A 57,671-nucleotide genomic window follows, 5' to 3' on the forward strand; every position below is an offset into this window, starting at 1 on the left:
CTAAATTATTTACAGTTTTATTAAGTGTTCTGTTTCACTTTGTTTAGAATTTACGGGTTGTAAATTCATGACTTCTTTTCACTTATATTCCTTTGTTTAGGTTCTTGTCGGTGCTCTCTTGAGCTGACTTGTATAGTATACCATCGTTTTTTGTCTTTGTCAAGGGTTTTTTACAATTTATTTTATTTTATTTTTATTCCCTGCATCTCCCTTGCTTCCTTGCATCTAGCGTTTTTCTATCCGTCTTTTGATAAATTATTTTAAAAAATGTTTTAAAAAGCTTTTGTTGGGTAAGGAAAACATAAATTTTATATTTGCGATTTTTTTGCCAACGAGAGTTGGGTGTGTCGCCTCCATACCGGTTGGTCAATTTCTTGGCGACCATTACCCTTGAGATTGTTGCATCCAATCAAACAAAATTTTTTGTCCGAAATAAATCGGACACTACAGAAATTTTGTTTTCTTATCGCATTAATATTCTTCCTATTATATTATATAAGACACAATTGTAATTTTATTTTATTTTAAGTCTTTTAATTTTCGTCTATATGGTGTATAATAGAACTTAATAGGAGGGCTTATGGATATAAGACAATTGGAGACTTTTATTTATCTTTGCGATTATAAGTCTTTTTCAAAGGCTGGCGAAAAGCTTTTTATAACTCAGCCAACCGTTACCAACCACATTAAAAATTTAGAAAATGAACTCGGGGTTAACTTGGTCAATCGTCTGGGTAATTCGATTTCAATTACAGATGCGGGTTCTATTTTATATAAGTACGCCAAGGATGTTATCGATTCAATCAACATTGCCAAGCACAGCATTGTCATGTACGAGGGAACTATCGAGGGCAATTTAAATATTGAGACCTCTTCTATTCCCCTGCGTTTTTATTTGCCGGAGAAAATTTCTGGCTTTATGAAGCTCCACGACAATGTGACTTTTAATATTTCCTCATCGGACTCTTTGAGCGTTATATCCCACGTTAAAAACGGCCGGTCGGACTTTGGTATCGTCGGTTTTAAATCAGACGATACTTCAGTGGAATTTACCAAGATTTTTTCCGACGAAATATTCTTTGTAGTTTCCAAGGATAAGCTACCCGATTACAGGTCTTTTGATTATATTAGCACAGATGATATCAAGCACATCCCGCTTATCCTTCGCGACTCTAGGTCGGGGACCTTAAGGACTGTTGTTAATTCAATTACCAAGGTTGATCAAAACTTCTTTAAGCGTGAGACTTCCATTTGCGATGACAATGATTCAATCCTTAGAATTGTTAGGTCAGGCTATGGCGGCTCTTTCGTTTCTGGACTACTTATAAATGATGCCAGCGACCTGCTCCTCCTTCGCATCAAGGATGTGGATTTGACCAGAGATTTCTATTTGATCTACAACAAGTTAAAAAATCTATCGCCTCTGGCCTCGGCCTTTGAAGCGTATTTATTAGAAAAAAAGAACTGATATGAGAAAAACTCATATCAGTTTTTTATATGCTTTGATTTAAATATTCTATAACGGCCTGATAAAATGTCTTGGGCGCTATGGATTTGTTGATTAGACTTATTTGATTTCTGATTGTTTTTTCGGATATGTCCAGGGCCTCCGCTATTTCTTTAGTGGTCTTACCCTGGGCTGTCAGTGCACATATCTCGTATTGGCGCCGTGTCAGCTTATCTAAAAAGTCGTCCCTCTTGTAATTTTCTAGGCTCTTCGAAATGTATTTCTGCCCTTGGTTGAGCTTGTAGATGGCTTCGTGGAGCTCACTGATGTCGTCATCATAAGCTATGCAAGCATCTATACTTAGTTTCTTTAAGTCCAACCTTCTGAAATCTTTTTTGTTTTTTAAAATGACTATCATAGGTGCAGGTATTATTTCCGAATGGTTTTGCCTGCATACATAGAGGAAAAATCCATCCATCTTGTCCAAGACGTAGACGATAAGCCTGGCCCGTAGGTCAATGTCCCCGTCTTTTTTCAGGTTCTCGGCCCTGTAATTGTTCATCTCCAGGGCTTTTTCTATGCCAAAAAATTCTATATAAGAATCCGTTACAACTACTGCCCTGCGCTTTTTTTGCTTTAGCACTTATAGACTACTTTACCTTTCTTAATAACTTGGTCTGTGTGGTTGATGCCAAAGTGGTAAACCAAGTAATCTAGGTTTGGTGCATCGAAGATTGCGATATCTGCTAGCTTGCCTTCTTCTAAGCTGCCAATTGTGTCTTGGCGGTTGATGGCGCAAGCTGCATTCATGGTAACACCGACCAAAACTTCTTCTGGTGTCATCTTCATATTTAAGCAGGCCAGGTACATGCAAAGTTGGATATTTTCAGTTGGGCATGAGCCTGGATTGTAGTCTGTGGATATTGCAACAGCAACTTCGTTTTCTATCATTTCTCTGGCAGGGGCAAAGATGCCGTCACCCATATTAAAGGATGTACCTGGCAGTAGGTTTGCAATAACGTCTCCGCGTTTGAGTTCGCTGACCCCGTGTGATGAGCACTTGATCAAGTGTTCAGCGGAGATCGCTCCCACGTCAGCAGCTACGGTTGTGCCGCCCAGTTCCACGATTTCATCAGCGTGAATCTTTGGAATGAGCCCGTATTCTTTGGCTGCCATGAGAAGTCTTCTGGATTGGTCTGCGTTAAAGACCCCTTCTTCACAGAAGACATCGCAAAATTCTGCTCTGCCATCTTCTTTAATCTTTGGTAGATAATCATTGATGACTATATCTATAAATTCATCAGGATTATCCTTGTATTGTTTGGGAACTGCGTGAGCTGCCATAAAGGTGTGGACAAGGTCAACCGGATGATTTTTGTCGATCCTATCTGCAACATTTAACTGTTTCATTTCCGTTGCAAAATCGTCAATGCCATAACCTGTCTTGGCTTCAACAGTTGTAACCCCGTATGATAATAGCTGATCTACAGATTTAACAGCTTGGTCGTAAAGTTCGTCTTCGGTCCGGTTTTTGGTTTGAGTCAGAGTGTACATAATGCCGCCGCCTTGGGCTAGGATGTCAAGGTAAGGAACACCGTGGAGCTTTTTATTTAGTTCATTTTCGCGGCTACCGCCATGAACCAAATGTGTGTGCGAATCAATAAGCCCGGGTGTAACTGTCTTGCCTGTGGCATCGATAACTACTGCGTCAGCTGCCAGCTTGTAGGCCGGAGCCTTGTCTGCTGGACCGGCGTAGGCGATTTTGTCGCCTACTACCAAGACCAAACCGTTTTTAATTCTGTCAATTTCTCCCTGAGCCTTGCCGCGTCTCTTGCCATTTTCACCAGAGACCGTAATTAGCTCCGAGATATTTTCAATCTTTAGACTTGGATTAATCATGAAGTTGTGTTTCCAAAACTTGGTTTGTTTCAAAATCATCTACTTGCAAGTACCAAGTAGCAACGTCAACCATGCATTGTAGTGGAACTAGGCCGATAACTTCTGAGTTAACAATTGTTACGCCGTATCTCATAGCTTCGCGTTTGATAGTTTCAAATACACGGAAAACTGGAGTTTTGGTGTAGTCAACAAGGTTCATGGAAACTTGAGCTAGGTTTTTGTCTTCTAATAGAAGTCCGATAGCTTTGCAGTATGTGAATCCGCCGCCTTTTGCTCTCATGCTCTTGGCAATTTTCTTTGCGATTTCAACATCTGATGTGTTTAGGTTTACGTTAAATGCAACTAATGCTGGTCTAGCACCGATAGCAGATACGCCTGATTTTTTGTTGAGTTCGCTTGGTCCAAAGTCTGGTGCCCAACCTTCTTGTTTTAGCTTTTCTTCCATAGCTTCGTATTGGCCACGTCTAACATCTGCTAGGTTTTCTCTAGTAGGTGCACTTGCGGATCTTTCGTATAGATATACTGAGATTCCAAGTTCTTTGCCAACTCTTTCAGCTAATTTCTTTGAAAGTTCAACAGCTTCATCCATTGTGATTTCGCTGATTGGAATTAGAGGACAAACGTCCATAGCGCCCATTCTTGGGTGTTCGCCTTGGTGGGTTGTCATGTCGATAACTTCTGATGCAACCTTGCAAGCGTTGAAGGCTGCGTCAATAACAGCTTCTGGTTCACCAACAAAGGTAACAACACTTCTGTTGTGGGTTGGATCGCTTGAGTAGTCTAGAAGTTTAACGCCTTCTACTTTTCTGATTTCTTCAACGATTTTTTCTACCTTTTCCTTGTCGCGTCCTTCACTAAAGTTTGGTACGCATTGTAAAATTCTTGCCATAATTTCCTCCTTTTGATTTCCTGCCCCAAAGGGCATTTAATTTCTTACTTATTATACGTATACCCTATACGAGTGTTCGTTAATAATTATTTTTAACTTTTTAATTAAATTTTAAAGAGTTTTTAGCAGCCGCAGTTTTCATCCTTGTCGACAATTTTGTCGATCAAATCATCGCTTGCGATGTAAGGAATTGTGATGTGGTTGGTATCTGCAAATTGCTTGTTGTATTCAATAGTGGTTTCGATTGAGTGTTCGTTTCTTGCCCAGTTTCTTCTGGAAACGCCGACCATTGTATCCCATGGCATAGCTGATTTTAGAATTTCATCAACCCTATCGCTGCCATCCAGAACCATGCCAAATCCACCGTTGATTGACTTACCAATACCTACGCCGCCGCCGTTGTGGAGAGCGATAAGGCTCATGCCCCTTGCAGCATTACCTGCGAAGCAGTGGGTAGCCATGTCTGCCATGATGTTGGATCCGTCTTTGATGTTGGATGTTTCTCTAAATGGTGAGTCTGTGCCGCCTGTGTCGTGGTGGTCACGGCCGAGCATAACTGGTCCGATTTCTCCATTTCTAACCATGTCATTAAATTTAAGAGCAATCTTTAATCTGCCAAGGGCATCTTGGTAAAGAATTCTGGCTTGTGAACCAACAACCAATTGGTTTTCTTCAGCGTCTCTAATCCAAATGTAGTTGTCACGGTCTTGACCGCGTCTGTTTGGATCGATGCATTCCATGGCTGCGTGGTCGGTCTTGATCAGGTCTTCGTGCTTGCCTGATAGGCAGACCCATCTGAATGGTCCGTAGCCGTAGTCAAAGAGCATTGGTCCCATGATGTCTTCTACATATGATGGGAAGATAAATCCTTCGCTTTCGTCTACGCCGTTTTTGGCAATGTCTTTTGCGCCTGCGTCGTAAACGGCCTTCATAAAGGAGTTACCGTAGTCGAAGAAGTAGGTTCCCTTGTCTACCAAAGCTTTGATTAATTCATAGTGGTGGCGGAGGGACTTGTCAACTTCTCTCTTGAAGCCTTCATGGTCTGTTGCAAGCATCTTCGTTCTTTCTTCAAAGGTCATGCCTTGTGGGCAGTAGCCTCCGTCATATGGAACATGGCAGGATGTTTGGTCTGAAAGAAGTTCGATGTGAATGTCATTATCTACAGCGTATTCAAGTAGGTCTACAACGTTTCCATAGTAGGCGATTGAACGAGGCTCTTTAGCATCCACTGCCTTCTTTGCCATTTCAAAAACGGTTTTTGCATCGTCTGAATATTCGTCGATCCATCCTTGTTCAAGTCTGGTTTCGATTCTTGAAAGGTCAACTTCTGCAATAAGTCCAACTGCCTTTGCAATCTTTGCAGCCTTACCTTGAGCACCACTCATTCCGCCGAGTCCTGATGATACAAACATGTGACCAGCCAAATCTCCGTCAGCAGGAACGCCAAGTTTCAAACGACCAGCGTTTAAAATTGTGTTAAAAGTTCCGTGAACGATCCCTTGAGGTCCAATGTACATCCAGCCGCCAGCTGTCATTTGTCCGTAGTTGGCAACGCCCATTGCAATAGCCTTGGCCCAGTGTTCTTGGTCGTCAAACATACCTACCATAAGAGCATTTGTAATGATAACTCTTGGAGCACGCTTGTTGGATTTGAAAAGTCCAACTGGGTGACCTGAAGCCATAACAAGTGTTTGTTCATCTGTCATAACTTGCAAATATTTTTTGGTTAATTGATATTGCATCCAGTTTTGTACAACTTGGCCAGTTTCACCGTAGGTTACAAGTTCGTATGGATAAAGGGCAACATCAAAGTCCAAGTTGTTGTCGATCATTAATTGGAAGGCTCTTCCTTCGATGGTCTTGCCTTCGTATTCATCGATTGGCTTAGCCTTGATGTTTCCGTGTGGGCGATATCTGTAGCCGTAAATTCTGCCGTAGGTCATTAGTTCATTGTAAAATTCTGGAGCCAATGTTTCGTGCAAGGATTCAGGGATATATCTTAAAGCGTTTTTAAGTGCCAGCTTAATTTCGTGCTTGGATAATTTGAGTTCCCTAACTGGTGCCCTTCTGATGCCTTGTTGAAATTCTGGTTCTGGTGGCAATACATCGCTTAACTTAATGGTCATAGCGTCGCCGATTTGTGTGTTTGTAATCATAAAACCCTCCTATACTCTTAAATTTCCTATTGTTTCTTCAACTGCCTTGACGATTGAACCGTCTTCAAGCAGGTCGTCTACTTTTTCTATTTCTAAATTCATAACCCTGTCTAAGTCAATGTAGTCAGAGTGTTTTCTAATGATGTCATAGCAAGCTCTGGTGCCTTCGGATAATTTATCTTTTGATTCATTAATGTCAATTGCTTGAGCTGCTGCCAGAAGTTCCATAGCCAAAACTTTTCTAGCGTTTTCATAAATTTCTCTAGCTTGTCTAGCTGCGATTGTTCCCATGGAAACGTGATCTTCTTGGTTGGCTGATGATGGAATTGAGTCAACGCTTGCTGGGTGAGCCAAAACCTTGTTTTCACTTACCAAGGCTGCTGCTGCGTATTGAACGATCATAAAGCCGCTGTTTACGCCGCCGTGTGTGGTCAAGAATGCTGGTAGACCGTGGTTTAGAGCAGGGTTTACCATCTTTTCTAGCCTGCGTTCTGAAATATTTGCAAGCTCTGCCAAACCAATCTTCATAAAGTCAAATGGTAGAGCCATTGGTTGACCGTGGAAGTTACCAGCACTGATTGAAGCTTCGTCATCAGGGAAGATAATTGGGTTGTCTGTAACAGCGTTCATTTCGATGTCAACCTTTGTCTTAACATAGTTGAAGCAGTCCTTTGAAGCTGAGTGAACTTGTGGAACGCATCTTAGGGTGTAAGCGTCTTGAACACGAACATCCCCTTGACGGGTAACATTCTTTGAATTTTCAAGGAGCTTGCCTACGTTTTCGCTAGTTCTAAACATGCCTTCGTGTGGTCTAACCTTGGCAACTCTAACGTCATAAGCGTCGATAATACCGCCAAGAGCTTCCATAGTCATAGCATCTGCAATGTCTGCAATCTTTGCAAGCTGAATTGCATCGTAAAGGGTAAGAGCGCCAACAGCTGTCATAATTTGTGTGCCGTTGATTAGAGCCAAACCTTCCTTACTTGTAAGTTCTATTGTAGGAATGCCTGCGTCCTTCATAGCCTTTGCACTTTCAACAACTTCGCCCTTGTAATAGCAATCGCCAATACCTAGCATAGGTTGAACCATGTGTGCAAGTGGAGCCAAGTCGCCGCTTGCACCAAGGGAACCCTTTTCAGGAATAATTGGAGTAACTTCAGCGTTTAGCATCTTGATAAGTGTTTCAACTGTTTCTAATTTTGCTCCAGAAAAACCCTTGGCCAAAGCGTTTGCCCTTAGCACTTGGGCTGCCCTTGCAGTTTCGATAGGAAGTGGATTGCCAACTCCGCATGAGTGAGAAATAATTAAATTTCTTTGTAGGGTCTTGGTTTCCTCTTCCTTGATGTGAACTTCTGAGAACTTACCAAAACCTGTTGTAATACCGTAAACAACTCTTTCTTCTTCTACAAACTTGTCAACCAATTTGCGTGAAGCGATGATTTGTGCCTTAGCATCTTCTGATAATGCTACCTCTGCCTTGTCCCTAGCGACAGCTACTAGGTCTTCTAATGTAAGATCGCTGCCATTTAAAATAACTTTTGCCATACTATCCTCCTAATCTTCTTTTAAAAACCTCTCCGATCACTCAACCGTGATAAAGCGAACAAAAAACCGCAACTTAGATGTTGCGGTTCAAAATCTTTAATTGAATTGTGAAATTTCTTCTCATAGGAAATCCCCCTTCAATAAATAAATTATAACACTTAAAAAAAATTAATGCAAGTAAATCGTGATTATGAATTATTTCTATGATTTATTCATCGACCTCACAAACAGGGTTTCCTTTTGAAAGCCACTTTTTATATACGGTTCCACTATAGGATAAAAGCCAGTATTTTTCATCTAATTCATTCACTTCTGATTTGTAGGTAAGAGGAATCCAACCTGCATAAAATTCATCTGAATAATAATAATTTTCTTTGATGTTATTATAATAAGGAACAGCAATATAAACTTTAACAAACTTAGAATCTCCAACAGGTTCTGCATCCGTAGGATCATAATGATTCGTCACATAAGTTGTGTTGCAATCACTTGCGTAAATCCCAAAATTTGCAATAGTAAATAAAACTAAAATTATTAGCAATGAAGTTCTTAGTTTTTGTTTCATATCTATTTATCTCCTTTGTAATATACAGTGCCCGAATAAAATACTGTCCAATACTTCTCTCCATTTAATTCTGTATCTTTTAAATCAAAGAAAGGAATCCATCCACTATAATAAGGATCTTCATAATAAAATTCTGGCTCAATATCTGCTTCATATGGGACATACAAAAATATCCTAACTTTTTTCGACTTTCCTACGGGTTCAGCACCATTTACTTCATTGTCATCTTTATTTAAATCCCTATTTATTATTTCTTCAAATTTTTTTGAAATCCTTAGCATGGTTTTATTTTCATCTTCTTGATGACATTGGTCAAGAATCTTCTTCTTTAAAACATCTGAGTCTCTTATAAAACCCTCAAGCTCACCTTGATTCAAAGCCTTGTTAAGTCCATTTTCTTTCATTTTAGTATCTTTTATTTTTTCATATTCCTTATAATTCTCATTGCTCCCAGAAAAAGCATAAGTAAACGGAATTAAAAACAAGGTAATAAAGATACATACTCCAAATAAAATTTTCTTTCTCATCATTCTCCTCCTATTCTAATTAAATTTATTTTACCTAATTACCAACTACCATCGTCATTACCATGCTAAGATTTATTATTTAGAATTCTTAGATAATCAATCAAACATTTCTTCTTTGCTTTATTATAACATATTTATATAGTTATTGCAAGTAAATCGTGATTAAAATCACTAAATATTTGTAAATATTTTGTAAAAATCTTTTTGAAAAGATTTTTTGCAAAAATTTAAAAGCTTCCTATAGGAAATACTCAAAAATAATATAATTATCCTCAGCCGGATTATAAAAAATAATCATCAAATCGTAGCCGTCGTCCTTGGAAAGAGTACCCACATAGACCATGTCATCAAAGGGAAAATTTTTCTTAAAAAATCTTTTATAAATATCATTGGCCATGATTTTATCCTCAGATGGAATGGGATTTCTAGACCGCCTGCCAAAGATCGAGACCTCCGCCTCTTCCCTTTTGAATTTTAAAACCGTATACTTGACCCCGTCGCCCGTAAAGCCCGTGTCTGATTCATGGTCCACAACCTTGGCGCTTTTTGGCAAAGGCAGACTCCAGTTGAGACTGATGGCAGATAAAGTCATCTCATCATGGTCTATTCGAAAAAACCTATAAAGACCAAAGGCGAATAAAAATATTATAAGTGTAATAATCAAAAACTTTCTTAATTTCATAAATCCTCCAACTAAATTATAACAAATATACCAAATCATTTCCATCTTGACAGATTCCCAAATCCCTGCTATACTTAGGTCAGTCATAGATACGGATGACTTTTTTCCAGCGAGAAAGACGCTGGCGGCTTATCCCCGTTAAGAGATTTGATAGAGATGGATTCCCATGAAGATTGGTGGTACCGTGTTTGACGACGCCCAATTGTTCATTGGGTTTTTTATTTTAGGAGGGAAATATGAAATTAGTTGAAGAATTAAGAGCCAGGGGACTAATTGATCAGATGACTTACCCCGAAGAACTCGAAGAAAAATTGAACAATGACAAAGTCACTTTTTATGTAGGTTTTGACTGCACAGCGGACTCACTCACAGCCGGCCACTATCTGGTAATCACATTGATGAAGCGGATGCAAATGGCAGGTCACAGACCCATTGCCCTAATCGGTGGAGGCACAACTTTAATCGGCGACCCATCAGGCAGAAACGATATGAGATCCCTTATGAGCCTGGACTTTATCAACCACAACGCCGAATGCTTCAAAAAGCAACTGTCCAAATTTTTAAATATGGACGGAGACCATGGCCTCTTTATGAACAACGGCGACTGGCTAAGAGATTTAAACTTCTTGGAATTTGTTCGCGAAATTGGTACAGAATTTACAGTTAATAGAATGCTTACATTCGACTGCTACAAAAATCGTCTCCAAGACGGGCTGACATTTTTTGAATTCTCCTACATGCTCATGCAGTCCTACGACTTCTTGAAGCTCTACAGAGACCACGACTGCATCTTGCAAGTTGGCGGATCCGATCAATGGTCCAACATGCTGGGCGGCTACGAACTCGTTCGCAGGAAGGAAGACGCCAAGGTCTACTCCATGACCATTCCACTACTGGTAAATGCTGATGGAGTCAAGATGGGCAAGTCCATGGGTAATGCTGTTTGGCTGGACGAAAACAAGACATCACCATTCGATCTCTACCAATACTTTAGAAATGTCGACGACAGGGACGTAAAGAAATTTATGTTACAGTTGACATTTTTGTCACTTGATGAAATCGACAAAATTACTTCCGAAGAGGACATCAACAGGCAAAAGGAAATCCTGGCCTACGAAATCACTAAGGACGTCCACGGCAAGGAAGCGGCTGACCAAGCAATCGAAACTGCTCGCAAGCTCTTCTCAGGCAAGATGGATTTGGAAAATATGCCAGCCTTTGAAATTGAAAGAGAAAAAATCGCAGACGGCATTGGCATTTTATCCCTAATGGTTGAAGCAGGACTCGCCAAATCAAATGGCGAAGCCAGAAAACTTATCCAAGGTGGCGGCGTTTCAATCGATGATGAAAAAATCACCGACCCCCAATTAAATCTTCCAGCCGATAAGTTTGACCAAGAATTTGTGATCAAAAAAGGCAAAAAAACCTTCCTCAAGATCACAGCAAAATAAATATGTAAAGCAAAGAGCACATCTCCTAAGTGAAGATGTGCTCTTTTTGTGTATAAGTATAAAGTTTTTAAATTAACAAGCTTTTTCAGCTAGTATATTTCAATTTCACCAATTATTTAAGGCCATATTCTTCTTTCAGTTTTGCAAATGCTTCTCTTGCATCTACCACTTCACCATTTAAGGCTTGTTGGTAGGCAATTTCCAATTCCCTATCCAAGTCTTCCTTGGTCATTTCATCCAAAAATAGGGGTCTGGGCTCTTCCAATTTCAAGTCAAAGGGTATGCCGCGTTTTAAAACGATTTGCCTGTAAAACATATTTATCGCCGTTGAGGCAGAAATGCCCAGACTAGATAAAATTTCCTCGGCTTGGTTTTTCAGTTCAGGTTCCATTCTTACATACAAACTTTCGGTCTTGGCCATAAGATCTCCTCCTTTTACAATAATTATAGCACTTTGTATGGACATACGCAATACAAAACGTCTTTTATTCTCAAGAAAAAACTGCCCTCATCGGGCAGTTTTAATTTTTATTTTATTTCAATTGTGTCTTCGAATTTAATTTTCGTCTCTTCCATGCCCTTGTCGTTGGTTAAAACTGCCCGGCCTTTATTCTTCATGGCAGCTTCCAATTTATCTGCGAAGGCCTTGAAGGATTCGTTGTCAGTCTTTAAGGCTTGGCCCAGTTCACGGTTGGTATCGTCCACTGTCTTGTGGCTTAAAAGCATGCCAAAGGCTGTCAGTGATTTTTGCCTTGCCGTTAGTAGCGGGTCAAACATATTGTAGGCACCGATGATTAGGGAATTTAAATCTTCTTCTTTAAAGTCCCTAGTCCTTAGCCAATCGTAAGCGTTTTCGTAAACTTCAAAGGTCTTGTCCAGATTTGGATCGCGGTAGGAGAACATGTAGACCATGTTTGCCGAAACATTGATTCCGTCTCCGTAAGCTCCGCCCTTAGCCCTGATGTTGTCATGCAAGTATGAATTTGAAAGGGCGCGTGAAACCACATAGTCAGCCCCGTTTTCTAGCTCGTATGGGCAAGCGTCCACGCAGTAATTTACATCTGTCATGGCGACAATGGCAGTTGATTTAGCTTGACCAGATCCGACCGAAATTTCTTTGCGGTCACGACTGTCAGTATAAAGGCCCTCAGCTGTCAAAACTTTTTTAATCTCTTCAAAGTCTTCCTCTTCGCCAGTTATATGGAAAAGGCCATTTGAATTGAAGATGTCCTGATATTCTTTATAACCCTCATTTAAAATGCTTTCGATCTCTGCATCTGATTTTGCCAAAAGCTCTTCGATGGCCTTGATTTCTCTAGTTCCACTCAAGAGGGCCCTGATTTCTGCTGCCCTGCCAAAGCCCTTTAAGGCTTCTACAAGGGTTATGCCCACTCCGCCCATAACTGCTACCATCTTTTTCTTAGTGATTTCAGCTGTCAAGAGCTCGCGGACCCTGGAAATTTTTGAGAAATCTGTATTAAAGGTGATTTCCTTTAACAATTCAAAGGCGTCTGCAAAATCTCCGCGGTTGGCGGAAATTCTTTGGACCAAAGTAAATTCACCACTTTCCTTGTCGTAGTACTTGCTTGCTGCAAAGCTTTGGTCGAAGTCGTAGGCCTTGAGGTTGATTGCTGTATTCAAATCCTTATAGGAATAATTTTTAGTGTCAACCTTGCCAATGAGCTTGGAAATTATATTTAAAATTTCTATGTCCCCGTCTGCCATATCATCGATTGATGTGCTGGCGTCCATATATAAAACTCCGTTTGTAAAGGTGTCCACAAAGGACAAGTTGCCGTCGATTTTAACAGGCACTTCATCAACCTTGGCCTTTAAGTCTTTGACATCCAGGGCAGGAATTGTAGCCTTGGCTTCTGCGCTATCCTCGGATAATTGGAAGGCGAAGAGGTCCTTGGTGTCTGCAATTAATTTTTCAATTTCCTCATTCGATAGAGATTTTTTGTAAGCTGCCATCTTTTCTTTGAGGGCGGCCTCTCTCTTGTTATTTAATTCTGCGTCTGGTTTTATAACCAGGACCATCTTGTCGCCATTTAAATATTTTTTGGCGTAGTCCTTGACCAGGCCAGGATTTTTTTCAATTGTTTCTATGGCTTCTTTAAATTTGAGGCCTTCGATTGGGTCATTGCCGTAAAGCCAAGAATCAGTTGCCCTGATGTAGACCATGATTCCCTTGTGGGGGCTGTCGCCAAAGTTTAGTGTGTCGTATTTTTGTTGGTGGATCAGGGCCTTTAAAACATTTTCTTCGATGCCGTCTTCGGCGAGTTTCTTGAGCTCTTCTTCCACAATTTTTACGATTTTATCCTTGTTGGCGGCTTCAGTTTTCTTGGCGATTACAGAGAAATTTAATTTGTCTCCAATAGAATAAATACCAGTAACGTCTTCGGCCAGGCCTTCTTGGATCAGGCGGTCCTTGATATTGGCCCCGTCTTCGCTGATCATAGCTGACTCAATCAAATCGTGGACCAACTTGTCCACAGGATTTTTTCCGTCCCCGCAAACAAAAGACACAGTTACAAAATCGTTCTTGGCCTTTTCTTCCCCGTAATAATATAAAACTTTTTCAAAAGATTTTTCCAAAGGCTGGATGTCCTTCATATCGTCGACCAATTCAACCCGGTCGAATTGAGATAAATATTCGTCCAGATGAGCCAATTCCTTTTCTGTGTCCCCGTTGCCCCAGTAAAAAACATAGGAGTTAGATGGATTGTAGTGGCTCTTGTGGTAGGCGCGAAGTTCGTCCAAGGTCAAATCTGGAATATCCGCAGGGTCCCCACCTGAGTTGTAGCAATAAGAAGAATTTGGATAGAGATACTTGCCGATCAGCTCATAAACCTGAGAAATATCTGAGGACATAGCCCCCTTCATTTCATTGTAGACAACGCCGTTTATCTTTATGTCGTCGTCTGCGTTTTCAATTTCATAGTGCCAGCCTTCTTGCTTGAAAATCTTGTCGTTTTCATGGAGGGCTGAGAAAAATACTGCGTCCAAATAAACATCGCAAAGGTTAAAAAAGTCCCTTTCGTTCCTGGATGAAATCGGATAAATGGTCTTGTCATTAAAAGTCATTGCATTCAAAAAAGTTTGCAAGGAATTTTTTATCAGGTCCATAAAAGGCTCCTTGGTCTTGTACTTGCGGCTGCCGCTTAGAACCGAGTGTTCCAGTATGTGGCAAATGCCTGTACTGTCCTCGCGAACAGTCTTGAAACCAATTGAAAAAGCCTTGTTGTCGTCATCGTTTTCCATCTTTAAAACGCGGGCCCCTGTCTTTTCGTGTTCAAATAATCTGGCCTTGGACTTGTACTCGTCCAGCCATTCTTCCTTAATTAATTTATATCCCTTGTACATATACACCTCTAAATTTCAATCCTGCCCTCGTAACTCCGCCTCAGAGTCAGAGGATCAAAGTATTCTAAGACCCCGCCTACTGGCAAACCAGTTGAAAGCGTGGAAACTTTTTTGCCAGCTTCCTTGGCCAGCATGGATAAAAATTTCGCCGTGTGTTCGCTCTCAATATTTGTGGCCAGGGCCAAAATAATTTCCTTAACTTCTTCTGATTTTAATCTTTCAACAAATTCGTCGGCGCCAATTTCCTTTGGACCAATCCCCTTAACGGGACTTAGCTCGTCATTTTTCAAAACAAAATAGAGGCCATCATAGCCAAGCGATTCTTCAAAGGCGTCAATATCCTTGACAGATGCAACCACCATGAGCTTTGAGTGGTCGCGGTTGGGCGAGCTGCAAATGGGACAGATTTCCTCTTGGGAAAAGTTTCCGCACATCTTACACCGCTGAATCTTATCCTTGGCCAGGACAATTGCATCCACCAATGCGTCCACATCAGCCTCTGGCATATTTAAAATGTGAAAGGCCAAACGCTTGGCTGACTTTCTCCCAATGCCCGGCAGCTTGGACAGCCTGTCCGACAAATTGTCAACGTAATTATCTGCCATTAAAACATTCCTGGCAGGTTGAGTCCTTGGGTGTACTTGCCCATGGATTCATTCATTTTTTCTTCAGCAGTGGTGATGCCTTGGTTAACAGCTGCAATAATTAAATCAGTCAGAGTTTCAATATCATCTGGATCAACTACATCTGGGTCGATGTCCATGGATAGGACTTCCTTTTTGCCGTTGATTGTGAGCTTTACAACTCCGCCCCCAACTGAAACTTCAAATTCTTCGTTTTCAATAGCCTCTTGGCTTTCTTGCATGTCCTTTTGTAGCTTTTGCATTTCCTTCATCATTTTTTTCATATTGCCGCCACCTGGAAAATTTCTCATAATAACCTCCTAAAATTTATTTTAACTAATAATATTTAATTTATCTCCAAACAAGGCCTTGGCCCTTTCGATGGCCGGATCCTCGTTCTCCTTTAAAATACTTACCCTTCTGCCGTAGGAATCAAAAATCACTTCCTCGATTTCCGCCTTAAACATATCCAGGCGGTCGTCATTTACAGCTGGGTTTTTGAGCCTAAAGATCAAGTGGTCGCCCTCCATCCTGATAAAAAATACCTCGTTGATATCTACCAAGAGTGGGAGCTTGTCAACCAGCAGTTCGTAAATTTCATTGCCCGATGGATTGTCCTCGTCAATATTTTCTGGGCTGACCTCTTCCGATTCGTTTGTAGCTGTCGCTTCATTTGTATCAGCAACTTCACTTTTCTCTATAGCTTCATTTGTCTCTACAGGTTCATTTGCTTGTGCGTGTTCACTAGTAACCGCCTGTTCGCTAACCTGTGCAGGTTCATTAGTGACTGCCTGATCACTAGCTTGTGCAGGTTCACTAGTAACCGCACCTTCACTAGTCACTGATCGGTCGCTTTTACTTGCCTGATCGCTAGCTCTAGGCTTTGTACTTTTAGCCTCTGGCTCAAAGTCATAGGCCTCTTCCATATCCACGCCCTCTATAAAATCAAGGTTGGCGTAGGGGTCGTCACCTCCAAAATCTTGGGCCTGGCTTTGAGCCGGCTCTTGCTTTGCTAACGACTTTGAATCTGCATTTGAAATCGCATTTTTATTTTCATTATCGCTGGCCTTTGAACTTGAATTTGAAATTACGTTTTTATTTTCACTTTCCCTTGAGCCTGAACTTGCATTTGAAATCGCATTTTGTTTTTCACTTTCTCTTGAGCCTACACTTGGCATAGGCCTCTCAACTGGCCCAGTCGGATAGGACTGACTCTTTATATAATCGTCCTTAACAATGCCCAAGAGGCCAATTTGAAAGACCATAAAGCGGTCGTAGGCATTGGTAATATCATTTAAAATCAGTCTAAGCCTTTCCAAGATATTAATTATAGCTGGAACTTCGATTTGATTTATGATTTTAAAATACTCTTCCTTATTTAATACATCAGCCTCTTGGTCGATCTTTAAAACATACAAGTCTCTAAAAATTTGCATGAGCGAATAAATTAATTTCTCCGGACTCCTGCCCAAGTCTTCCAGCTGGTCAGTTTCATTTAAGACTCCCATGTAATCAAAATTTATCATGGCCCTAACCAGGGGCATAAGCTCGTAAATTCCCGTGAGTCCCAAGAGTTCCACGGCTTCCTTCTCGCCAATTGGCCTTTGGGGAAGTCCCAAGACTTGGTCAAGGGCTGAGAGCGCATCCCTCATAGACCCCCGCGATTCGTTGGCGATTAATTTAAAAACAGAATCATCTATGTCTTCATTTAATTTTACCGCCGCATTTTTTAAGGCTTTTTCAATTGCCCGCTTGGAAATCGTGTGGAAGTCAAATCTTTGAACACGGGACTTTACCGTATCGGGTAATTTATCTGGGTCCGTGGTCGCCAGTATAAATATCAGATGAGCTGGCGGCTCTTCCAAGATTTTTAAAAGCGCATTGAAGGCCGAATTTGAAAGCATGTGGGCCTCGTCAATGATATAGACTTTCTTTTTTAGATTGGTCGGCGGATAAACGCCCATGCTCTTGAGCTCGCGAATATTGTCGACCCCGTTATTGGAAGCCGCGTCCAGCTCAAGGACGTCAACCGACCTGTCTTCCAAAATCTCCAGGCAGTTTTTGCATTTGTTGCAAGGCTCACCATCAATCGGATTTAAACAGTTGACCGCCCGGGAAAAAATTTTGGCCACAGAGGTCTTGCCAGTTCCATGAGTTCCGCAAAAGAGATAGCCGTGGCTGGTCGCCTGGTTTTTTATTTGGTTTTTAAGGACAGATGTGATAATGTCCTTGTCTATAACTTCTGCAAAGGTCATGGGCCTTAGCACTCTGTAAAGGGCCTTCTTCATTTGGCCCTCTTGATCAGGTCGTTTCTGAGATCAAAGAGTCCTTGGCTGAGGTCCACATAATATGAATGTGGTTCGTCAAGGCGTTTGACTTCTTCCCACAAGCGGTCTTGGTTTTCGGCCGCAAAGGCTTTTATCTCGTCAATGTCTGGGCTCTTGTAAACCAGCTTGCCCTTTTCAAAAATCGATTTTAAAAGTGGCTTGGCCACATAGTTTTTAATAGTCGTCCGCTTCCAAGTGTAAAGTGGATGGAAGATTTCAAATTCTTCACCGCTTGGAGCTTCTTCGTCTCTGAGTGCAACCAAATCAGCTTGCATTATGCCGGTGTCCTTATCGTAGAACCTGTAAACTTGTTTGAAGCCAGGATTTGTAATCTTGATAACGTCTTCTGAAACTTTGATCTTTGGAACCATTTGCCCGTCTTTTTCCACAGCAACCAATTTGTAAACGCCGCCAAAGACTGGGTCGGACTTGGCTGTAATCAACCTTTCGCCAACACCAAAGGAATCGATTTGGGCCCCTTGGTTTAAGAGATCACGGATTTTAAATTCGTCCATGGAATTGGACACGACGATTTTCGCATCAGGAAAACCTGCCTCGTCAAGCATCTTTCGAGTTTCCTTGGTCAGGTAGGCGATGTCGCCCGAATCTATACGAATGCCAAGTGGCTCATGGCCCTTAGCTCTCAATTCTTTAAAAACAGTAATGGCATTTGGAATTCCCTGACGCAAGACATCATAGGTATCCACCAAAAGTAAAGTGTGGTCAGGGTAAACGTCAGCGTAAGCCCTGAAACTTTCCAACTCTGAATCAAAACTTTGCACCCATGAGTGGGCCATTGTTCCAGTTGAAGGAATGCCAGCCTGCCTGTCCATGTAAGTGTTGGCAGATGATGCGGCCCCACCAATGTAAGCGGCCCTTGCCCCGTAGTTGGCAGCGTCAGCCCCGTGGGCACGACGAGAACCGAATTCAGAAATCGCCCGGCCCTTTGCCACGCGAACCATGCGCGAAGCCTTGGTTGCGATTAGAGATTGGTGGTTTAAAATTAAGAGAAGCATGGTCTCGATGATTTGCGCCTGGTAAATTGGGCCGCGGACCGTCAAAATCGGCTCGCCAGGGTAAATAATTTGCCCCTCTTCCATGGCCCAAATGTCGCATTTAAATTCAAAGCTTTTAAGCATTTGCAAAAACTTCTCACCAAAAATCCCCTTGGACTTAAAAAATTCTATATCTTCATCGTCAAATTTGAGGTCCTCAATGTATTCGATGAGGGTGCTCAAACCTGCAAAAATTCCATAGCCCCCGTCGTCGGGAATGGACCTAAAAAAATAATCGTAGTAGGCAATCCGATCGCCCACCCCTGATTCTAAATAACCGTTTGACATTGTAAACTCGTACAAGTCAGCAAGCATTGATAAATTTCTACTCATTGTGCCCTCCTTGACATAATTATAACACAAAATATAGGCGATATCTAGTTTAGAAATCAGTCGCCTTTTATGTTTTTTAATAAATTGTCAGATCATTTTTATATGTAAAACACTTATTTAATTTTTAAACCTGTAGCCTCTTACTTTGTTAATATAAATGATAATTTTTTCTCCAAACTTGCCGCCTCTTACTTATAAAATGCAAACGATAAAATATTTTTAAAACCCGCTAGTTTTCACTTGCAAAATGAAATCATAAAAATATTTTCAAAACTCACAGCCTCTTATTTTCTAAAAACAAACGTTAAATTAATTTCAAAACTCGTGACCTCTTCCTTTGTTAATGTCAATTCTAAAATTTCTTCAAAAATACAGTCGAGCAATTTATAAAAGACAATTGATATTTTTTTCAATGATTCTTGGCCTTTACTTATACAATGTAGGGGCTAAATTTATTTCAAAACCAGTTCTCTTTCACTTGCAAAATGAAAACGTAAAAATATTCTCAAAACTCGCAGCCTTTTACTTTGTTAATGTCATTCTAAAATTTCTTCAAAAATACAGTCGAGCAATTTGTAGATGCAATTGATAAAATCTTTTAATGACTGTTGATCTTTACTTATAAAACACAAACGCTAAATTATTTTAAAACTTCAGACCTACATTATCTTGCAAAAATTACTTGTGTTGAAAAATCACTGATATTTATGAATCCACCCTAATCTATGTTGTTAAAACAACATAGATGTTTGTTGTAAAGAAGACATAATTAATATACTGTAATTTGTAGAGGCAAGTGCCAAAGTTTTTTAAAACTCATAGTTGTGCAATTTATAAAAGCAATTGATATTTTTTTCAATATTTGTTGGTCTTTAATTACAAAAAGTAAATGTAAAAAACTTTCAAAACTTGTGCCCTTTCACTTGCAAAATAAAAACGAAAAAATATTTTCAAAACTCGTGACCTCTTCCTTCGTTAATGTCATTCTAAAATTTCTTCAAAAATACAGTCGAGCAATTTGTAGATGCAATTGATAATTTTTTTAATGACTGTTGATCTTTACTTATAAAACACAAACGCTAAATTATTTTGAAACTTCAGACCTATATTTATCTTGCAAAAAATACTTGTTTGGAAAAATCACTGATATTTATGAATCCACCCTAATCTATGTTGTTAAAACAACATAGATGTTTGTTGTAAAGAAGACATAATTAATATACTGTAATTTGTAGAGGCAAGTGCCAAAGTTTTTTAAAACTCATAGTTGTGCAATTTATAAAAGCAATTGATATTTTTTTCAATGATTCTTGGCCTTTACTTATAAAATGTAGGGGCTAAATTTGTTTCAAAACTAGTTCTCTTTCACTTGCAAAATTAAAACGTAAAACTATTCTCAAAACTCGTGACCTCTTCCTTTGTTAATGTCAATTCTAAAATTTCTTCAAAAATACAGGCGGGCAATTTGTAAAGGCAATTGATAAATTTTTTCAATGATCATTGGTCTTTACTTATACAATTAAAATGTTGAAATAATTTCGAAACTTTCAGGCCTTTATCAATCTTACAATAATATTTGTATGGAAAAACAATAGATATTTATGAATTAAGACTAATCCATGTTGTTTAAACAACATGGATATCATCCTACAAAATGTAAATGCTAAAGGAAAAGTTTCTTAAAGCTTATTTGTCTTTAATTAAAAAAAGCAAATGTAAAAAACTTTCAAAACTTGTGCCCTTTCACTTGCAAAATAAAAACTAAAAATATTTTCAAATCTCTTTCCTAATAAAAAAAGCCAATCCCCACGGATTGGCTAGGTTATTAATTTAAATAGACTTTAAAGCCGCGCCTCAGGCCACTTTCGACATAGTCGATTGTGATGTCCTTTGGAATGCTGGCGTAAAGTCCTTCTTCTATAACGAACATGTGGCCTTCAACGAAGACATACTCGTCGTTATCCCTCTTCTCATCCGGGGCCACGCCCAGGACAACTCCGCTTCAGCAAGCGGACTTAATATATAAACGCACAGCCTTGTGATTAAGCTGGTTGAATTTTTCCCTTGACCCTTGAGTTAATTTTATTTCCATAGAATTAACCTCCTCTCTATTTCTTCTTCACTAATATTTTACCCACTCAGGCAAATAATTAACCACGGCTAACTTATTTTTATTTAAGAAAAAATCCCGCCTGTCTTTACCAGAGAGATTCATTTTAATTTATTCTTTACTTTAATAAAATTATCTATTAATTAATATCCCATGCTCTCTTAACAACTAATATCCATGTTGTTTTAACAACGTAGTTATTGATTTTAATTCATAGTAATCTGCGATTTTTTTAGATATTTATTTTGCAAGATAAATAAGTATGATAGACTGTCTTGACAACTATTATCCATGTTGTTTTAACAACATAGTTATTGGTATATAGTCGCACTAAACTGTGATTTTATCTAAACAAGTTTTTTACAAGATTAATAAATGTCTACGGTATTTTTCCGACAAGTGTTTTTGCAATTTTAATAAATATTTAAAGTCCTTTGCCAAGAAGTATTTTTTTTAAAATCAATAAATGTCTGCAATCCTTTCAAATAATTTTTTTGCAAGTTAAATAAATATGGTGTGCTGTTTTAACAGCTAATATCCATTTTATTTTAACAACATAGTTATTGGTATAAACCCATACTAATCTATGTTTCTTCTCAACAAGTGTTTTTTACAAATCAAAAAATTTCTGCTTGCTTTTTTCAACAATTATKTTTGCWASATAAATAAATATCTGCGGTGTTTTTTACAAATGTTTGCAACATAAATAAATACCTGAAGTATTTTTCCGACAAGTATTTTTACAAGATAAACAAATGTCCGCGGTATTTTTCGGGCAAGTGTTAGTCAAGCAACTATTGCTTTGAGGCTATACAAAATTTTTGAGTCTTTTCCAATAAAAAATTTTGCAAGATAAATAAATACGCTCTACTGCCTCAACAGATTAGTCAAGCAACTATTGCTTTGAGGCTATACAAAATTTTTGAGTCTTTTCCAATAAAAAATTTTGCAAGATAAATAAATACGCTCTACTGCCTCAACAGATACTATCCATGTTGTTTTAACAACATGGATATTGGTATGAATTCATATTAGTCCGTGGTCTTTTTTCAACAAATGTTTGCAACATAAATAAATATCTGCGGTGTTTTTTACAAWTGTTTATACATTCAATAAAAAGAGGCTGTATAATTTTTGCTGGTGTTACTCCCCAACAAATATTATACAGCCAATAAAAAAGTTGTGGTCTCCCATAACTTGAACTTTAAATTAATATCCGTATTTGTCGAAACATTTTTTTAATAGGGCGCACATTTCCTCCCGACTAATTGGGTCCAGGGGTTTTAAATTATTTTCTGCATCCCCGGTGATAACACGATCGTGGATAAGGGCGGCTATACCCGCTTGGTTGTTTACGACAACAGCGTCCTTGAAATGGTATTCGGTTTTTTCATTTGAAGTACGCTTGTAAATGCCGGCCAAAATCCTAAAGGCCTCTGCTCTGATAATTTTTTCGTTAGGAGCAAATTCACCAGAGTTTTCAATGAGTCCCGCACCCACAAGTTTTTTCAAGGCCGATCCGTACCAGGCATCGACTGGCACGTCTGTAAATTTTAATTGAACTTCCACTTCTTCTGCCATGAGCCTGCCCATAACCGCCACAAATTCTGCATTTGTAATATGGCCCTCAGGTCTAAATGTCCCGTCCTTGTAGCCAGTAAAGAGTCCGCGGTCGCTGGCCCAGTCTATATAAGGCTTTGCCCAATTGTCCTTGACATCCGAATAAGCCAAGATGCTTGCGCTAAGCATGCTAATAATTAATAATGTAATCAATATTTTTCTTTTCAAATTTCTTTCTCCTTATCTACTAAATATATAATTAAAAATTCTTTTGGATTGTAAAATCTGGGCACAAGGCCGTAAATTTTATCAGTACAGCCCACGTTTACATAGATTTTTTGTTTTTCATTTAATTCATAAAGTCCCTTTTGATAAACTCTTTTGCCCAGCCAGATCTCTCCGCCCGGTCCAACAAGGCCGCCGATAAAGGGCAGGCGAAAATGACCTCCGTGGTTGTGCCCAGACAAAATCAAGTCAAAGCCCTGGTAATAGTCGGCGTACTCAGGCCGGTGGGCCAGGAGAATATTGTATGAATTCTCGTCCAGATTTTCTCTGTAGGCCTCCAGCTTTTCAAAAAAATTGTCTTTGTCCTTGTCTATATCGTCGACCCCATATATTGCAATTGAATCGATCATTTGCGGCGAATTGTCGTCCAAGAGGACCACATTGTAAGAGGCCAAGGCCTCCAAGATTTGTCTGCAATCGGCCCGCCTGTGCTCGTGGTTACCCGTCACATAATATTTTTTAATGGACCTTGTCCGGTCTAAAAATTCCCAGGCAATTTTATTGTCGCCCTTGTCATCAAAGATGTCGCCCGTTAAAAATATGGCATCCACGTCTGCGACTTTTTCTATGAGTTTGTCCAAATTTTTCCGACCTAGTTTTCCGTGCAAGTCAGAGACCTGGGCAAATTTGTAAGGCCTATTATTTTTGCCAGTGTTGATTTTTAATCTGTTCTCTTTAAGTCCAAGGGAATAAATTATCCCCCCGATTACAAAAGCCGCCAGCAAGTAAAGATAAATCATCTATTAAAGTTAAAGCCAACCGCATCGGTTACCGGCATGGTAAAGATTACGCCCTTGGAAGTTTTTTCCAAATCAAAGGCAGTGTTTATGGCGTCAACTATGCCGTCTTTTTTCTCTGGTCTGGTTACCAAAACTATAATATCTTTTTCAGGTTCAATAACCATATCAAATATAGCCACTCTTTTTTCTATACCGCTACCCCTGCCGTGGAGGACTGTAGCTCCACTGCCTCCTGCCTTTGCAGCTACTTCTATAACATCATCTGCAAGTCCCCTGTCGACTATTACATAAATTGCTGTTGCTTCCATCTTGTCCCCCCTTTGAAATTTACTATCGGTTGCAAAACAAACTCCCAGGCCGCCGTTTTCGAAATGAAATTTTTCTCTGGCCAGGTTTTTTATTGTTTCCGTCTCTTCGCGGTTGCCAAAAACCCATATCATCTCCATGGTTTTTTCTTCCAGGCCCAAGCTCTTTAAAATCTCGCTGTTGGCCGTTCCGCTTGCCCGTACAACTGAATAATGTTTTATGCCAGCCAATCTCATCTTCCTAACAAATTTTCTTGACTGATCTTCTCTAATTATAATTTGATTTAAAAACATACTTACCTCTTTTTAGCATATATTAATCCAAGTAGCATCAAGCTTACCACAGGTGCCATCGCAACAGATGCAATTACACCAAAACCATCTACCAGCGGATCTGCATTGGGTGCAACTGTTGCTGCTCCCTGCATCATTGATAGGGCAAAGGCCGTTGTCATTGGCCCTGACGCAACCCCTCCCGCATCAAAACTTATACCTACAAAAAGGTCGTCAACCTTTCTAAAGAGCATTATGGCGATTAAAAATCCCGGAGCCAAATACATCCACAATTGGAAGCCTCCAAAGTGGATCCGCATGGCAGAGAGCATAACGGCTGAGCCAACGCCCATTGACAGAGCTGTTAGGACGTAAGACCCGTTTACAGAACCACCAGTTACATCTATGATTTGCCCAACCAAGGATTGAACTGCAGGTTCTGCCAGCACAATCATAAGTCCTGTCAAAAGTGAGAAGACAATAAAAAGTGCCGGGCTCTTTACATATAATGCTGTTCCGAGGAAGAAGGCCATGTCTGAAAAGCCCATGTTGACACCTGTTAAAAATAAGATCAGGCCAATGTAAGCATATAGAAGACCCTTCATAATCCTGGAGAATTCGTTTTTGTTTACCTTCATCTTCCAAGCGTTAAAAATTAAAAATATTATTGTAATCGGCAGGGTCGCCAGAGTCGCCTCCTTTAAAGCGGCCATAAAAACTCCGCCGCCAGTAAGGGCCTCCGTAACGGCCTCTGTCCCTTGGCCAACTGGCAAGATCAAACCCAAGAGCAAAACCGCTGCGATGGGTCCGGTCGAGGCCATGCCTACTAGGCCGAAGCTGTATTTTTCTCCCTTGTCTGTACCCTTTAATCTGGAAAGCCCGTAGGCAAGCGAGAGGAAAAATGGAGTTGTAAGGGCACCAGTGCTGGCCCCGCTTGAGTCGAAGGACAGGTTTCTCATGGTTTCATTTTGCGTAAAGAAAAATATAAACATGACCAGGTAAACGCAGGCCAAGATTTTTTTGATAGACAGGCCCTTCAAAATTCTGATAAAGCCAAAACCAATCATAAGACCAACGCCAACGGAAATTAAAATCAAAAGTAAATAGGCGTTAAAGCCTACAATAGATTCGACGTTTTGCGAAAAGACCATGAGATTTGGCTCTGCAATTGTAACTACAAAGCCCAGCAAAAATCCAAACAAAAATGTTAAAGTTGCTTTTGTTATATACTCGGCCATGCTTCCAAGGTGAACGGCAATCCTCTCTACGCCCAGGCTAACGCCCGTCAAAAATAAAGTAAGTCCCCCTATCAAAACCAGGGAGGCCAAGACAAAGCTCCTGATCATTTGAGCCTGGGTGTCCACTATAAAAAGTGCAGCAATAAGTACCATTATCACAATTGGAAGCACGGCCCTTATTACTTCTTTGAAATTTTTTCTAAATATATTCATATTTCACCCCTTTGTTTACAATATATCCATCAAAATTCCAGCCACAAAGCCTGTTAAAATAATAAAGGCCGGATGGATTTTGGGCAATTTTTCTCTGATAAAAAAAACTAAAATAAAAATCCCCACAAGTAAGTAATTACTAATAGCCTGGTTTTTGAAAAGTCCGATTAAAATCGGAGCCACAGCCGCCAGTATAAAGCCCAAACTCATGGGCTTTAGATAAGTCATAATGGATTCTACATAAATCGAATCACGATATTTATTTATAACCCTTGCTATTAAAATAATAATTATAAGCGATGGAGCAACCAAGGATAAAGTCGCGACCACTCCTCCCCAAAAGCCCTCGACTTTGATGCCCACATAGGTGGCCATGTTAATGCCAATAGCTCCTGGCGTCGATTCGCTCACGCCTATCATGGTTAAAAGTTCTTGGTAGGTAAAAAATCCGTATTTGTTTCCAATTTCCACCAAAAATGGAATGGTGGCCAGGCCTCCGCCAACCGCAAAGAGCCCCGCCTTAAAAAATTCTATTATTAAAATTAAAAAATTATCCAAAGAACTTCACCTCCATGGCAGCGATAAGTGCCGCCCCAATTACAATTAGGGGGAGGCTAACACCCGCCAGGGCTAGGCCCATTGAAATTGCCATCAAAATCACGGCCTTGATAGATCTTAACTGCTTCTTGGCCATGCCGTAAATGGTCTGCAAAATTAAACCAACGGCAACCGTCTGTACCATAAGGCCGGCATAATGAAATTTCTCTCCTATTAGTTCTATAAAATTAAAAATACAAAAAATTATAATAAGGCTTGGGGCGACAAAACCCAAAGTGGCGATGATGGCCCCCAAGACTCCGCCCACCTTGTAGCCCACAAAGGTCGTGGTGTTGATGGCGATAATGCCAGGAGTTGCCTGGCCAATAGCATAGTATTCCAAGAGTTCGTCTTCGCTTGCCCATTTTTTATTTTCGGCAACCTCTCGGGTAAGGACGGGAATCATGGCGTAGCCGCCGCCAAAGGTCGTGATTCCAATTTTAAAAAAACTTACAAATAATTCAATAAACTTCATCAATAACCGCCCTTACCAGGGAATCCATGGCGTCAATTATCCGTGGGTCGTCAAATTTGATCAGGCTAAGCTCAGTGCAGGCCAGCAAAATCTTGGCCCCAGACTTTAATTTTTCTTGGATCATAGCCTCAAAGTCAGGAAAGTTTTCTATTTTCGCTTGATCTCCAGCCTTTATCCTGTAAATTGTCTGCATGGACAAGTCTTTTTCCGCTTCTGTGAGCTCGATTAAATTTTTTCCTGCTCCTTCAATAGCCTTCCTATAAATTCCAGTCTTGTAGGTCCCCCGTGTTGCCAAGACGCAAATATCATCGCCTGCATCATGCACTGCCAGGTCGACCATATTTAATATTTTTTTATCGGTCATCTTTTTAAAGTCATCCATAAAATAATGGCTGGTGTTGCAGGGAATTGCAAAAAAATCCGCCCCCCAAGACTCGCCCAATTCAAAGTGACTTTTAAATCTGGCCAAGAGGTCCTTAGAATCACCAGTTAAAATTGCCTGTGTCCTATCCGGCATGAGATTGTCGGAAATCAAAAGCGTTTCAATATGGTCCTGGTCAGTCTTAGCTGGCGAGGATAAAATTATCCGCCTGTTGAATTCGCACGATGCCAGTGGACCCATGCCGCCGATTATGCAAAGCTTTTTCATCTTTCAATCTCCTTTGATGTGCGAAGTGACACCCACTTACCCTCGTGCAAAACCTTTCTCACAGAGCCCACAAAGTCAAAGCGGGTCATAAAGAGTTCCCGCTGACAGTTGGTACACCTGAGCTTTATATCCACGCCCGTTTTCAGAATTTCCCATTCATTTTTCCCGCAGGCGTGGGGTTTTTTCATGGTAACTAAATCGCCCACATAATATTTTAACATTACTTATCAATCCTTATATCTAAATTATTATGAACAACGCCAATTCCCGCCTTGATCAGTGCATCGTAACCAGTCAGACGCATAAGGCGTTCAATCCTCCACTGTTCGCCGGGTATTGTCTTGCAAAGAGCCGTTATAATAACGCCCTCAGGCAAAATATCCGTCGCTTCTAAAATAGCCACAGGTTCTATAACCGCGTGGTCAGAGTCAACAGCCTTTGGTAGGACATCTTTTAAAATTTCTATGGCCTGGTCCACACTTGAATCATAGGCGATTGGAAATTTTACCAAGGCCCTTTGAATATTGCGATTGCGGTTGGTAACCACGCGGATTTCTCCGTTTGGAATTACGTGGAGCTCGCCATTAAAATCGCGAATAGTCGTCGTCCTTAAAGCAATATCAGTAACTTCCCCGTCCTTGCCGGCCACGGTAACATAGTCGCCTATGGCTAAAGAGTCTTCAAAAATCAAAAATATACCACTAATAACATCTTCAACCAGGCTTCTGGCACCAAAGCTGATTGCAAGTCCACCGATACCGGCGGTAGTAATAATGGCAGATGTGTTAATACCGAACATCTTCAAAGTCGATAGGAGCCAGGTCAAGAGGATAACAATTTTAAAAACGCTCCTGATCAAAGAGGCCAAAGACTTGACCCTCTTGGCGTCTTTACCGTGAAGTTTGTCCGTAGACTTTGTTCCTATCTTATTTGCAAGAAAGCCGGCAAGCTTTACAAGTATCTCGGCTAAGATAAAGGTTACAATCGCAACCACAATCTTGCCCCAGACATTCAAGCCGCCAGCTTCATGCATAAAAATAGATTTTATATTCTCTATCATATTCTAATTAGGTGTCCTGCCTGTGCCATTTTTTCGTATATGTCATACATATTTGTAATGCCGCCAACTTGAACATCTTCTTTTAGGTGGAAGAAGTCAAGGCATAGGCCGCAAGCGTTAATATTTACGCCTTCTTCAGCTAATTTCTTGAGGTCGCCCAAAACTTCTGAATCTGAAGTTACAAGCTTAACTGCTGAGTTAAAGAGCAAGATTTCCTTTGGCTTGTGGACAGCTTCAGTCAGTGTGTAGATGAAGGACTTAATTAAAATGTGGCCTAGCTCTTCATTATCGCCCATGTGGTCTTGGGAAAAAGCAATTACCAAGTCTTCGTTCTTGGCTGCCACAAAGCCGGCTCCTTTTTTAATCTTTACTGAAAAATAGTCTTCTATAGTTTCAACTTCTGCGCTTGCGCCCAGGCTTTCAGCTAGCTTTTTGAGGTTGTTAACTGCAACTTCGTTGTCTACTAGTGTTTCAATTTCCTCTACTTCTGCCTTGTCCAATTCTTTTTTTGTTAAAATTACTGGTTGTGGACATAAGAGTCCTCTTGCATCAATCATCTTTTACCTCCTAATAAATTAAAAATCCATTTCTAAATTCGACCACAATCCTGCCGTCGTAATGAATTCTTTCTATATCCCGCTCCGTTTCAACAGAGCTGATTAGACCATCGTCGCCCACCACTTTAAACTCGCGACCACCGTAGATCACAACCTCCTTGTCGAGCTTGTAAATGTGGTCTAAGCCAGATGATGGGACCTTTTTAATGGCGTTTAGACTATCATCCATGATAATAGTCTCCCCATCTGCAATTAAAATATAATTTTTATTTATCTTTTCCATACCATAAAAGTCTTCGTAAGTCCGCCTGGCGTCAACCTCACCATTTTTGATAAGGATAACCTCCTTATCAGTGACCAGTATGTCGCCGCCCGAGGCTTCAAAAAGCCTGAGGGGCACGTAGCCAGACAGTTCAAAAAGACTGGTGATCTCTTTTTTTGTATTGACCTTGGAAAATAGTGAGCTCAGACCGTTTTCAGTCCGCCTCAAACTCAAGACCTTGAAGCCGTCCTTGGTCGGAACCAAGTCGATGGACGCATCCTTGGACAAAAAGCTCAAATAAGGATCTAAATTGTCATCAAAAACCCTGGTTTCAAAATTGAGGCCATCGTCTGAATACAAAACGATCTTGTCGCCAATTTCTCTTAGGCCATTTATGTTATTGATTGGTTCAGACTCCATAATCAAATGGTTCTCGCTATCGATAATATCCATGGTCTTGGACTCGTCGTCTACAAAAAATATATAGTCGCCGGCCCCCATCATCTTGGCATTATCAGCGGTCAAAACCCGCTCATACATCAGATTGCCATCAAAATCCATGGCCGACATGTGAGTGCCGTCCAAGATAAAAATCTTTCCATCCACCACATAGCAGTAGTCCTTGCGCGGAGATTCAATGTACTTGGCCCGACTTTCCTCGGCCTTGCGATTTTTTCTCATCTCGTACATGGACACAACATAGTCGCTGTTTATATACAAAAACACGGCAGTTATCAAAATAAACATGGCCAAGGCAAAAAATATTAGCCGACTTAGCTTCATAAAAGCACCTTGCCAAAAATAATTGCACTCTCAGGCGTAGATTCGTCTTCATCATCGGAAGCATTTGTAAACCTTGGGCTCAGCTCAAAATTGTATTTACCATCTGGGATCATAATAATAAGATCATCCTTTTCAAGGTCCACTTCCTTATTGCCGCATTTTAATTGCAAATTATCAGCCAAAGAATAAACAAATAAAATTTTATTGCCAACAAAAATATCTTCCACAATAAGCTTGTCAAAAAACTTCAAAACTTCCATCTTGGCCTGGAAATCTTCGGATGCTAGCATGGAAAAAACTCGACCCTCATCCAAGGCCACGACGTCTTCATCAGCCTTGAACCTAAAAGTAGTCTTGGCCTTGATAAGCATCTTGGACCCCTTGTAATTTATCGGAAAATTTTTATCAATAGGCACCAAAAAACTCTTCCTGCCAGGAAACTTTTCAAAAGCCTGGCCCTCCTCTTTAATGTCAAAACGGGCAAGGCTAATCTTGAAATCCTCTTTCTCCAAGGACCCACCAACTGGGTAGACGAAAAACTCATCTTTAATGCCCAAATCCTGCTTAGTCCTATTAAAATTATCTATCTTAAAAAGATTCATAAGTCTTCTAATCCTCCACATTTATTTTATCACAAGCGACCCCAATATTCAATAAAAAAGCCCTGGGCAGGCCAATAAAAAAGAAAAAATATAAAAATAGAAAAATAATATGAAACAACTTGCAATTTATGTGGAGCTATTGTAAAATACATCATAAGGTGGTGAGAGAATGGAATTGTTAAAAGAAAAAATATTAAACGAAGGCATAGTAGAAGACGGAAACATCTTGCGTGTCGATAATTTTTTAAACCACAGGCTGGACGTAGAATTTATTAACGAAATTGGCCTGGAACTAAATCACTTATTTAAAAACAAGGGCATCAATAAAATCCTGACAATAGAATCATCAGGAATCGCCATTGCAACAATTGCAGCCCAATACCTGCACGTGCCCGTAATCTTTTCCAAGAAAAATATCCATGTAAACCTCCCCGAAGAGGTCTACATTGAAAAAGTAAATTCCTACACAGAAAAACAAGATAAAAATATAGTCGTGGCCAAGAAAATGCTCACGCCCGACGATAAAATCCTAATCATAGACGACTTTTTGGCCAAGGGTAACGCCCTCAAGGCCCTCATTAACATGGTAAATAAAGCCGGCGGTGAAATCAAAGGCATAGCAATAGTCATCGAAAAATCCTTCCAAGGAGGCGGAGATGAAATCCGCAAGATGGGCTATGAGGTGACAAGTTTGGCGAAGATAAAATCTATGGATAATGGAACCATTCAATTCGAAGACTAAAATTTGAGGTTAAAACGGCGATATTCTCGCGAAAAAATATACGACGAATGCTCATGCCCACAAGGGGCAATCCCATTCGTCGAATGTCTGTCCTGTTCCCCGAAAATTGGACACAAAAGGAGGAGAACATGGACTACACCAAAGACTACAAAAAGAAAAAAGTAGAAGAATATCTAAACTCAAAACTATCACTTAGAAAATTTGTAAAAATTAACAACATACCCAAAACAACCCTTCAAGGTTGGATCCAAACATACAACGAATACGGACCAGATGCCTTTATGGACTCAAACAAAAGAAACACCTTAGTCCAAATGAAAAAAGGGCCAAGTATTACGAAGAAAAAGAAAGAGCATAAAGAAGCTTTCTTGCTATATGATAAATTTTTGAATAAGCTTTATGTCAAGGGCTATGCAAGTTGCTTCGCAACCCTTGACAATCGCATTCAAAAATTTAGTTAGCAAGTAGAAAGCATTCTTTTAGATGAACAAATTATTTGTCCAACTTTTTGGGAACACCCCATGTCCACAATAAAGTGGACGCTACATGACTACAAATATATCCGTTCACTAAAAAGTATCATTCGCAAAATTTCTGCACATCGCGAATCTCATCCGTTTTTCCTCACAAATTCAGATAGGGATATAAGACGAGCGAATTGAAAAACCAATTTAATCAACGGATATTCTTAAGAACGTTGTAGGGTCCACTTTATGTGGACCGATAAGTCCCGCCCCAGAGGCAAAAAAGGTGTTGAGAATCTTACAGCCCTCATCGAAATTTCCTAGCAAATTATATTAAGAAAAAAGGAAAAGAACTTAATAACAAAAAATAACGCGTAGCGTTTGTAGAGGCCGTGGTTAATCCCGGCCATATTTTTTAAAAAATTATGTAAAAGGATGGAGATGTTAATATGGAAAAAATCAAAAAAATGCTAGGCTATTGGCTTATAATAATTTTTGCATTTTATATCTTACCCTTGCTTACTATATATACCTCAAGCAGCATATTAATCGTGCTCATTGGAATTCCAGTAATTTGTTTTACAATATCCTTGATATATGGAAAAAGAAATTCCTTTGATTGGCTATTTTCAATTTTTGTTATGCTGGTATTTATCCCAAGCATATTTATCTTTTACAACGAAAGCGTAGCCATTTATACATTAGTATACGGCTCTATTTCAGCAATCGGTCAATTTATAGGTCATTTAATGAGCGAGAAAAATTAAAAAGTCAAAAAAATATTTTCTCTAAAGGCAAAAAGACCCTAGCACAGTACTAAGGTCTTTTTTTGTTCAAATAGACAAGCAGAAAAACAAAAAATAGCTGACATTAAGTCAGCCATTACAAAGCTTCGCTGGATTTTTCTTGATTGGTAATCAAATAAAAATACAAATAAAAAAGGAAGTCTTTCGACTTCCTTAAATCTTGGTGGAGCATAGGGGGATCGAACCCCTGACTTTTAGACTGCCAGTCTAACGCGCTCCCAGCTGCGCCAATGCCCCTTAATCCACGCGTGCAAGTTCGGCTTCGTAGGCCTTGAAGATGGCTTCTTCCATTTTCTTGCGCATGGTATTGGTAACGGGGTGGACTATATCAAAGTATTCGTCTTTGACTTGTCTGGATGGCATGGCTATAAATAGGCCGTGGATGCCTTCGATGATTTTGAGTTCGTGGATAGCGAGTTCGTCGTCCATCACAACCTTGCATACAGCTTTGAGCTTGCCTGTGTTTTCCATAAGTCTGACATTTACACTTGTAATTTCCATAGTCACCTCATTTTTAAATATAAACTATCCTCACGGATGTTATTATTATACACTATAATTTATTATTTTTCAACTGCTTTTCATCTTTTAGTTTAATGGTAAAGGGGAAAGTGAGGAGAATTTTTACATAGTAGGTGGTGAGTCTCCAGGTTAAGAGGACCAAAAATATTGGCGCTCCATCGGGCAGGATGGATGAAAACATGAGATAGAACATGCCTTCGGCTCCCAGACTGGCCCCTGGGATTGGGATGTAGCCGCTGGAGATTTGGACTGCTGCGCATATGGCAAAGGTGAGCGATACGCTTGGCGGCCTGACCCCGTAGGATACGAATATATAATAGGTGATTGCATAAAATACCAAATAGCCGATGACATTCTCCACAATCATCATTATATAAAATACTAGGCTTTGACCTCTAAAAGTTTGCAGGCCTAGGTTGAAATTTTCAATTTCCCCTTCGATTTTTTCGACAAATTCGTCTTTGGGTTTTAGGATTTTTATTTTTAGCAAAAATTTATAAAAGCCCAGGACGATTTTTTTGACAAGTTTTGGTTTGTAGGCGGCAAGGACCATAAAAACAACCATGGCAACACCAACTATTAGGCCAAGGACCAGCATGTAGGTAAAGACATAGCCACGGGCGTAGAAAAAATCTCCGTGGTAGATGCTAAGGGCAAAGGTGATTAGCAGCCTGGCAAGAGTGTAAAAGAAGAGTTGGACTCCTAAAATCGATGTGGAAACGCCAGTTGGAATTCCAATTCCACTCATATAAAAGACCTGCATGGGTTGGCCGCCAGACGAAAATGGCGTGACGGCAGAAAAAAATTCGCCTATCATGTAGGTCTTGAAGGCTGCGTAAAGGCTCATGGCTTGGCCTTGGTTGTGGGCCAGCTGCATGATAATTATAGCCTGGCTAAGCCAATAGGCAAACATGAGTCCCAATATTAAAAATACATAGCGTGGCTCCAGGTTTTGAATGGCGAGCTTAAGTGAGCTTACTCCGTCCGCATAAAAAATTCCCACCAAGAGGAGAACCAGCGTTATTAAAATAATTCCAATTAAATATTTTTTTCCCATAAGTATCTATATTTTACCATTTTTGAGCCAAATTATCAATGAAGAGCTTTTCTATAAATATTTGCAATCGCTAATGTAGCGTCTACCTTGCAGCCCTGCCCAAGAGACAAGTCCGCAAGTACGCCGTCGATTGGTATGCAGGACTCACGCAACCTCTTGTTCAATCGTTAGACCTAAGGGAAAAACGATTGAGGACAAAGGCTCAAGGAGAATGGCAGACAAAGCGATTGCAAAGCTTGCAAAGAAAAAGACAGGTTGCCCTGCCTTTTAATTTCTTAATCTTAAATCCTCTCTACTAATCTACATACAAATTGCAAGGGAAAATTGATGAATTTTTGTCTTTTAGGGCTAGACTTTTGCGGGCTACATAAAGTCGCCCCTACAACGTTCTGAAAAATCATTTTAATTTTATCCCTCTCTAAATTTGTGAGGAAATTTTGATGAGGGCCGTAAGATTCACCACTCGAGCATCGTTGGATTTTTTCTCGTAAATATTCTATGGATATATTTGTAGCCATGTAGCGTCTGGTTTATTCCAGACATTCGGCGAATGGGATTACCCCTTGTGGGCATGAGCATTCGTCGTATATATTTTCTGCAAAAAGTCGCAATTTTAACCACAAATTACTCACCATTCGTAGGTTTCTATGTCGTACCCGTCAACAACCATACACGAGTGAGTGCCGTCTTTTGGGATGGTAGTAGATCCGGGGTTTAAAATGTGAACGGTGTCCGTCTTAAGGTTGACCTTGATGTGGGTGTGACCAGTGATTAAAAAATCGCAAAACTTGGCCTCGGCCATTTGGATCCGATCTTCCTCAGATTCCCTGTGACCGTGAGTTGCAAAAATCCTAACATCGCCAAAGTCTTTAATCAGATAGTTTTCGTGGATGTTTTTCCCCGTGATCATTTCGTCGGCCTCAGAATCGCAATTGCCTTTGACAAAATAAATGTTGTCCATATTTTTAATCTGTTCAGCCAAACGCTTGGGGTCGTATTTAACTGGCAAATCATTTCTGGGACCGTGGTAGAGCACGTCGCCCAAGTGAATGTAGCAATCCACCTGACCCATCTTTTTTATCGCCTTCATAAATTCATCGTAAGACCCGTGGGTGTCACTTAAGATTCCAATACGCATTTCAAACCTCCTTCTTACGATACATTATATCATAAGCTAAATAAAACTTAAATAACTAACAGAAAATTACTTTAATTTGTAATATCTGTAAAATTCATCGATTGTCCAAGAATTTTAAGTGTCCTGTTCCCCAAAAATTGGACACAAAAGGAGGAGGACATGGACTACACCAAAGACTACAAGACTATTGAGGAATTAGAAGTTGCTATTAGAGAATATATTAACTGGTACAACAAGAGAATAAAGACAAAATTAAACGGCCTGTCACCTGTTGAGTACAGGTTACAAGCCGTATAGTAAACGCGGTTATTTTGTCCGGGTTTGTGGGTGCATATCATACTTCCCTACTTTTTATTTATACAGGTTAAAATTATAAATTCAACCTGTATTATTTTGTTTTAATAGCTTTTGAATATTTTTCAATCACAATTATTTTTTCAAAACTTCCATAGCCTTGTCGAAATCTGGCAAATTGGTTGCTTCTGGAACGTATTCCACATATTCAACACAGCCTTCCTTGTCGATTATCACAACGCCCCTGGCCAAGAGTCCAAGTTCTTCGATCAAAAATCCGTACTTGGTTCCAAAGTCGTGGTCCTTGTAATCTGAAAGCATAATTAGATTGTCAATTCCCTTTGCAGCGCAAAATCTGGATTGGGCAAATGGTAAATCGCAGCTGATGGTTAAAATAACAAGGTCTTTTAATTCAGATGCTTCCTTGTTGAAGGTCTTGGTTTGCTCTTCGCAAACAGGTGTGTCAATTGATGGCACAACACTAATTACAACCCTCTTGCCTTCCAAGTCTGACAATTTAAATTCGCTCATGTCGCTCTTAACAGCTGTAAAATCTGTAGCCTTGTCTCCAACCTTTACTTCAGGTCCAACCAAAGTCATAGGTTCCCCTTGAAATTTAATTGCATCAAAACGTTTTAAATCACTCATAATATTCTCCTTTAAAAAAATTCTCTAAGCCTGAATATAAAATCCAAGCCCCCTTAGCTTATCTATTTTTATTATACCCAATTGAAAGGAAAAATATAATGACGAGATTTTTAGAATACATTTCCCTCGATCCCCTCAACCGGGATGCACCCGGTATCGGGTCCGAAATGGCCACCATAAAGGTGGTATGATACATGCAAAGTAGACAGTCTAATTAATTAAAAACCCATAAAAGGAGAAAAAATGGGGAAAATTAAATTTGACTTAGAAACAAAAATACAAGCATGTAGAGAATATGAAAAAGGAAACAAATCATTTAGAGAAATAGCCAAGGAAATAAATGCAGGAGATACAACTGTCGCCTCATGGTATGTAAAATACAAAGAAAANAAAGTGGAAGGTCAAGGGATGAAGCATAGTATGTCAAGGGTAGGTAAATGTATAGATAACGGACCAATGGAAGGGTTTTTTGGTACATTAAAGGCAGAGATGTTTTATGGTAAAGAGTTTAATTCTTTAGAAGAATTAAAAGAAAGAATTATGAATTACATTGAGTTTTACAACAACGAGAGGTTCCAGAAAAGATTAAACTGCATGGCTCCGTTGGAGTACAGAGAGCATGCAGTTTAAAGATATGTTTTTAATTAATTGTTGTGTCTACTTGACAAGAGGCTGTTCAAAAGGATGGCCGCTACCTACGTTCTTATACATATCCGTAGAAAAATAAAAAATGGCCGAAATAAATCGGCCTCTACAACGCTTCGCGTATTTTTTAAATATTCTACGGATATTCATGTAGCCATGTAGCGTCCACTTTATTGTGGACATTCGGCGAATGTGATTGCCCCTTGTGGGCATGAGCATTCGTCGTATATTTTTTCACGAGAATGTCGCAATTTTAACCACAAATTTCTCCTAAAACTTCATCCAAGCTCTCCCCAAATCCTGGGTCCATGTGGGTTAAAAAGTGCCACTCCTCATCTCCCTTTTTCCTATACAAAATCGCCTCGCCGTCTTCCGATCCCAGGAAGGACCTTTCCACTTCGTAGCCTTTTTCTTCCAGGGCTTTTTTTGTCTTTTTATAATTTTCTTCCCTGGCTTCTATATACTCTTTGACTTCTTCATTGTTGATTGCGTAGGCGTCAACACGAGTGGCTGATGGGACCATGCCGTCTCCCTTGACGGAGAGATTTGGAATTTCCTTCCAATAAATATCCACCCTGTCCCCATCTGTAAACATAAAGCGAGTAAGGGGGATTATGTGGCCCTTGTGTTCGATTTCCATATAATCTGGAACCAGATCCCATTTTAAATATTCATAGGTAAATCCGTCTTCCTCTTCGCTTGCGTAAGCGTCCAGCTGCGAAATAAATTCTCTGCCTTCTTCCAAACTTTCAAATGCGGCTAGGTCTGTGCTGTATCCGTCTTGGTATAATTCTAAAATATACATAAGTCCTCCTTAAAATTTATCTTAGGTTAGCTTTATCATAAAGATAAAATTCCCGTCTTCCTTCTTAACCTGGTAGTCGATTTTGTAATTGTCAAGTAAGTTTTTTACAATGTAAAGTCCCAGGCCATTGCTGTTTTCCTTATTGAGGTCAAAGTTAATATCAAAAATCTTGTCCACATCCAAGGCCTCCAGATTTGAAGCGGAGTTTTCGATGTAGAACCAGTTTTCCCTTGCCCCTATACTTATGATACCATTTTCGTCGGTATATTTAACAGCATTTGAAAGTAAATTCGATAAAATAATTTTTAAAGCGGTCTTTCCTATATAAATTTTTTCGTCTGCTAAGTCCTTTGTAATTTTTATATTCTTTTGACTGGCCATGACAGAATATTTTTTCAAAATGTCTGCCAGGACGTCGTTAACAATTACGACTTCCTCGTCGTTTTTCAAATTTTCCAAGGAGGAGACGGACAAAATCTGCGTAACATTTGCAGTCAGTCCGTCGACTATATCAATACATTCATCGATATAGGTATCCCTATCCTTGTACTTGCCGATATTGTACTTCATATTCTCCAGGATAATCTTCATGCTAGCTAGAGGGGTTTTAAGCTCATGAGAAGATCCCTTTAGAAAGTCGTACTTGAGTCTTTCTAATTTAATAATTTCCTTATTTTTTATTTCCAAGTCGTCAATTGACTTTAAAAGAGTTGTGTATAAGTCGTTGATTTGTTCCTTTAAGTCGCCAATTTCATCCCTTGTGTCGACTTCTAATATGGCCTCCTTGTCCAGGGCCATCATCTTATCGGTCACGTTTTTTATTTCAGTTACGTTATTCTTTATGACCTTGGCGTAAACAAGAGAAACGACAACTGATAATAAAAATGACAGTAGCAATGTATATGGCAAAAATTTTAGGCTCAGGTCCTTGGCCTCTTTTTTAACATCGGCCGTGGAAACAAATTGGAGGAAGACCTCCTCCCCGTCGTCCAATTTTATCCCCCTCTCTTCGATAATGAGGGAGTTGGTGTCCGAGTTCATGTCGATAATTACATTGCCTTCGATCTTGATTGCGTCGTCCGCCATTGCCTCTATTATATGGGCCTTGACCTCGCTTGACCTGGAGTAGAGGTCGATAATTTCCTCGACCTCGGCCATGTCCTTGTCATATAAACTCTCAGCCATCTGGTCAGCAATGGTCCGCACTTCATTTTTACGTTTTTCCAAATAGGTTTTTGGGAAAATTAAAAACACCAGAAAGTGGACCAAGAGGACTACCAAGGCCAGGACAGAAAATATTTGTATGAACATTTTTGGAAATATTTTTAAGTTTTTCATTTTCTCTCCAACTTGTAGCCCACATTTCTAACTGTGGATATGCAATCTAAATCGAGTTTCTTTCTAATTTCTTTTATATAAACGTCAATTACCCGGTCGTAGGGGATTTCGTCGGATTCTTTCCACACGGCGTCAATTATCTGCATACGAGTGAGGACCCGGCCCTCGTTTTCGAGTAAGTATTTTAAAATCTCCAGCTCCTTGGGGTTGGCATTTACGTCTTCGCCGTTGATCCTTGCGGTGTAAGAGGTGAAGTCGACCTCGGTATCCTTGTACTTAAAAGTCTCCCTTTGCCCGTAGTGCTTTTTGATAAGGGAATCTACCCGAGCCTTTAAAACAGGCAGGGAAAAGGGTTTTTCGATATAGCCATCGGCCAGGTTTGTAAAGGCGTCAATCTTGTATTCTTCGTCAGAAAAAGCGGTCAAAATCAAAACTGGTAAGTCGCTTTTTTCTCTGACCCTCCTCAAAACCTCCAGGCCATTTATATAAGGGATTTGTATATCCAAAATTATTAGTTTTATATCAGAATCAAATTTCTCCAAGGCCTCCCTGCCGTCCTTTGCTTCCACGGTTTGGTAATTAAAAGCCTTGAGGTATTCACTTATCCCTTCTCTAATGACTGTGTCGTCTTCAACAATTAACACTCGCATAAAATCTCCTTTTTAATTCTCTGACACGAGATATGATAGCCAATCGGTCAATTCCTTGGCGACCATTTCAGGATCGCCCTACAACGCTTCGCGTTTTTTATAATAAATATTCTACGGTTATTCATGTAGCCATGTAGCGTCTGGTTTATCCCAGACATTCGGCGAATGTGATTGCCCCTTGTGGGCATGAGCATTCGTCGTAAATTTTTCCCCACTCTTCATCCTTTAAGCACCGAAATTTAGGAGGATAAATCGATGAGGGCTATCTTTTATTTTCTCTCTACTTTTAATTGTTCTAATTTGTGAGGAAAAATTGATGAATTTTTGTAGCTTGAGACTTTTTAGGAATGAGGCGTAGTGAGTCCTACGCCGCAGTGACGAAAAAGTCGAACACTGCAAAAAGTCGCAATTTTAACCACAAATTTATCTCCCAAAGGATATTGCATCCACCGGGCATGCGTTTTTGCAACGGCCACACCTAATACATTCCAAATGATTGCAATTTTGAACTGGATCTATATTCATCTGGCAAACTTTCTTACAGCGGCCACAATTGATGCACTTGTGGTGGTCTAATCTGTAACGAAAAACTGAAATCGAATTAAAAATCGAATACAGAGCACCAAGTGGGCAGATGTACTTGCAAAATGGCCTGTAGATTATAATTGATAACAAGATTGTAAGGGCTAAAATGAGTCCCTTCCAATAGTACAAAAATCCAATGGCCCCTCTCATGGTCTTGTTTAAAAGTACCAGAGGAATCCCGCCTTCAAGCATACCCACTGGGCAAATTAGCTTACAGAAAAATGGGGACCCTTGGCCCAAAATATCCACCACAAACATTGGTAGGATTATTACAAAAATCGCCAGTATAAAATACTTGAGTTTTCTAAAATGCTTGTCGAACTTAAAAGTATCGATCTTCTTAAAAAATGGAATCTTGTGCAAGAGGTCTTGGACCAATCCAAAGGGACACAGATATCCGCACACAAAGCGGCCGATTAAAGCCCCTATAAAAAATATAAAGCCTACTACGTAAAAAGAAAACTTGTAATTTGAGTTTCCCAAAACCGCTTGAAGGGCGCCTATAGGACAAGAGCCCTTGGCACCTGGGCAGGAATAGCAGTTCATGCCTGGCACGCAAAGCTTCTTCCATTCTCCCCCGTAAATCTTCCCTGTCTTGAAACCCTGGAAGTAAGAGTTTGTAAGTAAAAACCATGAAGCTTGGAAGAAGTGCCTGACCCAATCCATGGCCAAATAAAACTTGGCCTTGCTAACTTTAAATATATTCATAAATCTAGCCAATTCCTATACACTCCATGCAAATCCTGATAGCCTTTTCAAGGACCACCCTGACCTCGCCGTTTTGTGTGCCGTAAAAAATCATGGCTGCGGACAAAACGACCAAGGCCCAGGGTAGGGCCCGGCTGTTTAAAATCTTTTCTTTCATTATTATGTCCTTATTTGTTCCTAATCTTTGCTAGCTCGTCTTCGATAACTTTCTTCCAGCCTTCAGCAGTTCTGGAACCTGAGTAAGTTTCGCCAACGATATTGCCTTCCTTGTCGACAAAGAATGTTTCAGGTAGGGCTTGGATGCCGTTTAATCTGCCGTTGAAATTGGTCTTGTCTGGCATCAAGAATGGATAAGAAGCCTTGGTCTTTTCTTGAATTAATTTTGATTTTTCAATGGCTTCTGCATTTTCTCCCCTATCGTCAACTGTGTCTGTTACAACGCCAACGATGTTTACGCCCTTGTCCTTCATTTCTTTATAAACCTTTTCTAGGTCAGGAATTTCCTTAACGCAAGCTGTGCACCAGGTTGCAAAAACATTTACCATTGTGAGTTCATAGTCGCCAAAGTCTTCGATGTCAAAGTCCTTGCCGTTAATGTCCTTGGTCTTTAGATTTTTTAAATCTTTTGCAGAGCTATTATCCAAAATTTGGTCGCCTTGGAGGTCTGTTTTTTCTGCTAGGACAAAACCATTTTCAGGACGGTCTTTTTTGTCGATCACTTCTACATTTGTATTCTTAAATTCCTTCAAAATTTCGTCGTCTGTCTTTTCATTTGTAGATAGGTAGTATTCATATTCGCCATCCTTGCTTGTGCCGATCAATTCATGTTTATCAGCCTTGGTAATCTTGGAAATTTCTTCTTGGCTGGTGCCTTTTTTAAACATTGAAATGGTTCCCAGTCTTTCTAGGCTTTGAATCCAATTCATAAAGCCGTCGCCCATTTGAGGAACTTCTGCATTTCTTTGCTCTTCAGTCAAACGATCAAAAGTTAGCATGGCGTATTTTAAATCTTGGTCAAGAGGACTTTGGTCGTCCAGCATGGCAACTTCCTTGTTTACCATGGCCTTTTTGAATTCATCTGTCAGCTTAAACTTTAGGCCCATAAACTCATAAACGTATTCGTCCTTGGCCCCAATTGTGTAATCAGCTGGTTTAAAAGTTGCTGATGGAGTGTCCTTTGTTGGGTCAGTCATACCAGCTTCTTCAGCGCTCACTGATTCTGTGCCCTCTTCTAGGCCCTTGCCGTCTTCGATCATTGGCATGTCATTGTTTTTTGCCTTGTCAGCCTTATTGCATGCCACAGCTCCAAAGGCCAAAGTAAGTATAAGTAAAACACTTATCATTTTTAAAATATTATTTCTCATAAATTTTTCCTCCTAATATTTTTTCTCTTTCAAATTTAAATTAATTATCGGTCAGAGACCATATCTCCTCCCAACAAAACCTATGATACAATAGATTTATGAAATGAATATGAAATGAGAAAAATATTTTTTTATTTTTTCAAAAAAATTTATAACTTTTGTCGGCCGCAAATCTCTTGGCCAAATCCACAGCCAGTCTAGGCTCTTTTCCTACTTGCATTATATGTATAAAAAAAATAATTGTCAACACAAAAAATCCAGGCCAAAAACCTGGATCTTTCTTATTATATAGCTTATATATTTTATTTTCCGGCTGGGTAGATTGAGAAAACTGTCATATACCAGTTTTTGATAGCTTGGTCAACTTCGCGAGCCGCATACAATCTGTCCTTACCCATTGGTTCGTTGGTGTCTGGATAATATTTATCCCAACCATTTGGATCGTAAACTTCAAAATAGAGTTCGCCGTTTATGACCTTGTAGCCCTTGATGAGGAAGAAGTGACCACCGTCAAAGCCGTAGAACCTGCCAAAATTGTTGGATTCAGGCTTGGTGTTTTCCTTGATTTCCTTCATGATGGCGCAAACATAAACGATGTTGCCCTTGTCGATTTCATCTGTAATGAGTTCTGGATATTTGTAGAATACGTCGTCGTAGTGGACGTCGTGAGCCTTGAAATAATCTTCAACAATATTTGTGCTCCACCATTGGCCGTCGTTTGGAACTTCGTTTCTGCAGGATTCACCTGTGGCTGTGGAATTTGGATCCAACCATTTTAAAACCATACCCATGGATGTTGGTCCGCAGTTACCTTCATTGTATTCGCCTGTGTGGGCTTGGTCTTCGTACCAATCGTAGTCGCGGTTGTTGGCAGCTTCCATTTGTTTTTTATCAGGCACAGCAAAGACGACTTCATCCTTGCCATCGCCTTCGAGCTTGAAGTCAAAAAATTCCATGGCGTCGTTAACTTCTAAGAAGTAAAAGCCTTTTAAGAAACCAACCTTGTAATTCTTGGACTCTTTATCCAAACGGAGTTCGTATTCATCAAATTCCACTTGGCTGAGGTCCAGTTTGGAAACGGACTTTTTGTTGTGGTTGAACTCGCCTTCCTTCATGGCAATGCGTTTGTTCTTGTCATTGGCCTTGATGGAAAACCTGTGGATAGATGGGGCTAGAAATTCTGAAAATTCGTCCAGCCTAATATATTTTTGCCAATCGTCAAAAGAGTAGAGATTCAAAGTTGAATCGCGCATGGCAAATTTCAATTCGTCAGCTTCGATAGCAGGTTTTGCTTCTTCAGCTGGCTGATCTTTTTCTTCTGTTTTTTCTGTTGTTTCTGCATTTTCTACTGGAGCCTTGGGCTCTTCAGTTTTATCTGCAGGTTTTTTGGAGCAAGCTGTCATAAGTGACAAAGCAAGAGCCAAAATTACTAGTAGTTTTTTTATATTTTTCATTGTTCCTCCTTATAAATTCAATTTGAAATTATAAAATTGCATGGCTATATCATTTAAGGCACTGACCACAAAAAGATCTGCAGTCTTATTAAGCTGGGTCATGAGCTCCTTCAAGTGGCTCAATATATGGTCTGTCATAGCCATTATTTCTCCCACAAATTCCTCCCGTGACTGGGGCTTAGTGACTGTATATGGATAGTCAGAGTAGCTATCTATCTTGCTTAGGTCAAAGACCAGGTCATAGCCCTCAGTCCTTGCAATCTTAAAAGATTCCAAGATCGCCCTGTCCAAAATCCCTACGAATTCGCTTGTCAGGTCCTTGTCCAGGCCGCCTAAGGAAAATGTATTGTATTTTATTTTTACCAGAGAGTTAAAATACATCTCAAAAATTTCGTTAATATTCATGTTACCTCTTTTGTTTTATAATTTATTGCACAAAAAAATGGTGGACTGTACAAGAGTCGAACTTGTGACCTCTACGATGTCAACGTAGCGCTCTAACCAACTGAGCTAACAGTCCCCATTGGGTACTGTCATATTATACTACAAGGACATCAATTTTGCAAGCCTTATTTAAAAGAAGCTTTAATTTCCTTGGCCAAGGCCTTAAGTTCTTCCATATTTTCTTTGGATGCAGCTGAGGTTAGGACAACTGGATTGCCAACCTTTGTCATCTTGGACTTTTCTAAAATTTCATCAGCCATAGCTTCGGACCTGCCGCCCCATGAACCGTTAACGATTGTGGAGTAGTTGTGTCCGCTGTAGCCTGTCATCACAAGATCCCTGAGGAATGCATCCATCTTTGGATAGAGGACTGTGTTGTAGTTGATAGGCGTGATTACCAGATTTGAAAGCCTGTGGGCTTCTGAAATAATGTATGAAAAATCAGTATTGCTTACGTCGTAGACCTTGATATTCTTGACCCCTTCTAGGCTCAGATAATGAGCAAGGGCTTCAGCTGCAAGCATTGTGTTGCCGTACATGGTTGCGCAAACTATGCAAACGCCATTTTCTTCTGGTTCATAGGCTGCCCACTTTTGGTATTTGTCGACAAAAGCCTTTATCTTTTCGCCGTCGCGGTGGACTGGACCGTGAAGTGGTAAAATCATCTTGACTTCAGCCAGGTCAATCTTCTTTAAAATGTTAGCAGTATTCCTGCCAAACTTACCAACAATATTTATATAATAGCGTCTGGCTTCTGAGAAAAATTCTTCATTCATATCTGTCAGGTCACTTGTAACATGGCCTTCAATTGCGCCGAATACGCCAAAAGCATCAGCTGTAAAGAGTTCGCCTTCTGAAGTTTGAACAAACATAACCTCTGGCCAGTGGACCATTGGAGCAAACTTAAAGGTAAGAGTCCTGGTACCGATGTCCAGATCTTCGCCGTCCTTGACCACAATGCGATTATCATTGTCGGCCACGTGGAAAAATTGGTCTAAAAATTGGAAGGTCTTGGCGTTTCCAATGATCTTGCAATTTGGATATTTTTGCATAACAATTGAAACAGCAGTTGAGTGGTCGGGTTCCATGTGGGTGATGACCAAATAATCCAAATCTTCACCGGCCAAAGCCCCTTCCAGATTTTCCATAAATTGTTCGATAAAGCAAGGGTCTACAGTATCAAAAAGTGTATTAGTCTTACCCTTAATCAAATATGAGTTATAGCTGATTCCATTTGGAATTGGATACATATTTTCAAAACGCGAAATCCGTCTGTCATTTACACCAATCCTAATCAAATCATCTGAAAGATTTTCATAAAAGTACATAAGCTCCTCCTATAATAAATTCTCTTTCTCTTATTTTACCAAATTTTAAGGTTAAATGCAATTTATAAAGGGGGAAAATGTTTTGTCTTGTGCAAATCTCGAAACCTCAACCGGGATGAACTCGGCATCGGTTTCGGAATGTCCACCATAAAGGATGGACGCTACACCGCAGAGCGATATAAAGTCTGAATATATTTTTAATGCGGATATTATTCAGAACGTTGTAGGGGCGACTTTATGTGGCCCGAAAAATATCGATTGCATCTTGTATGCATGAGATATTTTTAATTTGAAACGCATTTCCCCAAACAAAAAAGCCCCATAACGGGGCCTCTTTTGTTTGTTTGAGGAAGAACAAATACATTATTAAAAATGCATATGATCAAAAGGCACTATGTAGACAGCTGGCTTCGAATAAAACTCGAAGACCTTTGTCACTACACATGTGACCATACAATATTTTATCACATAAAAGCCCCCCTGTCAATAGTCCCTTACATATTATTATTTTTACGACGAAATTTCTTGCAAATAATTATGAATAGTATGACTAACAAAAATTAATGGACTATATATAGTAGTTTGCAAATAAAAACTCCGCCCTGGAGGGGACCAAGAGCGGAGTTTTCACATAGTGGATCTTACTTTTATTTAAAATCCTTCCTCTATTTACTTTTTCACAGCCAGTCATTTGTAATTTATTTTTGCTCTTGCATTTTCAAAATTCGCAGCTAGGCATTTGTAAAATATTTTTGCATTTGCATTTTCAAAGTCTGTGCCTTCTCATTTGCAATTTATATTTGCATTTACATTTCTAAGGTCCCTGGCTCTTAACTTGCAAAATATAAAAGCTATTTTTTCTTTAACTCTTCCTTGGCAAAAATTCCCTTCTTGATATTTAAGACCATCCAGACCAGGCCGACGGTTAAAATTATATGGCCCAGGCCAGAAATCCCCGCCATAGCCGGCACTGATACTACTCCTTCTGTACCAATTACATCATAGATCCCGTAGACCGTCATCATGGACACGGTTGTTACGAGACCAATATTGTAAATTGTAAGCGGCCTTTTGATCCCACAGAGTTCTTTGCATTTCATAAATCTGGTCAAGATAAAGACGATCATGACTACAATAAAGCCCAAGACTAGGGTGTGGACATGGAGTTTTCCCAGGTGATTATCACCTGTATATGAAAAATATTTGGTAAATTCCCTGTAGAAAACTCCGCCTGCCAAACCCATAAACATATAGACAAGAGAAGTGTCGAAAATATTCTTTTCATTAAATTCTTTTATAAAATGCCTAAAGCCCTTTACAACTATCATTACATAGGCGATTGTCTTTGGCATCATTAGAGCGCCCAGAGCTGGGACTGTCCTCGACCAAAGGACAACTGGTATATAAAACAAAAAGCTCAAAGCTATATAAAGGCTCATATGCTCAAGGCCTTCGACTTTTCTGTTTTTGTAAGTCCAAATGATTAATAGGATTCCCATTATTAAAAATGGAATGTTTCTGATTATACCCATTGAATAGGTCTCTGCCCCTCCCCAATTGTTTTGTGGCAGGCAGACGAGGATTATCCTAAGAGCAGCCAAGCCCACTATAATCCACCTCTTCACCGGGTCCTTGTCCCCGGAAATATTCCTATAATAATAATAGAAGAGCACATAAAAAATTGTCATAGTAATGCCGGTGACAAATTTCCCCCAAGAAAGGGCGGTCGCAAATCTATTGAAGCCGTCCGCAGACATGTGGGCCATTACCCTTGGCAGCAAGTGAAAGCCGTCGCCCAAGCCAAGTAAAACTGCCATTAACCCAAAGGTCTTGGCGTTTTTGTTTTCATTTAAGAGCAGTCTGATACCCAATCCCGTAACGACGACCAGGTAGACAATATCAAATATCGATTCCATTAATCCCATCATTTTAAATTCCTCCCTTCAACCAAGCAATGTATTTATTGTAATGATTCAAAAATTCTTCCCTGTCCCAAGCTTCCAAATATGTCCGCTGGATCAAATTGTGGACGGCTGCCTTCATAAATTCAAGCCTGTCTCTATCAAAATCGCTGGTCGAAAAATCGTCCTCGCCCGGGCGAAATTCCTTCAAATACTTCCTCCACTTGCCTTCCAAATCGGGCGTCCAATTGAGATAGCGGTTTTTGTAGAGGCCGTAAGTGTCTGGCTCAAACAAAATTTCCGCCAAAGCATTTCCGTAGGCCTCAAGGGCTTTGTGGATGTCAAAATTATTTTTTTCCAGTAAGCTTAAAAAGAGTTTATGGATGTCGGCCGTCTCCATGTCCAAAATCGTAAAGTAAGCGTCTTCAATGTCTTCAAAGTATTTGTAAAAACTCCCCCGAGCTATGTCCAGTTTCTCGACGATTTCCTTTACATTGGCCTGGTAAATGGACTTGGCTGAAAAAGTTTCCTTTAAAATGCCGACCACCCTGGACTTTTTTTCCTCGGGTAAATTATAAAAAGTATTTTTTGGCATAGATTTTCACCAAGATTACCATGTACTTGATACCAGCAGACAGGAGAGCCATGCCCAGTCCTATATAAAAAGTATAGAAAAAGACGGCAGGCAGGCTGGTAAATTTACTTAAGCCCATACCCAAAAACATCATTCCAAACATAATGATGTAAGATTTTTTATCCAAAAATTTCCACAGCTTGGGCTCGTCTAATTTTGAAATCCTATCCAGATTTTTGTCGACCATGGGCGAAAAAATTCTAAAATAAAAAACTAAAAACACTGCCGCCATGATCAGATAATACCAAAAGTTTTTGATATCAACTTCCGTGCCGACCCTGCAGCCTACCATTACAACTTTAAGACCAGCAAAAATCCACAGGATTCCAGCCAGTAAAACTAAATATTTTTTCTTCATTTGATCCTCCTTGAAGATAAGTGACACAGTGTCACTTTGTATAATTATACCATAGATTAAAGAAAAATAAACAGTTCTGACCTAAAAATAAAATTATTTTTTCGTTTTTTAAAAGCGAAAAGAATTGAAAATAAAAGGCAGCTTACAATTTAAAAGCAACGAGCCCGCAAATTTTTCAGCGTAAAGATAAGAAATCCTTCCCCATTTTTCCCAATAAAAAAGCAAGCCCAAGGCCTGCTTAATCTATTCTATTATGCGATCTATTATGCGAATTTTTTTGCAAAATCTACAAAGGCGTCGGCTGCTTTTTTGATGTAATCATAGGTTTTTTCTACTAACTTGCCCTTTTCATCAAAGCAGTCACCCACATTTGCCAAATAAATTTCCGGTTTTTGCATGGGGATTAAGTTGACATTTACAAAGACTTGGCGGAGGGCCAAGTTGCCTGCAAGTCCTCCCATGCCGCCGATTGATGCAGAAAATACTGTGGCTGGCTTGCCAGATATTCCACTGCCATTTGGGTCGACCGAAACTATGTCGATGACATTTTTAGCGGCTGGGGCAAAGGACCTGTTGTACTCAGGTGTAAAGAAAATAAAGGCGTCGTAATTTCTGACCTCTTCCCTGATCCTCTTAAATTCTGGGTGGAGTTTGTCTCCTTCCAAGTCCGCATTGTAAAGTGGTATATTTTTTATATCTATAATTTCAGCTTGGACATCTCCATCAAGCATCTCTTTAACTACCTTTGCAATTTTCATATTATAAGAATCTTCTCTTAACGATCCGACTATTAATCCAATTTTCATATGATCCTCCTTGTAAATTATTTTATCTTATCTATTTTCTACCCAATGAACCGGCTAATCAAGCAATAAAAAAGCGGAAGCTTTTACTTCCGCTTGAACTTACATAACTTGGCTCTTTTCTTTTTCTATTAAATAATTTTCCTGCTGGGTTGTAAAGAGCTTATAATACAAGCTGTCTGTATTTTTCATCAAATTCTTGTGGGAGTCAAAGGCCTCAACCCTGGAATTATTTAGAAGCAAAATTTTGTCACAAAAAACTGACGAGCTCATCCTGTGGGAAATAAAAATCGAAGTCTTGTCGTGAACCAGTTTGGCGAAATTTTCGTAAATCTCCGCCTCGGACTCAGGATCCAGGGCAGATGTCGGTTCGTCGAGGATTACCAGGTCTGCGTCCTTGTATAATGCCCGGCCAATGGCGATCTTTTGCCGTTCGCCACCGGAAAAGCGTTCGCCCTCCAGGTTGCCCACGCCGACCAGTGAGTCCACGCCGTCCTTGGCCTTGGCGACTCTCTCGGTCAAATTTAAATCGCTGATAATTTTCTCTACCTTGGCCTTGTCATAGGTTGGGTCAGAGGAAATATTTTCGCCGATTGTAAAGTTAAATAGATGATAGTCTTGGAAGACTGCGGAAATATTTTTCTGCAGGTCTTTTTTCTTGTAAGAATCAATGGGCTTGTCATTTATTAAAATCTGTCCTTCATTTGCCGTGTAAAAACCGCAGAGGAGTTTTATAATCGTGGTCTTGCCAGCCCCGTTTAAGCCGACGATTGAAATCTTTTCGCCCCTGTGGATCTCAAAGGAAATGTCGTTTAGTACATTTGCCTCTGAGGCCGGGTACTTGAAGGAGACATTTTTAAATTCAATCTTGTCGATTGCCTTCAGGCTTTCCTTATCACTATCGCTCGCCTCTTCTTCCTCCAGATTCATATAATCATAGAGGGGTTTTATCATGGCCGCACTTGAATTCATAAAGGATAGGGACTTGATCATATCAAAGAAATTGGTGTTAAACATAGCCAGGGCCGAACTGTATAAATAAAATGAACCCAATCCCAGCTTTTCCCCACCCAGGACACCAATCGTCCTAAGACCGGTGTAAATGTATGAGATGGCAATGATAAGGACATTTAATACCCCCATAAGGGAAATATTTTTGGCCATCTTCTTTCTCATGACTTTAAAATTGCTGTTGATTTGATTGGAAAAATCATTTAGATTGTGAGTGATCAGCTCTTCGGAATTAAACATCCTAACGTCCATTTGCTTGAGGTCGTTGCCAAGAATATTAAAAAATGAAGAGAAAATCCTATTGGTCTCAACAATGCCGGACATAAAATTGTTCATGAGGACCATGATGTTTTGTGACATCTTGACTTGGACCAGGGCGATTATTATCATAAGCGCTGTCATCAGTGGACTAAAAGACAGGGCAATCCCAGTTATGAGGGCCAATTTCAAAAGAGAGATTATAAAGTTAACGCTGCTTGATATAAAAGAAATCATAGGCGCGTTGGTCCGATTGATAAAGTCTGCATTCTCCTTGATGGATACAATCTCAGGATTTTCCAAATCCTCGAATTTAAGCTTCAAAGTCTTGTCGGCCATGTGGTCTCTGATATTTATATAAATCGTGTCCCAAGAATTGTCCACAGCCTCTTGGATAAGGCCGGGCAGCTTGGCAAAGAGCAGATTGGCAAGGGCCAGCATTGCCCCATAGATTAGCAGCTGGCTGGGTGTACTGGTCCCGATATTGTCGATAATAAGCTTTGGCACAAAGAGATTTATAAAGAGCATGGCGGCTGACAAGAGCCCGCCCATGATTATATAAATCATTTCTTTTTTGGCTACCTTAAAGGCAAATCCGAAAATGAATTTGTAGATTTTACTTTGTTCTTTAAATTTTTTCATCTTCATAATTCTCCTTTTGATAGTATTTGCCTTGGATTTTAAAAATCCTAGCGTATTCTCCGTCCCTAGCCAAGAGCTCATCGTGGGTCCCCTCTTCCAAGACCTTGCCGTCCTCAAGATAGACTATCCTGTCGCAAAACTTGGTGGACGAGAGCCTGTGGGAAATGTAAATCGAAGTCTTGGCATCAGACGCCTTGTGTAAGCCTGTGTAAATATCGTACTCAGCCAGGGCGTCAAGAGCTGCCGTTGGCTCGTCCAAGAGAGTAATTGGCGCGTCCTTGTAAATGGCCCTGGATATGGAAACCTTTTGGGCCTCGCCACCGCTCAAACCCACCGCGTCATTGTAAACGCCCTTTAGGATTTGCGTCTTTAGGCCAGTAGATAGGGCCTGGAATTTTTCCTTTAGGCCAACAGCTTCAAGGGCTTGCCAGACCTTTTTCTCATCTGGATTTTCCTGCATGGCAACATTGTGGGCCAAGTCAAGTGGAAATAAATTTACATTTTGGAAGATCCCGTTAAAGTAAGTGTACAAGTCCTTTTTGGAAAATTTACTTATATCAACTCCGTTTAAGAGGATTTGGCCTTTTGTCGGCTCGTAAAAGCCAGTTAAAAGGGCAATTATAGTAGACTTACCAGCCCCGTTTCTACCGACCAGGGCCACAGTTTCATTGGCATTGATCTTTAAATTCAGTCCCTTTAATACATAGGGGCTGTCGTCTGCGTATTTAAACCAGAGGTCTTTAAATTCAATTTCCATGGGCGGATTTAACTCAATATCTAAGACCCCCTTGTGGCTGAGATCTGAATCCAAAAGCTCAAAGGCCGTCCGAGTTTTCTTGGACTCGCTAATAACATAAAAGCAAAATCTCCTGGTAAAGGTCTCAACCAAGACGCCAAGTGAAATCAGGGATGACAGATACATCATAAAGTTGGCCGAGCTGACGGTCCCCACACGATAGCCAGTGATCAAATACCAAATGGCGAGTGCTGAGGATCCTAAAAGTCCAAGGACAGCCAGGCTGTTGTAGAGAAAGTCTTTACGTTTATATGACTTTAAAAAGTTTTTGTAATCGACCACAGCCTCCTTGTACCTCTTCATGAGGTCTTCGCCCAGGTCATAGATGCGGATTTCCTTGCCGTATTCCAAGGCACCTGTCGTTTCGTAGAGGTAATCAAGCTTTCTCAAATGCTTGTTCTCATCCTTTTGCATGGCGAGTTTTAATTGTGTCCTCTCCAGTTCTATATAAACAAAAAGGCAAATATAAAGAGCCAAGGCAAGAGAAACTAGCGGGCTCAGCATGCCCAGTATTATAAGAAAGATTATAATAGAAAGCACATCAGCCCCTGAGTCTATAAAATTCTCCAGGGCCCCTTGGTAACCCCTCATGTCAGAGGACAAGGACTCAAAGCCCTCCCTGGATTGGTCCCAAAAATTTTCATCAACTATGTACTTGTAGTCGGCATTTAAGACTTTGACAAACATCTTACCCATCAAATTAAAACGAGCATCAAAACGATTGCTAGCGGTCGCCTCTTTCAAATAAGAGCTAACCAGCATACCAATGGCTGCAATTACAAAATAAATTATCCCATAGTAAATTATGGTCCACTTGGCCTCCAGGCCCTGGTCAAAAGATTCGACCATGAGCTTAGGAATTACCGACAAAAATATGGGCAAGAGCCCCTTGGAAATAGTTATGGCGGCAAAGACCCAGAAAAAGCTCTTATCAAAAGCCCTGGTCTCCTTCAGCATCCGCTTAAAAGTCTTAAAAAAATCTCTCATCCTCTTCTCCTTTTGTTTTATTTTCATAATCTAAATTATAAAATTTATAGTCAATTATCCATCTATTATCCATTATACCATAAAGTTGATTTTTTTTTAAGGTTTTTGTAATTTATTTTATTAAATACAAATGCCTTATTTTCAATCCCTTTAAATATGTAAAAAATTTGCCGATATTCTCCTTGGGACAATTATACTCAGAAAAAATTCGGTCCACATTTTCCTCAGACTCTTGTCCTCAATCGTTTATCCCTTCGGTCCAACGATTGAACAACAAGTTGCGTGAGTTTTTTACTTTTGCGGCTGGACTTTTCGGTCCACATAAAGTGGACCCTACAACGTACTTAAAAATATCCGTAGGATAAATTCATTCATCCCATTTCTCACACAAAAAAAGAAGGCACTATATAGCGCCTTCAAAATTTTTATTCGTTATATAAATGGCAGGCCACAAAGTGTTCTGGTTTTACTTCTCTTAATTGAGGAGCAACTTCCTTACAGATTGGCATGCACTTGGAGCAACGACCTGCAAACTTACATCCTGGTGGGATGTTGATTGGTGAAGGTACTTCGCCTTCTAGGTGGATCCTGTTAGATTTTTTACCAACTTCTGGATCCGGTACAGGTATTGCTGAGATTAGGGCTTGGGTGTAAGGGTGGAGGGAGTTTTCGTAGATTTCGCTTGACTTAGCAAGTTCAACTACTGATCCCAAATACATTACACAGATCCTATCTGAAATATGTTTTACCATTGACAAGTCATGGGAGATAAACATATAGGTTAGGCCCATATCTTTTTGTAATTTATTTAACAAGTTAACAACTTGTGCTTGGATACTTACGTCAAGAGCTGAGATTGGTTCGTCGCAAACGATGAACTTTGGTTCAATTGCAAGGCTTCTTGCAATACCTACACGTTGTCTTTGTCCACCTGATAATTCGTGTGGGAAACGTGCCCCGTGTTCTTTGTTTAGACCAACTGTTCCCAAGAGTTCATTAATCCTATCTGTGCGTTCTTTTTTGGATAGGTCAAAGTGGGTATCCATACCTTCAGCGATAATGTCGCCGATGGTCATTCTTGGGTCCAAGCTTGCGTAAGGGTCTTGGAATATATATTGGGCTTTCTTTTTGAAGTCAAAGGCATCCTTGCGGTCCATTGAGTGAACGTCCTTACCTTCAAAGAGAACCTTACCGTGGGTTGCTGGGTACATGCCGAGAATTGTACGACCTGCAGTTGTCTTACCACAACCTGATTCTCCTACAACACCAAAGGTTTCGCCCTTATAAATATTAAATGAAATATCGTCAACTGCCTTTAAAATTTGTTTCCTACCAACTTTAAAGTGTTTTGAGAGATGTTCAACTTGTACTAGTACTTCTTTTGTCATATTAGTATCCTCCTTCTCTCATAGCTTGCCAGTCGATTTCTCCGGCGTATTCGTGTTCTAGCCAGCACCATGAACGGTGAGTGTCTGAGTGCACGCTTGCTGGTGGAGCCATCTTCTTGCAAATTTCCATAGCCCTTGAGCACCTTGGTGCAAATGGGCAGCCAGGAAGTGGCAATAGTAAGTCTGGTGGTGTACCGCCAAGTGCTCTTAGGTCGTCATTCTTGGTATCGTGAACCTTAGGAATTGAATTTAATAGGGCCCAGGTGTATGGGTGTCTAGCATTGTAGAAGATTTCATCTGTAGTACCTTCTTCAATGATGTCACCTGCATACATAACTTGGATTCTGTCAGCAAAGTTTGCTACAACTCCCAAGTCGTGAGTTACAAGGATAACGGCTGTGTGCATTTGTTCTTTCAAATCGTGGATTAGGTCCAAGATTTGAGCTTGGATAGTAACGTCCAGAGCTGTTGTTGGTTCGTCAGCAATCAAAAGTTTTGGTGAGCATGATAGCGCCATGGCAATCATTACCCTTTGTCTCATACCGCCTGATAATTCGTGTGGGTATGATTTTAATCTCTTGGCTGCTTCAGGAATTTGTACCAATTCTAATAGTCTAACTGCCTCACGCTTGGCATCGTCACCCTTTAATCCCCTGTGGATTTTAAGAGCTTCTGTAACTTGCATGCCAATTGTAAGGGTTGGGTTTAGAGATGTCATAGGGTCTTGGAAGATCATAGCGATGTCTCCACCCCTTAAATCAGTAAGTCTCTTGCCCTTCATAGACATAACATCTTCACCTTCAAAGGTGATGATTGAATCTTTTTTAATTTCTGAGGATTCTTCTGGCAAAAGTCTCATAAGAGCCTTGGCGGTAACACTCTTACCGCAACCAGATTCACCTACAAAAGCCAAGGTTTCCCCCCTGTTTACGTGGAAGTCCAAACCTCTAACGGCCTTAACTTCACCAGCGTAGGTGTGGAAGGATACCTGTAAATTTTTTACATCTATTAATCTATCTGCCATAATTCTCTCCTTACTTTCTCAGTTTAGGGTCAAGAGCGTCTCTTAGACCGTCTCCCAAAAGAGTAAATGATAACATGGTTAAAGCTATCATAAGTGTTGGGAAGAATAGTTGGTAAGGGTGGAACATGAGCTGTTGTTGAGCTTCACTGGACATAATACCCCATGAAACTTCAGGTGGTTTAAGTCCAAGACCCATGTATGATAAGAAGGCTTCTGAGAAAATAAAGCCAGGAATATCAAAAGTCGCACCAACTATAACAATACTCATAGCATTTGGTACCAAGTGCTTCAAAATAATCTTTGATTGAGGAACACCCAGTGTCTTTGCTGCAAGTACGAATTCTTCGTTTTTAATCCTTAAAACTTCACCACGAACCAGCCGGCTTGTACCGGTCCAGCTTGTAAGAGAAAGTGCCAAAAGCATGGTCCCAAAGGTCTGAGAATCCAGCCAGAGTTGAACCAATATTATTATCAATAGATAAGGTAGAGATGAAATAATTTCAACAATTCTCATTAGGATTGTATCAACCCAACCACCTGATAGACCTGCGATAGCCCCATAGGTAACACCTACAAGCATGGCTACAAAAGCACAGACCAAACCGATGGTTAGAGACTTCCTACCACCCATCCAAATACGGGTGAAAATATCTCTACCTGCTGAGTCAGTACCAAACCAGTAAGTCCCATTTGGTGTTTGGTTTCTAACACTAGCATCTTGATTAGCGTATTCGAACTCATTCATCATAGGTCCAAAAATACACATAAATACTAATAAAACAATTAGAACAAGGGAGAACATAGCTGCCTTATTCATTTTTAAACGACGCCAAACGTCCTCCCAAAAGGTAATAATAGGACGGGCAATTTTTTCCGCTTCGTCATCATCCATAGGTATGCGTTTAAACATATCCGGGGTGATATTGGAAGCATTCATTTTAATGTCTTTTTCCATTTGTCCCTCCTAATCTTGAATCTTAATTCTTGGGTCAACTAGACCGTAAACAATATCAACAACCAATTGGCTGACTACAAATAAAAATGCAAATAGGACTGTAGTTGAAATAATCATTGGGTAGTCGCGATCTGGAATACTTTTAACTAAGAAAAATCCTAGGCCTGGAATACCAAAAATCTTTTCAATGATAAATGATCCTCCAAAAACGCCCATAATTTGTGGTCCCAGTATAGTAATAGCTGGAATCATCGCATTTTTTAAAATATGTTTAAATAAAACTCCCATTTTGCTTACGCCTTTTGCCCTAGCTGTTAAAACATAGTCTGAGTTAACAACTTCTAGAACAGAGCTCCTCATATATCTAGCATAAGTAGCAATTGTACCGAATGATAGAGCAATTATAGGCATAACCATTGACTTCCAGTTGTGCGCCTTGTATGTGATAGGGAACCATCTGAGTTTGTTGCCCAAGAAATATTGCAAGAGGGCAGCCATAACGAATGATGGAATTGTAACACCCATGATTGAAATAGCAATAACTACATAATCTGGCCACTTACCCCTGTTTAAAGCAGCCACAAAACCCAGGGTAACACCAATAGTAAAGCCGATAATAAGAGCAATAAAACCGAGCTTAGCACTAACTGGTGCTGTCTTTGCAATAGTCTTTGAAATCTTTTGACCAGGGTAGATAATGGATTCACCAAAGTCCCCTTGGACAGCATTTTTCAAAAAGATTACATATTGCTCAGAGATAGGTCTGTCGAGCTTATACTTTTTCATAAAGTTTTCCATAACTTGAGGTGGCAAGTTTTTCTTTGCCATGTTGGTTAATGGATTACCTGGTACGGAGTGCATCATCCAGAATGTACCAGCCGAGATTACAAGTAGTGTAATAATCATAAAGGCAATACGCCTTAATACGTATCTTGTCATCTTTTCTCCTTCCTATGTAGGTAAAAGGGCTAGCTTTATAAAAAGCTCGCCCTGTCCTACCAATTAATTAATTGATTTTATCTACCTACAGTGTATAGGGTTTGTAGGCCCATTGTTGTGAACCAGTTATCATTTGTTCCGCGTAGGTATTTCTTTCTGAAGATATTTGCAACGCCGTGGTTAATTGGAATAATAACTGCGTCGTCATAGATCATAATATTTTCAGCTTCTCTTAGAATTTCTGCTCTCTTTTCAGCGTCAACTTCAACTCTAGCTTCTTCAATTAGTGAGTCAAATTTTTCGTTAACCCAACCAATGTTGTAAGCTGGAGCTTTTGAGTAAACTGTTTCAAGTAGGTTGATTGGGTCGTTGTAGTCTGCACCCCAACCTGCCCAAGCGATATCAAAGT

General features: G+C 40.0%; 58 protein-coding genes and 2 tRNA genes (1 of these 60 running past the window's edge). 7 read left to right on the forward strand and 53 right to left on the reverse strand.

Going from position 1 to position 57,671, the window contains the following annotated elements; translation table 11 throughout:
- The first annotated feature begins 580 nt into the window (after positions 1–580).
- Positions 581–1,468: a LysR family transcriptional regulator gene (locus CUU59_RS06820; RefSeq protein ID WP_099951220.1), complete on the forward strand. Its 888-nt coding sequence runs from the start codon at positions 581–583 to the stop codon at positions 1,466–1,468.
- Between the two features lie 25 nt (positions 1,469–1,493).
- On the opposite strand, the gene CUU59_RS08320 is transcribed toward CUU59_RS06820, so the two are convergent.
- The 8 genes from CUU59_RS08320 to CUU59_RS06860 form a co-directional block, all read right to left on the reverse strand.
- Positions 1,494–2,090 carry a LuxR C-terminal-related transcriptional regulator gene (locus tag CUU59_RS08320; RefSeq protein WP_099951221.1) on the reverse strand — a complete coding sequence of 199 codons (597 nt, stop codon included), beginning with the start codon at positions 2,088–2,090 and terminating at the stop codon, positions 1,494–1,496.
- Complete coding sequence (hutI, locus tag CUU59_RS06830) at positions 2,084–3,379, reverse strand: imidazolonepropionase (RefSeq protein ID WP_342747455.1); 1,296 nt, start codon at positions 3,377–3,379, stop codon at positions 2,084–2,086. Before hutI ends, CUU59_RS08320 begins: the two co-directional genes overlap by 7 nt.
- The gene (gene ftcD / locus CUU59_RS06835) at positions 3,339–4,235 is read right to left on the reverse strand and encodes a glutamate formimidoyltransferase (protein ID WP_099951223.1); all 897 of its coding nucleotides are present in this window, start codon (positions 4,233–4,235) and stop codon (positions 3,339–3,341) included. Before ftcD ends, hutI begins: the two co-directional genes overlap by 41 nt.
- Before the next feature lie 122 nt (positions 4,236–4,357).
- Positions 4,358–6,391, reverse strand: coding sequence for a urocanate hydratase (locus CUU59_RS06840; protein ID WP_099951224.1), 2,034 nt, complete (start codon positions 6,389–6,391; stop codon positions 4,358–4,360).
- A 9-nt stretch (positions 6,392–6,400) separates the two neighbouring features.
- Positions 6,401–7,936: a histidine ammonia-lyase gene (gene hutH, locus CUU59_RS06845; protein ID WP_099951225.1), complete on the reverse strand. Its 1,536-nt coding sequence runs from the start codon at positions 7,934–7,936 to the stop codon at positions 6,401–6,403.
- Positions 7,937–8,144: 208 nt separating this feature from the next.
- Positions 8,145–8,501, reverse strand: coding sequence for a hypothetical protein (locus CUU59_RS06850; protein ID WP_099951226.1), 357 nt, complete (start codon positions 8,499–8,501; stop codon positions 8,145–8,147).
- A gap of 2 nt (positions 8,502–8,503) precedes the next feature.
- A complete protein-coding gene (locus tag CUU59_RS06855; RefSeq protein ID WP_099951227.1) occupies positions 8,504–9,028 on the reverse strand; it encodes a hypothetical protein in 525 nt (174 codons plus the stop codon).
- Positions 9,029–9,266: 238 nt separating this feature from the next.
- A complete protein-coding gene (locus CUU59_RS06860; protein WP_099951228.1) occupies positions 9,267–9,710 on the reverse strand; it encodes a hypothetical protein in 444 nt (147 codons plus the stop codon).
- Positions 9,711–9,946: 236 nt separating this feature from the next.
- Between CUU59_RS06860 and tyrS the strand changes: the two genes are divergently transcribed.
- Positions 9,947–11,161: a tyrosine--tRNA ligase gene (gene tyrS / locus CUU59_RS06865; RefSeq protein ID WP_099951229.1), complete on the forward strand. Its 1,215-nt coding sequence runs from the start codon at positions 9,947–9,949 to the stop codon at positions 11,159–11,161.
- Between the two features lie 112 nt (positions 11,162–11,273).
- On the opposite strand, the gene CUU59_RS06870 is transcribed toward tyrS, so the two are convergent.
- From CUU59_RS06870 to CUU59_RS06955, 19 genes are all read right to left on the reverse strand, one after another.
- Positions 11,274–11,582 (reverse strand): type II toxin-antitoxin system RelB/DinJ family antitoxin, encoded by a 309-nt coding sequence (locus CUU59_RS06870; RefSeq protein ID WP_099951230.1) that lies wholly within the window; start codon positions 11,580–11,582, stop codon positions 11,274–11,276.
- Positions 11,583–11,689: 107 nt separating this feature from the next.
- A complete protein-coding gene (locus tag CUU59_RS06875; protein ID WP_099951231.1) occupies positions 11,690–14,527 on the reverse strand; it encodes an insulinase family protein in 2,838 nt (945 codons plus the stop codon).
- An 8-nt stretch (positions 14,528–14,535) separates the two neighbouring features.
- A complete protein-coding gene (gene recR / locus CUU59_RS06880; protein ID WP_099951232.1) occupies positions 14,536–15,132 on the reverse strand; it encodes a recombination mediator RecR in 597 nt (198 codons plus the stop codon).
- Positions 15,132–15,461, reverse strand: a complete 330-nt coding sequence (locus tag CUU59_RS06885; RefSeq protein WP_075574524.1) for a YbaB/EbfC family nucleoid-associated protein — start codon at positions 15,459–15,461, stop codon at positions 15,132–15,134. Before CUU59_RS06885 ends, recR begins: the two co-directional genes overlap by 1 nt.
- Before the next feature lie 21 nt (positions 15,462–15,482).
- Positions 15,483–17,438 carry a DNA polymerase III subunit gamma/tau gene (gene dnaX / locus CUU59_RS06890; protein WP_099951233.1) on the reverse strand — a complete coding sequence of 652 codons (1,956 nt, stop codon included), beginning with the start codon at positions 17,436–17,438 and terminating at the stop codon, positions 15,483–15,485.
- On the reverse strand, positions 17,435–18,865 hold the full coding sequence (locus CUU59_RS06895; protein ID WP_099951234.1) for a nicotinate phosphoribosyltransferase: 1,431 nt from the start codon (positions 18,863–18,865) through the stop codon (positions 17,435–17,437). Before CUU59_RS06895 ends, dnaX begins: the two co-directional genes overlap by 4 nt.
- A gap of 1,825 nt (positions 18,866–20,690) precedes the next feature.
- Positions 20,691–20,849 carry a hypothetical protein gene (locus CUU59_RS08185; RefSeq protein ID WP_157884914.1) on the reverse strand — a complete coding sequence of 53 codons (159 nt, stop codon included), beginning with the start codon at positions 20,847–20,849 and terminating at the stop codon, positions 20,691–20,693.
- Positions 20,850–22,184: 1,335 nt separating this feature from the next.
- The gene (locus tag CUU59_RS06900; protein ID WP_099951235.1) at positions 22,185–22,763 is read right to left on the reverse strand and encodes an S-layer homology domain-containing protein; all 579 of its coding nucleotides are present in this window, start codon (positions 22,761–22,763) and stop codon (positions 22,185–22,187) included.
- Positions 22,760–23,560, reverse strand: coding sequence for a metallophosphoesterase (locus tag CUU59_RS06905; protein WP_099951236.1), 801 nt, complete (start codon positions 23,558–23,560; stop codon positions 22,760–22,762). The genes CUU59_RS06900 and CUU59_RS06905 overlap by 4 nt, the downstream gene beginning before the upstream one ends.
- Positions 23,557–24,159: a P-II family nitrogen regulator gene (locus tag CUU59_RS06910; protein WP_099951237.1), complete on the reverse strand. Its 603-nt coding sequence runs from the start codon at positions 24,157–24,159 to the stop codon at positions 23,557–23,559. Before CUU59_RS06910 ends, CUU59_RS06905 begins: the two co-directional genes overlap by 4 nt.
- 2 nt (positions 24,160–24,161) lie before the next feature.
- Entirely contained in the window at positions 24,162–25,589 is a 1,428-nt protein-coding gene (locus tag CUU59_RS06915) for a DUF1538 domain-containing protein (RefSeq protein WP_099951238.1), read from the reverse strand.
- A 15-nt stretch (positions 25,590–25,604) separates the two neighbouring features.
- The gene (locus CUU59_RS06920) at positions 25,605–26,147 is read right to left on the reverse strand and encodes a chromate transporter (RefSeq protein ID WP_099951239.1); all 543 of its coding nucleotides are present in this window, start codon (positions 26,145–26,147) and stop codon (positions 25,605–25,607) included.
- A complete protein-coding gene (locus CUU59_RS06925) occupies positions 26,140–26,661 on the reverse strand; it encodes a chromate transporter (RefSeq protein ID WP_245870578.1) in 522 nt (173 codons plus the stop codon). Before CUU59_RS06925 ends, CUU59_RS06920 begins: the two co-directional genes overlap by 8 nt.
- Entirely contained in the window at positions 26,648–27,310 is a 663-nt protein-coding gene (locus CUU59_RS06930) for an aspartate/glutamate racemase family protein (protein WP_099951241.1), read from the reverse strand. Before CUU59_RS06930 ends, CUU59_RS06925 begins: the two co-directional genes overlap by 14 nt.
- Entirely contained in the window at positions 27,307–27,531 is a 225-nt protein-coding gene (locus CUU59_RS06935; protein WP_099951242.1) for a DUF951 domain-containing protein, read from the reverse strand. Before CUU59_RS06935 ends, CUU59_RS06930 begins: the two co-directional genes overlap by 4 nt.
- Positions 27,531–28,370, reverse strand: coding sequence for a mechanosensitive ion channel family protein (locus CUU59_RS06940; RefSeq protein WP_099951243.1), 840 nt, complete (start codon positions 28,368–28,370; stop codon positions 27,531–27,533). The genes CUU59_RS06935 and CUU59_RS06940 overlap by 1 nt, the downstream gene beginning before the upstream one ends.
- Entirely contained in the window at positions 28,367–28,927 is a 561-nt protein-coding gene (gene yedF / locus CUU59_RS06945; RefSeq protein ID WP_099951244.1) for a sulfurtransferase-like selenium metabolism protein YedF, read from the reverse strand. The genes CUU59_RS06940 and yedF overlap by 4 nt, the downstream gene beginning before the upstream one ends.
- A 10-nt stretch (positions 28,928–28,937) precedes the next feature.
- Complete coding sequence (locus CUU59_RS06950) at positions 28,938–29,972, reverse strand: hypothetical protein (protein WP_099951245.1); 1,035 nt, start codon at positions 29,970–29,972, stop codon at positions 28,938–28,940.
- Positions 29,969–30,574, reverse strand: coding sequence for a HutD family protein (locus CUU59_RS06955; RefSeq protein ID WP_099951246.1), 606 nt, complete (start codon positions 30,572–30,574; stop codon positions 29,969–29,971). Before CUU59_RS06955 ends, CUU59_RS06950 begins: the two co-directional genes overlap by 4 nt.
- A 169-nt stretch (positions 30,575–30,743) precedes the next feature.
- Here CUU59_RS06955 and CUU59_RS06960 point away from each other — a divergent pair, with 169 nt between their 5' ends.
- From CUU59_RS06960 to CUU59_RS06970, 3 genes are all read left to right on the forward strand, one after another.
- Entirely contained in the window at positions 30,744–31,316 is a 573-nt protein-coding gene (locus CUU59_RS06960) for a xanthine phosphoribosyltransferase (protein WP_099951247.1), read from the forward strand.
- 128 nt (positions 31,317–31,444) lie between these two features.
- On the forward strand, positions 31,445–31,777 hold the full coding sequence (locus CUU59_RS06965) for a helix-turn-helix domain-containing protein (RefSeq protein ID WP_099951248.1): 333 nt from the start codon (positions 31,445–31,447) through the stop codon (positions 31,775–31,777).
- Between the two features lie 452 nt (positions 31,778–32,229).
- Positions 32,230–32,547 (forward strand): hypothetical protein, encoded by a 318-nt coding sequence (locus tag CUU59_RS06970; protein WP_099951249.1) that lies wholly within the window; start codon positions 32,230–32,232, stop codon positions 32,545–32,547.
- Between the two features lie 200 nt (positions 32,548–32,747).
- Here CUU59_RS06970 and CUU59_RS06975 read toward each other — a convergent pair.
- From CUU59_RS06975 to yfcE, 4 genes are all read right to left on the reverse strand, one after another.
- Positions 32,748–32,823: transfer RNA gene (locus CUU59_RS06975), tRNA-Ala, on the reverse strand.
- Positions 32,824–33,087, reverse strand: a complete 264-nt coding sequence (locus CUU59_RS06980; RefSeq protein WP_099951250.1) for a SpoVG family protein — start codon at positions 33,085–33,087, stop codon at positions 32,824–32,826.
- A gap of 52 nt (positions 33,088–33,139) precedes the next feature.
- Entirely contained in the window at positions 33,140–34,165 is a 1,026-nt protein-coding gene (locus CUU59_RS06985) for a lysylphosphatidylglycerol synthase transmembrane domain-containing protein (RefSeq protein ID WP_099951251.1), read from the reverse strand.
- 628 nt (positions 34,166–34,793) lie between these two features.
- Positions 34,794–35,303, reverse strand: a complete 510-nt coding sequence (gene yfcE / locus CUU59_RS06990; protein WP_099951252.1) for a phosphodiesterase — start codon at positions 35,301–35,303, stop codon at positions 34,794–34,796.
- Between the two features lie 123 nt (positions 35,304–35,426).
- On the opposite strand from yfcE, the gene CUU59_RS06995 reads away from it, so the two are divergent.
- Complete coding sequence (locus CUU59_RS06995; RefSeq protein WP_425432822.1) at positions 35,427–35,600, forward strand: IS3 family transposase; 174 nt, start codon at positions 35,427–35,429, stop codon at positions 35,598–35,600.
- A 132-nt stretch (positions 35,601–35,732) separates the two neighbouring features.
- On the opposite strand, the gene tpx is transcribed toward CUU59_RS06995, so the two are convergent.
- Positions 35,733–36,245: a thiol peroxidase gene (tpx, locus tag CUU59_RS07000; RefSeq protein ID WP_099951254.1), complete on the reverse strand. Its 513-nt coding sequence runs from the start codon at positions 36,243–36,245 to the stop codon at positions 35,733–35,735.
- A gap of 243 nt (positions 36,246–36,488) precedes the next feature.
- Between tpx and CUU59_RS08375 the strand changes: the two genes are divergently transcribed.
- Positions 36,489–36,875 carry an IS3 family transposase gene (locus tag CUU59_RS08375; RefSeq protein WP_099951255.1) on the forward strand — a complete coding sequence of 129 codons (387 nt, stop codon included), beginning with the start codon at positions 36,489–36,491 and terminating at the stop codon, positions 36,873–36,875.
- 268 nt (positions 36,876–37,143) lie between these two features.
- Here the strand turns inward: CUU59_RS08375 and CUU59_RS07010 are convergent, their stop codons facing one another.
- The 21 genes from CUU59_RS07010 to CUU59_RS07110 all read right to left on the reverse strand — a co-directional run.
- Entirely contained in the window at positions 37,144–37,695 is a 552-nt protein-coding gene (locus CUU59_RS07010; RefSeq protein WP_099951256.1) for a hypothetical protein, read from the reverse strand.
- Between the two features lie 21 nt (positions 37,696–37,716).
- The gene (locus CUU59_RS07015; protein WP_099951257.1) at positions 37,717–39,033 is read right to left on the reverse strand and encodes a sensor histidine kinase; all 1,317 of its coding nucleotides are present in this window, start codon (positions 39,031–39,033) and stop codon (positions 37,717–37,719) included.
- Positions 39,030–39,683, reverse strand: coding sequence for a response regulator transcription factor (locus tag CUU59_RS07020; RefSeq protein WP_075574177.1), 654 nt, complete (start codon positions 39,681–39,683; stop codon positions 39,030–39,032). The genes CUU59_RS07015 and CUU59_RS07020 overlap by 4 nt, the downstream gene beginning before the upstream one ends.
- 423 nt (positions 39,684–40,106) lie before the next feature.
- Positions 40,107–40,976 carry a 4Fe-4S binding protein gene (locus CUU59_RS07025; protein ID WP_099951350.1) on the reverse strand — a complete coding sequence of 290 codons (870 nt, stop codon included), beginning with the start codon at positions 40,974–40,976 and terminating at the stop codon, positions 40,107–40,109.
- Between the two features lie 4 nt (positions 40,977–40,980).
- Complete coding sequence (locus CUU59_RS08190; RefSeq protein ID WP_099951258.1) at positions 40,981–41,133, reverse strand: CD1871A family CXXC motif-containing protein; 153 nt, start codon at positions 41,131–41,133, stop codon at positions 40,981–40,983.
- Positions 41,134–41,143: 10 nt separating this feature from the next.
- Positions 41,144–42,340 (reverse strand): TlpA family protein disulfide reductase, encoded by a 1,197-nt coding sequence (locus tag CUU59_RS07035; RefSeq protein ID WP_099951259.1) that lies wholly within the window; start codon positions 42,338–42,340, stop codon positions 41,144–41,146.
- 302 nt (positions 42,341–42,642) lie between these two features.
- Positions 42,643–43,794, reverse strand: a complete 1,152-nt coding sequence (locus tag CUU59_RS07040) for a C39 family peptidase (RefSeq protein ID WP_099951260.1) — start codon at positions 43,792–43,794, stop codon at positions 42,643–42,645.
- 9 nt (positions 43,795–43,803) lie between these two features.
- Entirely contained in the window at positions 43,804–44,199 is a 396-nt protein-coding gene (locus tag CUU59_RS07045; protein WP_099951261.1) for a hypothetical protein, read from the reverse strand.
- A 38-nt stretch (positions 44,200–44,237) separates the two neighbouring features.
- Positions 44,238–44,314: transfer RNA gene (locus CUU59_RS07050), tRNA-Val, on the reverse strand.
- Positions 44,315–44,363: 49 nt separating this feature from the next.
- Positions 44,364–45,566, reverse strand: a complete 1,203-nt coding sequence (locus tag CUU59_RS07055) for an FprA family A-type flavoprotein (protein ID WP_099951262.1) — start codon at positions 45,564–45,566, stop codon at positions 44,364–44,366.
- Between the two features lie 851 nt (positions 45,567–46,417).
- On the reverse strand, positions 46,418–47,491 hold the full coding sequence (locus tag CUU59_RS07060; protein WP_099951351.1) for a DUF2871 domain-containing protein: 1,074 nt from the start codon (positions 47,489–47,491) through the stop codon (positions 46,418–46,420).
- Positions 47,492–47,495: 4 nt separating this feature from the next.
- Positions 47,496–48,062, reverse strand: a complete 567-nt coding sequence (locus CUU59_RS07065) for a TetR/AcrR family transcriptional regulator (RefSeq protein ID WP_099951263.1) — start codon at positions 48,060–48,062, stop codon at positions 47,496–47,498.
- Positions 48,040–48,459, reverse strand: a complete 420-nt coding sequence (locus CUU59_RS07070) for a hypothetical protein (RefSeq protein WP_099951264.1) — start codon at positions 48,457–48,459, stop codon at positions 48,040–48,042. Before CUU59_RS07070 ends, CUU59_RS07065 begins: the two co-directional genes overlap by 23 nt.
- 263 nt (positions 48,460–48,722) lie before the next feature.
- A complete protein-coding gene (locus CUU59_RS07075; RefSeq protein WP_099951265.1) occupies positions 48,723–49,265 on the reverse strand; it encodes an NADPH-dependent FMN reductase in 543 nt (180 codons plus the stop codon).
- A gap of 99 nt (positions 49,266–49,364) precedes the next feature.
- Positions 49,365–51,173, reverse strand: a complete 1,809-nt coding sequence (locus tag CUU59_RS07080) for an ABC transporter ATP-binding protein (protein ID WP_169922888.1) — start codon at positions 51,171–51,173, stop codon at positions 49,365–49,367.
- Positions 51,160–52,956, reverse strand: a complete 1,797-nt coding sequence (locus CUU59_RS07085) for an ABC transporter ATP-binding protein (RefSeq protein WP_169922889.1) — start codon at positions 52,954–52,956, stop codon at positions 51,160–51,162. The genes CUU59_RS07080 and CUU59_RS07085 overlap by 14 nt, the downstream gene beginning before the upstream one ends.
- A 425-nt stretch (positions 52,957–53,381) precedes the next feature.
- Positions 53,382–54,344 (reverse strand): ABC transporter ATP-binding protein, encoded by a 963-nt coding sequence (locus CUU59_RS07090; protein WP_099951268.1) that lies wholly within the window; start codon positions 54,342–54,344, stop codon positions 53,382–53,384.
- Between the two features lies 1 nt (position 54,345).
- Positions 54,346–55,368, reverse strand: coding sequence for an ABC transporter ATP-binding protein (locus CUU59_RS07095; protein WP_099951269.1), 1,023 nt, complete (start codon positions 55,366–55,368; stop codon positions 54,346–54,348).
- Between the two features lie 10 nt (positions 55,369–55,378).
- Entirely contained in the window at positions 55,379–56,323 is a 945-nt protein-coding gene (locus CUU59_RS07100; protein ID WP_099951270.1) for an ABC transporter permease, read from the reverse strand.
- A 9-nt stretch (positions 56,324–56,332) separates the two neighbouring features.
- Positions 56,333–57,262: an ABC transporter permease gene (locus CUU59_RS07105; RefSeq protein ID WP_099951271.1), complete on the reverse strand. Its 930-nt coding sequence runs from the start codon at positions 57,260–57,262 to the stop codon at positions 56,333–56,335.
- Between the two features lie 77 nt (positions 57,263–57,339).
- Positions 57,340–57,671 carry the 3' end of a peptide ABC transporter substrate-binding protein gene (locus CUU59_RS07110; protein ID WP_099951272.1) on the reverse strand. Its footprint extends 1,414 nt past the window's final position, so only the last 332 of its 1,746 coding nucleotides appear in the window; the start codon falls outside the window, past its right edge — the gene reads right to left on this strand; it ends in the stop codon at positions 57,340–57,342.

This window comes from Ezakiella peruensis (genome assembly GCF_900215725.1).
Classification (GTDB): Bacteria; Bacillota; Clostridia; order Tissierellales; family Peptoniphilaceae; genus Ezakiella; species Ezakiella peruensis.

Excerpts from the sequence above, each read along its gene's own strand:
- CUU59_RS06915 (WP_099951238.1), bottom strand. The coding sequence starts at position 25,589 with ATGAATATATTTAGAAAAAATTTCAAAGAAGTAATAAGGGCCGTGCTT.
- CUU59_RS07065 (WP_099951263.1), bottom strand. The coding sequence starts at position 48,062 with ATGCCAAAAAATACTTTTTATAATTTACCCGAGGAAAAAAAGTCCAGG.
- CUU59_RS06860 (WP_099951228.1), bottom strand. The coding sequence starts at position 9,710 with ATGAAATTAAGAAAGTTTTTGATTATTACACTTATAATATTTTTATTC.
- CUU59_RS07055 (WP_099951262.1), bottom strand. The coding sequence starts at position 45,566 with ATGTACTTTTATGAAAATCTTTCAGATGATTTGATTAGGATTGGTGTA.
- CUU59_RS06820 (WP_099951220.1), top strand. The coding sequence starts at position 581 with ATGGATATAAGACAATTGGAGACTTTTATTTATCTTTGCGATTATAAG.
- CUU59_RS06935 (WP_099951242.1), bottom strand. The coding sequence starts at position 27,531 with ATGTTAAAATATTATGTGGGCGATTTAGTTACCATGAAAAAACCCCAC.
- CUU59_RS06930 (WP_099951241.1), bottom strand. The coding sequence starts at position 27,310 with ATGAAAAAGCTTTGCATAATCGGCGGCATGGGTCCACTGGCATCGTGC.
- CUU59_RS06855 (WP_099951227.1), bottom strand. The coding sequence starts at position 9,028 with ATGAGAAAGAAAATTTTATTTGGAGTATGTATCTTTATTACCTTGTTT.
- CUU59_RS07085 (WP_169922889.1), bottom strand. The coding sequence starts at position 52,956 with ATGAGAGATTTTTTTAAGACTTTTAAGCGGATGCTGAAGGAGACCAGG.
- CUU59_RS06910 (WP_099951237.1), bottom strand. The coding sequence starts at position 24,159 with ATGTTTTTAAATCAAATTATAATTAGAGAAGATCAGTCAAGAAAATTT.
- CUU59_RS06965 (WP_099951248.1), top strand. The coding sequence starts at position 31,445 with ATGGACTACACCAAAGACTACAAAAAGAAAAAAGTAGAAGAATATCTA.
- CUU59_RS07095 (WP_099951269.1), bottom strand. The coding sequence starts at position 55,368 with ATGGCAGATAGATTAATAGATGTAAAAAATTTACAGGTATCCTTCCAC.
- CUU59_RS07045 (WP_099951261.1), bottom strand. The coding sequence starts at position 44,199 with ATGAATATTAACGAAATTTTTGAGATGTATTTTAACTCTCTGGTAAAA.
- CUU59_RS06895 (WP_099951234.1), bottom strand. The coding sequence starts at position 18,865 with ATGAGTAGAAATTTATCAATGCTTGCTGACTTGTACGAGTTTACAATG.
- ftcD (WP_099951223.1), bottom strand. The coding sequence starts at position 4,235 with ATGGCAAGAATTTTACAATGCGTACCAAACTTTAGTGAAGGACGCGAC.
- CUU59_RS06925 (WP_245870578.1), bottom strand. The coding sequence starts at position 26,661 with ATGAAGTTTATTGAATTATTTGTAAGTTTTTTTAAAATTGGAATCACG.
- CUU59_RS08190 (WP_099951258.1), bottom strand. The coding sequence starts at position 41,133 with ATGAAAGAAAAGATTTTAAACAGCCGGGCCCTACCCTGGGCCTTGGTC.
- CUU59_RS07015 (WP_099951257.1), bottom strand. The coding sequence starts at position 39,033 with ATGAAAAACTTAAAAATATTTCCAAAAATGTTCATACAAATATTTTCT.
- yfcE (WP_099951252.1), bottom strand. The coding sequence starts at position 35,303 with ATGCGTATTGGAATCTTAAGTGACACCCACGGGTCTTACGATGAATTT.
- CUU59_RS07025 (WP_099951350.1), bottom strand. The coding sequence starts at position 40,976 with ATGAATATATTTAAAGTTAGCAAGGCCAAGTTTTATTTGGCCATGGAT.
- CUU59_RS06885 (WP_075574524.1), bottom strand. The coding sequence starts at position 15,461 with ATGAGAAATTTTCCAGGTGGCGGCAATATGAAAAAAATGATGAAGGAA.
- CUU59_RS06875 (WP_099951231.1), bottom strand. The coding sequence starts at position 14,527 with ATGTACAAGGGATATAAATTAATTAAGGAAGAATGGCTGGACGAGTAC.
- tpx (WP_099951254.1), bottom strand. The coding sequence starts at position 36,245 with ATGAGTGATTTAAAACGTTTTGATGCAATTAAATTTCAAGGGGAACCT.
- dnaX (WP_099951233.1), bottom strand. The coding sequence starts at position 17,438 with ATGAAGAAGGCCCTTTACAGAGTGCTAAGGCCCATGACCTTTGCAGAA.
- CUU59_RS07035 (WP_099951259.1), bottom strand. The coding sequence starts at position 42,340 with ATGAGAAATAATATTTTAAAAATGATAAGTGTTTTACTTATACTTACT.
- CUU59_RS07080 (WP_169922888.1), bottom strand. The coding sequence starts at position 51,173 with ATGAAAAAATTTAAAGAACAAAGTAAAATCTACAAATTCATTTTCGGA.
- CUU59_RS07040 (WP_099951260.1), bottom strand. The coding sequence starts at position 43,794 with ATGAAAAATATAAAAAAACTACTAGTAATTTTGGCTCTTGCTTTGTCA.
- yedF (WP_099951244.1), bottom strand. The coding sequence starts at position 28,927 with ATGATTGATGCAAGAGGACTCTTATGTCCACAACCAGTAATTTTAACA.
- CUU59_RS07020 (WP_075574177.1), bottom strand. The coding sequence starts at position 39,683 with ATGCGAGTGTTAATTGTTGAAGACGACACAGTCATTAGAGAAGGGATA.
- CUU59_RS07100 (WP_099951270.1), bottom strand. The coding sequence starts at position 56,323 with ATGGAAAAAGACATTAAAATGAATGCTTCCAATATCACCCCGGATATG.
- CUU59_RS06955 (WP_099951246.1), bottom strand. The coding sequence starts at position 30,574 with ATGAATCTTTTTAAGATAGATAATTTTAATAGGACTAAGCAGGATTTG.
- CUU59_RS07070 (WP_099951264.1), bottom strand. The coding sequence starts at position 48,459 with ATGAAGAAAAAATATTTAGTTTTACTGGCTGGAATCCTGTGGATTTTT.
- CUU59_RS07060 (WP_099951351.1), bottom strand. The coding sequence starts at position 47,491 with ATGGGATTAATGGAATCGATATTTGATATTGTCTACCTGGTCGTCGTT.
- CUU59_RS06970 (WP_099951249.1), top strand. The coding sequence starts at position 32,230 with ATGGAAAAAATCAAAAAAATGCTAGGCTATTGGCTTATAATAATTTTT.
- CUU59_RS06980 (WP_099951250.1), bottom strand. The coding sequence starts at position 33,087 with ATGGAAATTACAAGTGTAAATGTCAGACTTATGGAAAACACAGGCAAG.
- CUU59_RS07075 (WP_099951265.1), bottom strand. The coding sequence starts at position 49,265 with ATGAAAATTGGATTAATAGTCGGATCGTTAAGAGAAGATTCTTATAAT.
- CUU59_RS06870 (WP_099951230.1), bottom strand. The coding sequence starts at position 11,582 with ATGGCCAAGACCGAAAGTTTGTATGTAAGAATGGAACCTGAACTGAAA.
- hutH (WP_099951225.1), bottom strand. The coding sequence starts at position 7,936 with ATGGCAAAAGTTATTTTAAATGGCAGCGATCTTACATTAGAAGACCTA.
- CUU59_RS07105 (WP_099951271.1), bottom strand. The coding sequence starts at position 57,262 with ATGACAAGATACGTATTAAGGCGTATTGCCTTTATGATTATTACACTA.
- CUU59_RS06940 (WP_099951243.1), bottom strand. The coding sequence starts at position 28,370 with ATGATAGAGAATATAAAATCTATTTTTATGCATGAAGCTGGCGGCTTG.
- tyrS (WP_099951229.1), top strand. The coding sequence starts at position 9,947 with ATGAAATTAGTTGAAGAATTAAGAGCCAGGGGACTAATTGATCAGATG.
- CUU59_RS06850 (WP_099951226.1), bottom strand. The coding sequence starts at position 8,501 with ATGAAACAAAAACTAAGAACTTCATTGCTAATAATTTTAGTTTTATTT.
- CUU59_RS07010 (WP_099951256.1), bottom strand. The coding sequence starts at position 37,695 with ATGTATATTTTAGAATTATACCAAGACGGATACAGCACAGACCTAGCC.
- recR (WP_099951232.1), bottom strand. The coding sequence starts at position 15,132 with ATGGCAGATAATTACGTTGACAATTTGTCGGACAGGCTGTCCAAGCTG.
- CUU59_RS06950 (WP_099951245.1), bottom strand. The coding sequence starts at position 29,972 with ATGAAGCTAAGTCGGCTAATATTTTTTGCCTTGGCCATGTTTATTTTG.
- CUU59_RS06960 (WP_099951247.1), top strand. The coding sequence starts at position 30,744 with ATGGAATTGTTAAAAGAAAAAATATTAAACGAAGGCATAGTAGAAGAC.
- CUU59_RS06985 (WP_099951251.1), bottom strand. The coding sequence starts at position 34,165 with ATGGGAAAAAAATATTTAATTGGAATTATTTTAATAACGCTGGTTCTC.
- CUU59_RS07090 (WP_099951268.1), bottom strand. The coding sequence starts at position 54,344 with ATGACAAAAGAAGTACTAGTACAAGTTGAACATCTCTCAAAACACTTT.
- CUU59_RS06840 (WP_099951224.1), bottom strand. The coding sequence starts at position 6,391 with ATGATTACAAACACACAAATCGGCGACGCTATGACCATTAAGTTAAGC.
- CUU59_RS06905 (WP_099951236.1), bottom strand. The coding sequence starts at position 23,560 with ATGATTTATCTTTACTTGCTGGCGGCTTTTGTAATCGGGGGGATAATT.